The sequence below is a fragment of the Arthrobacter sp. IK3 genome, from assembly GCF_051337705.1.
In the GTDB taxonomy this organism is placed as follows: domain Bacteria; phylum Actinomycetota; class Actinomycetes; order Actinomycetales; family Micrococcaceae; genus Arthrobacter_B; species Arthrobacter_B koreensis.
The window spans coordinates 1-56534 of the sequence record NZ_JBPPSW010000016.1; the positions used below are offsets into that span (position 1 = coordinate 1).

54 protein-coding genes and 1 other RNA gene are annotated in these 56534 nt (G+C 64.4%); 19 read left to right on the forward strand and 36 right to left on the reverse strand.

The window, feature by feature from the left end:
• A partial coding sequence (locus ACSLGO_RS17570) for an HNH endonuclease (RefSeq protein WP_436401588.1) occupies positions 1–286 on the forward strand: 286 nt, incomplete at its 5' end.
• A 660-nt stretch (positions 287–946) separates the two neighbouring features.
• On the opposite strand, the gene ACSLGO_RS17575 is transcribed toward ACSLGO_RS17570, so the two are convergent.
• The 5 genes from ACSLGO_RS17575 to ACSLGO_RS17595 all read right to left on the reverse strand — a co-directional run bounded on the left by ACSLGO_RS17575 (position 947) and on the right by ACSLGO_RS17595 (position 6205).
• Positions 947–1813, reverse strand: coding sequence for a metal ABC transporter permease (locus ACSLGO_RS17575; RefSeq protein WP_226802281.1), 867 nt, complete (start codon positions 1811–1813; stop codon positions 947–949).
• Positions 1800–2657, reverse strand: a complete 858-nt coding sequence (locus tag ACSLGO_RS17580; protein WP_436401589.1) for a metal ABC transporter ATP-binding protein — start codon at positions 2655–2657, stop codon at positions 1800–1802. Before ACSLGO_RS17580 ends, ACSLGO_RS17575 begins: the two co-directional genes overlap by 14 nt.
• A complete protein-coding gene (locus ACSLGO_RS17585) occupies positions 2612–3592 on the reverse strand; it encodes a metal ABC transporter solute-binding protein, Zn/Mn family (protein ID WP_436401590.1) in 981 nt (326 codons plus the stop codon). The genes ACSLGO_RS17580 and ACSLGO_RS17585 overlap by 46 nt, the downstream gene beginning before the upstream one ends.
• Positions 3593–3689: 97 nt before the next feature.
• Complete coding sequence (locus tag ACSLGO_RS17590; protein ID WP_091603368.1) at positions 3690–4760, reverse strand: hemolysin family protein; 1071 nt, start codon at positions 4758–4760, stop codon at positions 3690–3692.
• Positions 4757–6205: a hemolysin family protein gene (locus ACSLGO_RS17595; RefSeq protein WP_325787809.1), complete on the reverse strand. Its 1449-nt coding sequence runs from the start codon at positions 6203–6205 to the stop codon at positions 4757–4759. Before ACSLGO_RS17595 ends, ACSLGO_RS17590 begins: the two co-directional genes overlap by 4 nt.
• Before the next feature lie 493 nt (positions 6206–6698).
• On the opposite strand from ACSLGO_RS17595, the gene ACSLGO_RS17600 reads away from it, so the two are divergent.
• On the forward strand, positions 6699–10517 hold the full coding sequence (locus tag ACSLGO_RS17600) for a multifunctional oxoglutarate decarboxylase/oxoglutarate dehydrogenase thiamine pyrophosphate-binding subunit/dihydrolipoyllysine-residue succinyltransferase subunit (protein WP_436401591.1): 3819 nt from the start codon (positions 6699–6701) through the stop codon (positions 10515–10517).
• A 92-nt stretch (positions 10518–10609) separates the two neighbouring features.
• Positions 10610–11209: a GDSL-type esterase/lipase family protein gene (locus tag ACSLGO_RS17605; protein ID WP_091603818.1), complete on the forward strand. Its 600-nt coding sequence runs from the start codon at positions 10610–10612 to the stop codon at positions 11207–11209.
• Between the two features lie 65 nt (positions 11210–11274).
• Here the strand turns inward: ACSLGO_RS17605 and ACSLGO_RS17610 are convergent, their stop codons facing one another.
• The gene (locus tag ACSLGO_RS17610) at positions 11275–12240 is read right to left on the reverse strand and encodes a zinc-binding dehydrogenase (RefSeq protein ID WP_277664800.1); all 966 of its coding nucleotides are present in this window, start codon (positions 12238–12240) and stop codon (positions 11275–11277) included.
• 143 nt (positions 12241–12383) lie between these two features.
• On the opposite strand from ACSLGO_RS17610, the gene ACSLGO_RS17615 reads away from it, so the two are divergent.
• Positions 12384–12458, forward strand: a complete 75-nt coding sequence (locus ACSLGO_RS17615; RefSeq protein ID WP_369299106.1) for a 50S ribosomal protein bL37 — start codon at positions 12384–12386, stop codon at positions 12456–12458.
• Between the two features lie 88 nt (positions 12459–12546).
• On the opposite strand, the gene rsrA is transcribed toward ACSLGO_RS17615, so the two are convergent.
• Together rsrA and ACSLGO_RS17625 are read right to left on the reverse strand one after the other, a co-directional pair.
• A complete protein-coding gene (gene rsrA, locus ACSLGO_RS17620; RefSeq protein ID WP_091603356.1) occupies positions 12547–12807 on the reverse strand; it encodes a mycothiol system anti-sigma-R factor in 261 nt (86 codons plus the stop codon).
• Entirely contained in the window at positions 12804–13571 is a 768-nt protein-coding gene (locus ACSLGO_RS17625; RefSeq protein WP_436401592.1) for a sigma-70 family RNA polymerase sigma factor, read from the reverse strand. The genes rsrA and ACSLGO_RS17625 overlap by 4 nt, the downstream gene beginning before the upstream one ends.
• Positions 13572–13826: 255 nt before the next feature.
• Between ACSLGO_RS17625 and ACSLGO_RS17630 the strand changes: the two genes are divergently transcribed.
• The 7 genes from ACSLGO_RS17630 (at position 13827) to ACSLGO_RS17660 (ending at position 20998) form a co-directional block, all read left to right on the forward strand.
• Positions 13827–14402, forward strand: a complete 576-nt coding sequence (locus tag ACSLGO_RS17630) for a DoxX family membrane protein (RefSeq protein ID WP_436401593.1) — start codon at positions 13827–13829, stop codon at positions 14400–14402.
• A 5-nt stretch (positions 14403–14407) separates the two neighbouring features.
• A complete protein-coding gene (aroA, locus tag ACSLGO_RS17635; protein WP_436401594.1) occupies positions 14408–15742 on the forward strand; it encodes a 3-phosphoshikimate 1-carboxyvinyltransferase in 1335 nt (444 codons plus the stop codon).
• Between the two features lie 2 nt (positions 15743–15744).
• Positions 15745–16863: a ribosome small subunit-dependent GTPase A gene (gene rsgA / locus ACSLGO_RS17640; RefSeq protein WP_091603347.1), complete on the forward strand. Its 1119-nt coding sequence runs from the start codon at positions 15745–15747 to the stop codon at positions 16861–16863.
• A 110-nt stretch (positions 16864–16973) separates the two neighbouring features.
• A complete protein-coding gene (gene hisN, locus ACSLGO_RS17645) occupies positions 16974–17783 on the forward strand; it encodes a histidinol-phosphatase (RefSeq protein ID WP_091603344.1) in 810 nt (269 codons plus the stop codon).
• A gap of 8 nt (positions 17784–17791) precedes the next feature.
• Positions 17792–18574, forward strand: coding sequence for a class I SAM-dependent methyltransferase (locus ACSLGO_RS17650; RefSeq protein ID WP_436401596.1), 783 nt, complete (start codon positions 17792–17794; stop codon positions 18572–18574).
• A 111-nt stretch (positions 18575–18685) separates the two neighbouring features.
• Positions 18686–19783, forward strand: a complete 1098-nt coding sequence (locus tag ACSLGO_RS17655) for a carboxylate-amine ligase (RefSeq protein ID WP_436401597.1) — start codon at positions 18686–18688, stop codon at positions 19781–19783.
• Between the two features lie 117 nt (positions 19784–19900).
• Complete coding sequence (locus ACSLGO_RS17660) at positions 19901–20998, forward strand: carboxylate-amine ligase (RefSeq protein ID WP_436401598.1); 1098 nt, start codon at positions 19901–19903, stop codon at positions 20996–20998.
• A 5-nt stretch (positions 20999–21003) separates the two neighbouring features.
• Here the strand turns inward: ACSLGO_RS17660 and ACSLGO_RS17665 are convergent, their stop codons facing one another.
• Positions 21004–22707, reverse strand: a complete 1704-nt coding sequence (locus ACSLGO_RS17665) for a glycoside hydrolase family 13 protein (protein ID WP_325787795.1) — start codon at positions 22705–22707, stop codon at positions 21004–21006.
• Positions 22708–22934: 227 nt separating this feature from the next.
• Here ACSLGO_RS17665 and ACSLGO_RS17670 point away from each other — a divergent pair, with 227 nt between their 5' ends.
• Positions 22935–23432, forward strand: coding sequence for a DUF1269 domain-containing protein (locus ACSLGO_RS17670; RefSeq protein WP_091603329.1), 498 nt, complete (start codon positions 22935–22937; stop codon positions 23430–23432).
• A gap of 83 nt (positions 23433–23515) precedes the next feature.
• Positions 23516–23890: a hypothetical protein gene (locus ACSLGO_RS17675; protein ID WP_325787909.1), complete on the forward strand. Its 375-nt coding sequence runs from the start codon at positions 23516–23518 to the stop codon at positions 23888–23890.
• Positions 23891–23920: 30 nt separating this feature from the next.
• On the opposite strand, the gene ACSLGO_RS17680 is transcribed toward ACSLGO_RS17675, so the two are convergent.
• On the reverse strand, positions 23921–24580 hold the full coding sequence (locus tag ACSLGO_RS17680) for a uracil-DNA glycosylase (protein ID WP_325787908.1): 660 nt from the start codon (positions 24578–24580) through the stop codon (positions 23921–23923).
• A 475-nt stretch (positions 24581–25055) separates the two neighbouring features.
• On the opposite strand from ACSLGO_RS17680, the gene ACSLGO_RS17685 reads away from it, so the two are divergent.
• The 3 genes from ACSLGO_RS17685 (at position 25056) to ACSLGO_RS17695 (ending at position 27894) form a co-directional block, all read left to right on the forward strand.
• The gene (locus tag ACSLGO_RS17685; protein WP_436401600.1) at positions 25056–25424 is read left to right on the forward strand and encodes a DUF6507 family protein; all 369 of its coding nucleotides are present in this window, start codon (positions 25056–25058) and stop codon (positions 25422–25424) included.
• On the forward strand, positions 25424–27322 hold the full coding sequence (locus tag ACSLGO_RS17690) for a hypothetical protein (protein ID WP_436401601.1): 1899 nt from the start codon (positions 25424–25426) through the stop codon (positions 27320–27322). The genes ACSLGO_RS17685 and ACSLGO_RS17690 overlap by 1 nt, the downstream gene beginning before the upstream one ends.
• Before the next feature lie 65 nt (positions 27323–27387).
• Positions 27388–27894 carry a hypothetical protein gene (locus ACSLGO_RS17695; RefSeq protein WP_387004678.1) on the forward strand — a complete coding sequence of 169 codons (507 nt, stop codon included), beginning with the start codon at positions 27388–27390 and terminating at the stop codon, positions 27892–27894.
• 119 nt (positions 27895–28013) lie between these two features.
• Here the strand turns inward: ACSLGO_RS17695 and ssrA are convergent.
• The 16 genes from ssrA to prfB form a co-directional block, all read right to left on the reverse strand.
• Positions 28014–28383, reverse strand: a transfer-messenger RNA (tmRNA) gene (gene ssrA, locus ACSLGO_RS17700).
• Between the two features lie 68 nt (positions 28384–28451).
• Positions 28452–28811 carry a hypothetical protein gene (locus tag ACSLGO_RS17705; protein ID WP_436401602.1) on the reverse strand — a complete coding sequence of 120 codons (360 nt, stop codon included), beginning with the start codon at positions 28809–28811 and terminating at the stop codon, positions 28452–28454.
• Complete coding sequence (gene smpB, locus ACSLGO_RS17710; RefSeq protein ID WP_091603310.1) at positions 28811–29284, reverse strand: SsrA-binding protein SmpB; 474 nt, start codon at positions 29282–29284, stop codon at positions 28811–28813. The genes ACSLGO_RS17705 and smpB overlap by 1 nt, the downstream gene beginning before the upstream one ends.
• Before the next feature lie 85 nt (positions 29285–29369).
• Positions 29370–30800, reverse strand: a complete 1431-nt coding sequence (locus ACSLGO_RS17715; protein WP_325787902.1) for a peptidoglycan DD-metalloendopeptidase family protein — start codon at positions 30798–30800, stop codon at positions 29370–29372.
• Positions 30801–30853: 53 nt separating this feature from the next.
• Entirely contained in the window at positions 30854–31765 is a 912-nt protein-coding gene (gene ftsX, locus ACSLGO_RS17720; protein WP_152273552.1) for a permease-like cell division protein FtsX, read from the reverse strand.
• The gene (ftsE, locus tag ACSLGO_RS17725; RefSeq protein ID WP_325787900.1) at positions 31762–32661 is read right to left on the reverse strand and encodes a cell division ATP-binding protein FtsE; all 900 of its coding nucleotides are present in this window, start codon (positions 32659–32661) and stop codon (positions 31762–31764) included. Before ftsE ends, ftsX begins: the two co-directional genes overlap by 4 nt.
• Positions 32662–32826: 165 nt before the next feature.
• Complete coding sequence (locus tag ACSLGO_RS17730) at positions 32827–33744, reverse strand: alpha/beta hydrolase (RefSeq protein ID WP_325787898.1); 918 nt, start codon at positions 33742–33744, stop codon at positions 32827–32829.
• Positions 33741–34511: a 3-hydroxybutyrate dehydrogenase gene (locus ACSLGO_RS17735; RefSeq protein ID WP_263127197.1), complete on the reverse strand. Its 771-nt coding sequence runs from the start codon at positions 34509–34511 to the stop codon at positions 33741–33743. Before ACSLGO_RS17735 ends, ACSLGO_RS17730 begins: the two co-directional genes overlap by 4 nt.
• The gene (locus ACSLGO_RS17740; protein ID WP_152273556.1) at positions 34508–35143 is read right to left on the reverse strand and encodes a TetR/AcrR family transcriptional regulator; all 636 of its coding nucleotides are present in this window, start codon (positions 35141–35143) and stop codon (positions 34508–34510) included. Before ACSLGO_RS17740 ends, ACSLGO_RS17735 begins: the two co-directional genes overlap by 4 nt.
• The gene (locus ACSLGO_RS17745; RefSeq protein WP_386917534.1) at positions 35140–36699 is read right to left on the reverse strand and encodes a class I adenylate-forming enzyme family protein; all 1560 of its coding nucleotides are present in this window, start codon (positions 36697–36699) and stop codon (positions 35140–35142) included. The genes ACSLGO_RS17740 and ACSLGO_RS17745 overlap by 4 nt, the downstream gene beginning before the upstream one ends.
• A complete protein-coding gene (locus tag ACSLGO_RS17750; protein WP_263127200.1) occupies positions 36696–37823 on the reverse strand; it encodes a branched-chain amino acid ABC transporter permease in 1128 nt (375 codons plus the stop codon). The genes ACSLGO_RS17745 and ACSLGO_RS17750 overlap by 4 nt, the downstream gene beginning before the upstream one ends.
• Positions 37820–38698, reverse strand: coding sequence for a branched-chain amino acid ABC transporter permease (locus ACSLGO_RS17755; RefSeq protein ID WP_152273558.1), 879 nt, complete (start codon positions 38696–38698; stop codon positions 37820–37822). The genes ACSLGO_RS17750 and ACSLGO_RS17755 overlap by 4 nt, the downstream gene beginning before the upstream one ends.
• 3 nt (positions 38699–38701) lie before the next feature.
• The gene (locus ACSLGO_RS17760) at positions 38702–39466 is read right to left on the reverse strand and encodes an ABC transporter ATP-binding protein (RefSeq protein ID WP_091603280.1); all 765 of its coding nucleotides are present in this window, start codon (positions 39464–39466) and stop codon (positions 38702–38704) included.
• Entirely contained in the window at positions 39466–40224 is a 759-nt protein-coding gene (locus tag ACSLGO_RS17765; protein WP_377955734.1) for an ABC transporter ATP-binding protein, read from the reverse strand. Before ACSLGO_RS17765 ends, ACSLGO_RS17760 begins: the two co-directional genes overlap by 1 nt.
• Positions 40225–40237: 13 nt before the next feature.
• Positions 40238–41440 (reverse strand): substrate-binding domain-containing protein, encoded by a 1203-nt coding sequence (locus ACSLGO_RS17770; protein ID WP_091603274.1) that lies wholly within the window; start codon positions 41438–41440, stop codon positions 40238–40240.
• A 223-nt stretch (positions 41441–41663) separates the two neighbouring features.
• The gene (gene prfB, locus ACSLGO_RS17775) at positions 41664–42782 is read right to left on the reverse strand and encodes a peptide chain release factor 2 (protein WP_091603268.1); all 1119 of its coding nucleotides are present in this window, start codon (positions 42780–42782) and stop codon (positions 41664–41666) included.
• Between the two features lie 156 nt (positions 42783–42938).
• Between prfB and ACSLGO_RS17780 the strand changes: the two genes are divergently transcribed.
• Complete coding sequence (locus tag ACSLGO_RS17780) at positions 42939–43235, forward strand: hypothetical protein (protein WP_436401604.1); 297 nt, start codon at positions 42939–42941, stop codon at positions 43233–43235.
• 301 nt (positions 43236–43536) lie between these two features.
• Here the strand turns inward: ACSLGO_RS17780 and ACSLGO_RS17785 are convergent, their stop codons facing one another.
• From ACSLGO_RS17785 to ACSLGO_RS17810, 6 genes are all read right to left on the reverse strand, one after another.
• Positions 43537–44013 (reverse strand): pilus assembly protein TadG-related protein, encoded by a 477-nt coding sequence (locus tag ACSLGO_RS17785; RefSeq protein ID WP_325787887.1) that lies wholly within the window; start codon positions 44011–44013, stop codon positions 43537–43539.
• Complete coding sequence (locus ACSLGO_RS17790) at positions 44010–44474, reverse strand: hypothetical protein (RefSeq protein ID WP_325787886.1); 465 nt, start codon at positions 44472–44474, stop codon at positions 44010–44012. Before ACSLGO_RS17790 ends, ACSLGO_RS17785 begins: the two co-directional genes overlap by 4 nt.
• Positions 44455–44895, reverse strand: coding sequence for a TadE family protein (locus tag ACSLGO_RS17795; protein WP_325787884.1), 441 nt, complete (start codon positions 44893–44895; stop codon positions 44455–44457). Before ACSLGO_RS17795 ends, ACSLGO_RS17790 begins: the two co-directional genes overlap by 20 nt.
• A 486-nt stretch (positions 44896–45381) precedes the next feature.
• Complete coding sequence (locus ACSLGO_RS17800; protein ID WP_436401605.1) at positions 45382–46023, reverse strand: type II secretion system F family protein; 642 nt, start codon at positions 46021–46023, stop codon at positions 45382–45384.
• Positions 46024–46313: 290 nt separating this feature from the next.
• Entirely contained in the window at positions 46314–47168 is an 855-nt protein-coding gene (locus ACSLGO_RS17805; RefSeq protein ID WP_377955677.1) for a type II secretion system F family protein, read from the reverse strand.
• On the reverse strand, positions 47165–48391 hold the full coding sequence (locus ACSLGO_RS17810; RefSeq protein WP_436401606.1) for a CpaF family protein: 1227 nt from the start codon (positions 48389–48391) through the stop codon (positions 47165–47167). The genes ACSLGO_RS17805 and ACSLGO_RS17810 overlap by 4 nt, the downstream gene beginning before the upstream one ends.
• A gap of 337 nt (positions 48392–48728) precedes the next feature.
• On the opposite strand from ACSLGO_RS17810, the gene ACSLGO_RS17815 reads away from it, so the two are divergent.
• A complete protein-coding gene (locus tag ACSLGO_RS17815; RefSeq protein WP_436401607.1) occupies positions 48729–51545 on the forward strand; it encodes a GH25 family lysozyme in 2817 nt (938 codons plus the stop codon).
• 70 nt (positions 51546–51615) lie between these two features.
• On the opposite strand, the gene ACSLGO_RS17820 is transcribed toward ACSLGO_RS17815, so the two are convergent.
• A complete protein-coding gene (locus ACSLGO_RS17820; RefSeq protein ID WP_436401608.1) occupies positions 51616–52857 on the reverse strand; it encodes a lipopolysaccharide biosynthesis protein in 1242 nt (413 codons plus the stop codon).
• Positions 52858–53055: 198 nt separating this feature from the next.
• On the opposite strand from ACSLGO_RS17820, the gene ACSLGO_RS17825 reads away from it, so the two are divergent.
• Positions 53056–54165 (forward strand): glycosyltransferase, encoded by a 1110-nt coding sequence (locus ACSLGO_RS17825; RefSeq protein WP_436401609.1) that lies wholly within the window; start codon positions 53056–53058, stop codon positions 54163–54165.
• Here ACSLGO_RS17825 and ACSLGO_RS17830 read toward each other — a convergent pair whose 3' ends face one another.
• The 3 genes from ACSLGO_RS17830 to ACSLGO_RS17840 all read right to left on the reverse strand — a co-directional run bounded on the left by ACSLGO_RS17830 (position 54166) and on the right by ACSLGO_RS17840 (position 56363).
• The gene (locus tag ACSLGO_RS17830) at positions 54166–55245 is read right to left on the reverse strand and encodes a glycosyltransferase family 4 protein (protein WP_436401610.1); all 1080 of its coding nucleotides are present in this window, start codon (positions 55243–55245) and stop codon (positions 54166–54168) included. It abuts the gene before it with no gap.
• Between the two features lie 87 nt (positions 55246–55332).
• Positions 55333–55719, reverse strand: coding sequence for a DUF2304 domain-containing protein (locus tag ACSLGO_RS17835; RefSeq protein ID WP_436401611.1), 387 nt, complete (start codon positions 55717–55719; stop codon positions 55333–55335).
• On the reverse strand, positions 55719–56363 hold the full coding sequence (locus tag ACSLGO_RS17840) for a glycosyltransferase family 2 protein (protein ID WP_436401612.1): 645 nt from the start codon (positions 56361–56363) through the stop codon (positions 55719–55721). The genes ACSLGO_RS17835 and ACSLGO_RS17840 overlap by 1 nt, the downstream gene beginning before the upstream one ends.
• Between the last annotated feature and the right edge of the window lie 171 nt (positions 56364–56534).

Below are 56534 nucleotides of genomic sequence, written 5' to 3' on the forward strand. Positions count from 1 at the left end.
TATCACCCATGCCGAGATCGATCACACCAAGCCCTTCTCCCACGGCGGGCCCACGGATCACGCGAATCTGGAACACCTCTGTCCTAAGCACCACCGGTTCAAAACCCTCGGCCACTGGACAGCACGCCAGCCGGAGGCTGGAACCGTCGAGTGGAACTCACCCACCGGACGCATCTACGCAACCGACCCAGCACTGGACTACCAACCGACCCCACCGACACGCAAAGCGTCAAACAATCCGGCTGAAAGCGTTCAAGACTCGAAACACGATCCCCCACCGTTCTAACGATCGGGGTAAGCCTCTGGCGACGCATAAAGCCGGGACACGGGGCACTGCGGAGAAATGGGCGCGAGCAGCGGCGCGGAGCCTGGTCGGCTACTAGGTGCCATTGTGCAGAGGCGTCAGGGCTGAGCAGCAGCGCCTCGCCTGGGTAGATGCGGGGCACCATCGAGCAATCGCACGTGGCCTGAGCAGTTGTCAGGCGCCACGGTCCAGGGGAGAGAGGGTCAAGCAGCAGCGCCTTGCCTGGATAGATACGGGGGCACCATCGAGCAATGACACGTGGCCTGAGCAGTTGTCAGGCGCCACGGTCCAGAGGATGGAGGGTCAAGCAGTAGCGCGGCGCCTTGGGCAGTCACGAGGCGCCAGTGAGCCGTGACGCGGCACCTGAGCACTGACAGAACGTATCGGAGACGTGAAACTCAAACAGTGACGCGTCAGCTAAACACGAGGACGCCTTGCAGGCGTGAAGCTCGTGCAGCGGCCCGACGCACGGGCGGCCACCAAGCACCCTGCCAGTTGCCGCGGCGTCGGGCCATTGACAACACCCCGGGCAGCAACTCCCGGCTCTAACTCAACGTTATGCGGTTCCGGAACGACTGTGGAATGCCAGTCCAGTCCCCTGCAGAACCAGCGTCCGGCCACCCGTCCGAACCAACAACCGGCTCAGGCCGCTGTAGCCAGCCGCCGGTTCCTATTCCGGACTGCCATGATGATGCGGCAAACCAGGTAAATGGCAAACGAAATCGTTGTCACGTACGGGCTGATCGGAATCCGGCCCCCAAGAGCCAGAAGAATGCCGCCAACGGCAGAAACCAGGGCAAACATGACGCTCAGCCCAACCACAAGCCGGGGAGACGAGGTCACAAGCAGGGCAGCAGCAGCCGGAGTAATAAGGAGAGAAAGAACCAGAAGCGCACCAACAACCTGGATGGACAGCGCAACCGAAAGACCCAAAAGGAACATAAACACGATGGACAGCACGCCAACCGGAACACCCCGGGCCTGGGCAAGCTCGGGATCGGCACTGGCAAACGTCAACGGACGCCAGACAAAAACCAGTCCAACAACAACGACGGCGGCACAAATGGCCAGCAGGTTCAGCTGGACACTGTCCACGGCAACAATCTGGCCGGTAAGCAGTCCGAACTTATTGGCAGAGCGCCCCTCATAGAGAGCGAGAAAAAGGATGCCCAAACCCAAGCCGAAGGGCATGATCACACCGGTAATGGAATTCCGGTCCCGCGCCTTCAAACCCAGCAGGGCGAGGATCAGGGCAGCCGCAATTGAACCGGCTAGGGAACCAAGAACAACATTCGCTCCCAGAAGCAGGGCCAGGGCCGCACCGGCAAAAGACAGCTCGGCAATGCCGTGGACAGCAAAGGCAAGATCGCGCATCATCACAAACACGCCGATAAGCCCGCCAACAAGACCAAGAATGGCCGCAGCCCACAACGAGTTGGTTACCAGCGGGAGCAGCTGCCCGTAGTCGCTGAAGTCGAATACGGAGGAGAAGAACTCAGAAAGGTCCAAGATCGGCCTCGCTTTCGCCGTGGTGGTGCGTAGTGGCGTCGGGAACGCCCAGCACCACAATCCGGCCGTGGCTGCGCAGGACCTCCACATGGGAACCGTACATATCCGAAAGCACATCCGAACGCAGGACTTCCGACGGCGTTCCGGTACGGAACTGGCCACCGGCGAGGTAAAGGACCCGGTCAACATAGTCGATGATCGGATTGATTTCGTGCGTCACGAACACGACGGCAGAGTCATGGACATGCGCACGGGCATCAATGAGGGCGCTGATCGCCTGCTGGTGGTGCAAATCAAGGGAGAGCAGCGGTTCGTCACAGAGCAAAAGATCAGGGTCAGTGGCCAGAGCCTGGGCAGCACGCAGGCGCTGCAGTTCGCCGCCGGAGAGCTTGCCCACCGGAGCATCCGCATAACTCGTGGCACCCACCTGCGCAAGAAGCTCATCCACCCGGGCACGCACAGGACCCCGGCGGAGGCGGATACCCCACTTGTCGCCGTCGACCCCCATGCCAACCAAGTCCCGGGCACGCAGCGGAGTGCCGGGAGCAAAGGACTTCTGCTGCGGGATGTAGCCAATGTCCTTGCTTCCGCGCTCAACGCGGCGCCCGTTGATAATCACGGTTCCGGCACTGAGCGGCTGGAGCCCCAGCAGCACCTTCAGCAGTGTCGTCTTGCCGGTGCCGTTGGGCCCCAGGACGGCAAGGAACTCACCGGAACTGATATCCAGGTCCAGGCCCTGCCACAGCGTACGGCTGCCAAAGGCCATGGAGGCCCCGCGCAGCTGCACGACGGGGCGGCTCACTGCAGGACGTCCTGGATGGCCGTCACGTTGCGGTTCATCCATGCAAGGAAGTCCTCGCCCTCTGGAAGAGTTTCGGAGAAGTCGACCACCGGAATGCCGGCATCTTCAGCAGTCCCGCGCACAGCCTCAGTCTGCGATGTGGAGGTCTGCTCGTTATACGCGAGGAACGCGATATCCCCGGAGGCCAGCAGATTCTGCATTTCCTTCAGCACGGCAGGCGGGACATCCTGGCCCTCCTCGACAGCCTCCGTGAAATCGTCCGGAGTGACATTGTGCAGCCCGGCGTCCTCCAGGAGATACGCGGGGACCGGTTCCGTCATGGCGACGTCGCGGCCCTCCGCTGCGGCACGGACCTCGCCAAGGCGGTCCTCCAGTTCCTGGATACCCGAGGCGAAGCCGGCCGCGTTGTCACGGAAAGCCTGCTCGTTTTCAGGATCCAGTTCAGCCAGCCGCTCGGCAGCTGCTTCGGCCAGCAGGCCCATCGCTTCCGGGTCGTACCAGACGTGCTCGTTGAATCCGCCGTGCGAGTGCCCGCCATGGCTGTGGCTGGCGTGGCTGTCGCCGTGGTCTTCGTCGTCGCCCTCTGAGTGTCCTTCATCAAGACCCGAGATCTCGACGGCGTTCAGGACGTTTTCCCCGGCCACCGACTCCTCCTGGACCAGGGTCTCCATGAAGGAGTCGTATCCCCCGCCATTCAGGACAACGAGTGCTGCCTCGGAAACAGCGAGCTTGTCCCGTGCAGTCGCCTCGTAGGAGTGCGGGTCCTGCGAGGGACGGTTGATGATCGACTCGACGCTGACGAACTCGCCGCCGACCGATTCAAGGATGCTGCCGTACACGTTGGTTGAGGCGACAACCCGGATGGTGTCACCGTCTTCGCCGGCGCCGCCGTCAACTCCAGCATTCGAGGAGCAGGCGGAAAGCGCGAGTGCGGCAGCGGCAAGGGTCCCGGCCACACGGAAAGGCAGGCGGCGCATAGTGTCAGTATCCCCGTTTCGAGTCTCGGTACAACCTCCGGCGGCACCGGGGCTTGATCAGCATAACGTAAACGCGAATCATTCGCATCTAAGGGGTCTAGCCGCTGAAACTCTCCCCCGAGCGGCGCAGCCCCTGGGACTGGGTAGCATCCCGAATCTCGCCCACCAGCTGCTCGATGATGTCCTCCAGGAACAGCACGCCCCGGGTCTGAGCGTCATCGCCAAGGACTCGGGCAACGTGGGAGCCCGTCCGCTGCATGACCGCCAGCGCATCCTCGATTCCGTCGCTGAGCCGCAGATTGGCCAGAGTGCGGACCTTGTTTTCCGTGATCGGCCGCTCGTAGGCCTCCTCCGGAATGGCCATGACGTCCTTCAGGTGCATGTACCCGGTGAAGTTTCCTGCCTCGTCCATCAGCACAAAGCGGGAGAAGCCGGTGCGCCCAACAGCCTTCTCGAACTCGGCCGGAGTGCAGTCCGTTCGCAGGGTAACCAGCTCATCGAGGGGCACCATGACCTCCCCGGCCGTCTGGCCCGAGAATTCGAGGGCTCCGGAGATGACTCCCGAGTCATCGGCAACCAGCCCGTGCCGGGTGGATTCCTGGACGATTGACTGCACTTCCTGGAGCGTGAAGGACGAGGTCACCTCGTCCTTCGGGGTAATCCCAACAACCCGCAGGGCATGGTTCGCGATCCAGTTGAGGCTTGCCGTGATCGGGCGGACCACCCGCGAGACCATGACCAGCGGAGGGGCCAGTGCCAGCGCAGCGCGGTCCGCTACGGACACTGAAATGTTCTTGGGCACCATCTCGCCGATGGTCACGTGCAGGAACGTCACGAACAGGAGTGCGGCCAGGAACCCGGCTAGATCAGCCACCTCGAGCGGTACGCCCACCGCTTCCAGCGGCGCCGCAAGCAGATGGTGGATCGCCGGTTCCGCGACATACAGGATGAGCAGTGAACACACGGTGATTCCCAGCTGGGCACATGCCAGCATCAGGGACACGTGCTCCATGGCCCAGAGAGTTGTCTTGGCCCGCTTTGAACCAGCCTCCGCCAAGGGTTCGATCTGGCTGCGGCGGGCAGACATAACGGCGAATTCAGCACCCACAAAGAACGCGTTGCCCAGCAGCAGGACCACCAGCCAGAAAATACCGGCGAGATCACTCATCGTGTTCCCTCCCTGCGGCCGGCCGCGGATCCGGCGTTTCCCACTGACCGGGCACCATGCGCGGCAACCGGCTCGGTACCGCCCGCGGCACGCGCCGTGCGGGCCGACGGTGCAGCCGGAGCTTCACCCTCGGCGGCTTCGTCAGGACCTGACTCAACCGGGACGAAGCAGACCCTGTCGATCCGCCGTCCGTCCATCCGCTCGACTTCCAGGACCCCGCCGGGAACCGGCACTGTGTCTCCCACCTCGGCGATGCGGCCCAGCTCGGCCATGATGTAGCCGCCCACCGTCTCATAGCCGGATTCGTCCGGCACGTGCAGTGATGGAATCAGGACGGATACTTCATCCGGGCGCATGATGCCCGGGAAGTACCAGTAGCCTGCGGCGCTCTGCAGGACGCCGGGCTTGAGCTTGTCATGTTCGTCGGAAACCTCGCCGACGATTTCCTCCACCAGGTCCTCGAGCGTTGCCACGCCGGCCGTGCCACCCCACTCGTCAAGCACGACGGCGAGCTGCAGGTTTGCGCTGCGCAGTTCGGAGAGCAGCGAGTCCAGGTGCACGGTCTCCGGCACGCGGAGGATGTCGCTCATGATGGCTGCCGCCGGCAGCTCCGCGCGCTTGCGGCGGGGAACGGCAACGGCTTTCTTCACGTGCACCACGCCGCGGATGTCATCCGGGGAATCGCCGAGGACAGGAAAGCGCGAGTAGCCGGTCCGCCGGGCCGCGTCGATGACATCGGAGACGGGCTGGTCGGCGTCGATCGTTTCCAGGCGGATCCGGGGTGTCATGACGTCCGCCGCCGTCCGTTCGGAGAAGGACAGCGTGCGGGCCAGGAAGTTGGCGGTGCCTGCATCCAGGGTGCCCATTTCGGCCGACCGCCGGACCATCGACGAGAGCTCGGCCGGAGTTCGGGCTCCGGAAACCTCTTCTTTGGCTTCAAGGCCAAAGAGATTGAGCACCTTGTTGGCGAACCCGTTGAGCAGGAGGATGGCCGGCTTGAACACGAAGGTGAACGCCAGCTGGGGCCGTGCCAGTGCGCGTCCCACTTTAAAGGGAAGTGCAATGGACATGTTCTTCGGGATCAGTTCACCCAGCAGCATTGAAAGCAGGGTGGCCAGCACCATTGCGGCAACAACCGAGATGGACAGTGACGCGGCCGCAGGGAGCCCAAGGGCGGCAAGCGGCCCCTGGAGCAGCCGGCCCACTGAAGGCTCCATGACATAACCGGTGAGCAGCGTTGTCAGCGTGATACCGAGCTGGCAGCTTGAGAGCTGCGTGGAAAGGGTGGTCAGGCAGCGAAGCAGCGGCTCCGCACGGGTGTCACCCTCCGCCACAGCGCGTCGAACGGTGGGCTGGTCCAGTGCAACCAGCGAGAATTCAACAGCCACAAAAAAACCGGTACCGCAGATCAGCAGCAGCCCGGCTACAAGGAATAGCCACTCCATCTCAGGAACCAGCCTCCATGCGGAGGCACGTGCGTGGGGTTCCCCGGGAGCCTGCCGGCGGATTACCGCCTAGAGGGGGAGGTTCAGCTGAAGCCGGACTGGAAGGCTCCGATGAAGCGGCCGGAGAGTGCGGGGATCGTGTGCGGGCGTTGCCGGCTCTGTGCGTCCTTGCAGGTGAAACCGCAGTGGATGCAGGCCGGCGCCTAGAGTTGCTGTCCATAGACCTTTCAGTTTACAGCTTTGGCTTCGCCGCACCAGATCAAATGCGGCAGCCGGGCACTGTGCACAATCCCACGCAGATGGCTGAGCAAAGTGTGTCGCATCCCACAGGCGGACACCCCTGAGATTGGCCACTTCGGTTGATCTATAACTAGACTTGCAATCAAGTCTCGGTCACTGCGCACCGGGCCGCACCAGCAAGTCTTGAGGCGGAAGCGCTCAGATCATGGTGCCATCAGGGCAAACGGCAACTCATGGAAGAGGCGTATATCTAGTGCCAGACCAACCCAACCACCGCCTGCCGGAGGAATTCGGCGGGAACGAATGGCTTGTCGACGAATTGTACGAGCAGTACCTCAAGGACAAGAATTCTGTCGACAAGAAGTGGTGGAGCATTTTCGACTCCTTTAAAGCGGAGGACGCCAAGTCATCCGCCGGCAACTCAGCCTCAGGCAACGGTTCCACTCCCCCGAGCGAACTCGGCGCCAACCCCGCCACCCGCCAGCTGCCCGTCGTGCAGACCGAGGCCCAGGCCCCGAAGGCCTCAGGCGAATCTCCCGCCGCAACCCAGCAGTCCGGCAAGCCGCCGGTAGCCAAGGAAGCAGCTTCCAGCAAGGACGAGCCGAAGTCGGCCGCAGCAGCTGCCAAGACTGAAAACAAGCCTGCGCCCATCCCGGCCCAGCTGCCAAAGACCAAGCCCAGCACCGAGACCGAAGAAGACACCGTGACGGTGCTCCGCGGCCCGGCCAAGGCCATTGCTACGAACATGGACCTCAGCCTGAGCGTCCCCACCGCAACCACGGTGCGTGCGGTACCCGCCAAGCTGCTGATCGACAACCGGATTGTCATCAACAGCCACCTGGAACGCGCACGCGGCGGCAAGGTCTCCTTCACACACCTGCTCGGCTACGCCATCATCCGTGCAGCTGCCCAGTTCCCGTCCCAGAATGTTTACTACGACGAGGTGGACGGCAAGCCCGTTGCAGTCCAGCCCGCGCACATCAACTTCGGCCTGGCCATCGACATGCCGAAGCCGGACGGATCCCGCCTGCTGGTAGTGCCGAACATCAAGAAGGCTGAAACCCTGAACTTCTCCGAGTTCTGGCACGCCTACGAAGACCTGGTCAAGCGCACCCGCGCCGGCAAGCTCACCGCCGACGACTACAAGGGCACCACCATCTCGCTGACGAACCCGGGCGGCATCGGAACGGTCCACTCCGTACCGCGCCTGTCCAAGGGCCAGGCCTGCATCATCGGTGCCGGCGCCCTTGAGTACCCCGCCGAGTTCCAGGGCGCCAACGAGAAGATCCTTGCGCGCAACGCGATCTCCAAGGTCATCACCCTGACCTCCACCTATGACCACCGTGTCATCCAGGGTGCCGGCAGCGGCGAGTTCCTGCGCATCGTCCACCAGCTCCTGCTGGGCGAGCAGAACTTCTACGATGACATCTTCGAGTCCCTGCGCATCCCCTACGAGCCGGTTCGCTGGAGCCCCGACATCCAGGTCAACCCGGACGAGCAGATCAACAAGGTTGCCCGCATCCAGCAGCTGATCCACGCCTACCGTGTGCGCGGCCACCTGATGGCGGACACAAACCCCCTGGAGTACGTCCAGCGCCGCCACGCGGACCTGGACGTCCTTAACCACGGCCTCACCCTCTGGGACCTGGACCGTGAGTGGCCCACCGGCGGATTCGGCGGCAAGCCGATGCTGAAGCTGCGCAAGATCCTTGGCGTGCTGCGTGATGCCTACTGCCGTACCGCGGGCATCGAATACATGCACATCCAGGATCCGGAAGAGCGTTCCTGGTTCCAGGACCGCCTCGAGGCCCCGTACAGCAAGCCCACCCGCGAAGAGCAGCTGCGCATCCTGAGCAAGCTCAACGCCGCGGAGGCATTCGAGACGTTCCTGCAGACGAAGTTCGTCGGCCAGAAGCGCTTCTCCCTGGAAGGCGGCGAGTCCCTGATTCCGCTGCTGGACGCCATCATCTCCGGTGCCGCTGACGAAGGCATGGAAGAGGTCGGCATTGGCATGGCCCACCGCGGCCGCCTGAACGTGCTCACCAACATCGCCGGCAAGACCTATGCCCAGGTCTTCCGCGAGTTCGAAGGCACCCAGGACCCCCGCTCCGTGCAGGGCTCCGGCGACGTGAAGTACCACCTCGGAACGGAGGGGACCTTCACCTCGGACAACGGCAACCAGACGAAGGTCTACCTGGCCGCGAACCCCTCGCACCTCGAGGCCGGCGACTCAGTCCTTGAAGGCATCGTGCGCGCCAAGCAGGACCGGCTGGACCGCGGGGACGAATTCCCCGTCCTGCCGATCCTCATCCACGGTGATGCTGCCTTCGCGGGCCAGGGCGTGGTGGCGGAAACGCTTAACCTCTCCCAGCTGCGCGGTTACCGCACCGGCGGCACCATCCACGTGATCGTAAACAACCAGGTCGGTTTCACCACTGCACCGACGTCGTCGCGCTCCTCGGTGTACGCCACCGACGTCGCCAAGATGGTCCAGGCGCCGATCTTCCACGTGAACGGTGACGATCCGGAGCAGGTAGTCCGGATGGCCCAGCTGGCCTTTGATTACCGCCAGCGGTTCAACAAGGACGTCGTCATCGACATGGTGTGCTACCGCCGCCGCGGCCACAACGAGGGCGACGATCCCTCGATGACGCAGCCGATGATGTACTCCCTGATCGAGGCCAAGCGCTCGGTGCGCAAGCTCTACACCGAATCGCTCATCGGCCGCGGTGACATCAGCCAGGAAGAAGCTGAGCAGGCACTTCGCGACTACCAGAGCCGCCTTGAGCGGGTCTTCGCGGAAACGCATGCCGCCCAGACTTCCCCTATCCCGGTCATCACCAAGGACTCCGAAGCTGTGTCCGACCTGGAACGTCCGGCAGCGCAGCAGGAAGGCTCCACCATCGTGGCGCCGGCCAGCACTGCGATCTCCCCGGACACGCTGGCCCGGATCGGCAAGGCCCACGTCACCATTCCGGAGGGCTTCACGGTCCACCCGAAGCTGAAGTCCCTGCTGGAGAAGCGCGAGCAGATGTCCCGCGAGGGCAACATCGACTGGGGCTTCGCCGAGATTGCCGCCTTCGGTTCGCTCCTGATGGAAGGCGTGCCCGTCCGGCTTGCCGGCCAGGACTCCCGCCGCGGCACATTCACCCAGCGCCACGCTGTCTTCCATGACCGCGCCACCGGCGCTGAGTGGACTCCGCTGGCAGACCTGGACCCGAACCAGGCCAAGCTGTGGATCTACGACTCGCTGCTGTCCGAATTCGCTGCCCTCGGCTTCGAATACGGCTACTCAGTGGAACGCCCCGACGCACTCGTGCTGTGGGAGGCGCAGTTCGGTGACTTCGTCAACGGTGCGCAGACCATCATTGACGAGTTCATTTCCTCCGCAGAGCAGAAGTGGGGCCAGCGCTCCTCCCTGGTCATGATGCTGCCGCACGGCTACGAAGGCCAGGGCCCGGACCACTCCTCCGCACGGATCGAGCGGTTCCTGCAGCTGTGCGCCGAGGACAACATGATCGTGGCCAACCCCACGACCGGTGCCTCGCACTTCCACCTGCTGCGCCGCCAGGCCTACAGCCGTCCGCGGAAGCCGCTGGTCATCTTCACGCCGAAGCAGCTGCTTCGCCTGAAGGCGGCGGCAACGTCGGTGGAGGAATTCACCCAGGGCTCGTTCCAGCCGGTCATCGGCGAACACGCCGAACTGGAAGCGGGCGCCGTGGACAAGGTCCTGCTGGTCTCCGGCCGCCTGTACTACGACCTGCTGGCCAACCGCCAGAAGGCCGGCGACGAGAAGACCGCGATCATCCGCGTCGAGCAGCTCTACCCGCTGCCCTACAAGGAGATCCAGGACGCTGTGGCCAAGTACCCGAACGCAGAAATCATCTGGGCACAGGACGAGCCGGCCAACCAGGGTCCGTGGCCGTTCATCGGTCTGAACCTGCCGCCGGAACTGGACCGCCCGCTGCGGCTGGTCTCGCGTCCCGCGTCGGCCTCCACGGCCACCGGTTCGGCCAAGCGGCACGCCGTTGAGCAGGACATCCTGGTCAAGAAGGCCTTCGAGCGCCGCTAATAGGCTAGGTTTGGGTGGGGCACCGGCTGGTGCCCCACCCGGCTTTTAACCCGCCCTTCATCTGGACACTGACGCAACTGAAAAGGGAACTCGTGGAACAACGCAGAATCAGGCTCGCTGCGGTCGGAGACGAACTGCTCGCCGGCCACGGCGATCCCCGCGCCCTGGGCTGGCTCGGCCGCGTGCTGGCCCGCACGACGCCGGATAACGCAACGCTGGAGGCCTACAGCCTCGCGGCTCCCGGCGAAGGCACCGAAGCACTTGCCAACCGCTGGCTGATGGAGGCCGGCCGAAGGTTTGATGAGACATGCGAGAACCGGCTGGTGATCGGTCTTTCGGACCGTGACCTGGACCTGGAGCTCTCAACGGCCCGCAGCCGGCTGAACCTTGCCAACATCCTGGACGGAGCCGCCCAGATGAGCATCAAGGTCCTGGTGGTCGGTCCCCCGCCGGGGCTCGACGCCGAACGGAACCGCCGGCTCGCGGACCTCTCCGCAGCCTTCGGCGACGTCACCACCCGCCGCAAGCATGTCTACGTGGATACACTTACTCCGCTGCTCAACCATGAACAGTGGCGGACAGACCTCGCATCCAACGGCGGAACTCCCGGGCAGGCCGGTTACGGCCTGATCGCCTGGCTGGTCCTGCACCGCGGATGGTTCCGCTGGCTCGACCTGCCGGACATGAACTGAAAACCTGATCAGCACGCGAAAGGCGTCCGCACCCGCGGACGCCTTTCGCGTTTTCCGGAGCCAGGCTAGTGCCGGAACACGATCTTTCCGGTGGCAGCGCCGTCGTGCATTCGCCGGAAGCCCTTGGCGGCGTCCTCAAGGGACAGGACCGAATCGATTTCCGGGCGAACCCCCGTGGCCAGCAGGAACTGGACCAGGCGCTGCAGTTCGGCCCGCGTTCCCATGGTGGACCCCAGGACCTTCAGCTGCAGGAAGAAGATGCGGTTCAGGTCAGCAGGGGGGTTCGGTCCGGAGGTAGCACCGCAGGTGACCAGGGCACCGCCCGGCTTCAGGGCCTTCAGGGAATGGCCCCAGGTGGCTTCGCCAACGGAGTCGAAGACGGTGTCCACGCGCTCGGGAAGCCGCGCACCGGACTCGAACACCGCCTCCGCGCCAAGCCTGCGTGCATCCTCCAGCTTGGCCGGGCTGCGGCCTGCTACCCAGACCCTGAACCCGGCAGCAGACGCCAGCGCGGTCAGCGCAGTCGCTACCCCTCCCCCGGCGCCTTGAATCAGCACGGTGGATCCCGGTGCAGCGGGCGAGACGGTAAAGAGCATGCGATAGGCCGTCAGCCATGCCGTGGGCAGGCAGGCGGCTTCCTCGAAGCTGAGCTGCGCAGGCTTGGGAACCAGGTTCCGTTCGGGCACCCACACCTCATCCGCCATCGTGCCCGGATACCGCTCGGAGAGCAGCGTCCGGCGCGGATCGAGGGTCTCGTCGCCGTCCCAGCCCGGCGTGGACATTACCGAGTGCACAATAACGTCGTTGCCGTCGTCGTCCACGCCTGCGGCATCGCAGCCCAGGACCATCGGCAGCCGGTCCGCGGGCAAACCAATTCCCTGCAGGGACCACAGATCGTGCCGGTTCAGTGCCGATGCCCGTACCCGCACCCGCCGGAAACCCGGCTCGGGCTCGGGCCTCGGGAGTTCCCCCACCACCAGCCCGCCGAGCGGATCTTCCTGGGACTGGGACTGGGCGTACACGGCTCGCATGCTGAACTCCTTTGGTCGCTTGGTTGGTCCATCCTAGGCGACGCCGCCTGCGGCCGTGCAGGAACAAGTCCCGCATTTACGCCGAGGGCACAGTGTGTGGGAGACTGAAGGGCAGAACTTGAAAGCGAAAGAAGGAGGCAGCCATGAGCAAGCGAGCACGCAAGCGTCGTGACCGTAAGCGCGGCGGCGCAAACCACGGCAAGCGTCCCAACACTTAAGTTCGGACGTCCGGCCGGATTTTCCGCGCTAACGAAAGAAAACCCCCGCAGCCTTCCGGCGACGGGGGTTTTCCTTTAGCTGCCCAGGTCAGTGGTCTACTGACTGGATCTGGCTGATCCGGGCAAGAATATTTGCCTTCAATGTCTGCGGCGCCTCTTCGGTGCACGAACGCTTCACGACGGAACGGATGACGCACTCAAGGTCATGTTCCCCTGCGCATTCCGGGCACCCCTCGAGGTGCTCCTTGATTTCCACCAGGTCGTCATGCGAAAGCGCGCCGTCCAGGTATTCATACAGGCGTTCGATGCGCGCGTCATCGCAATCACCCAGGCTCTGGCAATCGCTCATAGTGTCTTCCCCTGATTCTCCGCCGCTGCGGCGGCAGCCTTCTGTGCCTTGCCCTTGATGCCGCGCTCGTATGCGTACTCGGCCAGCAGCTCGCGGAGCATCTTGCGCCCGCGGTGCAGCCTGGACATCACGGTGCCGATCGGCGTGTTCATGATTTCTGAAATTTCCTTGTACGCGAAGCCCTCGACATCCGAGAAGTAGACCGCCAGGCGGAACTCCTCCGGGATGGCCTGCAGCGCACTCTTGACGTCAGAGTCCGGCAGGTGGTCCAGCGCCTCGGCTTCAGCCGAACGGAGGCCGGATGAACTGTGCTCGGCAGCCCGTGCAAGCTGCCAGTCCTCCACCCCGTCCGAGTTCGCCTGCAGCGGCTCACGCTGGCGCTTGCGGTACAGGTTGATATACGTGTTGGTCAGGATCCGGTAGAGCCAGGCCTTGAGGTTGGTTCCCGGCTTGTACTGGTGAAACGCCGAGAAAGCCTTTGTGTAGGCTTCCTGCACCAGATCCTCGGCATCTGCCGGGTTGCGGGCCATGCGCATGGCAGCAGAGTAAAGCTGGTCCACATACTGCATGGCATCGCGCTCGAAGCGCAGTTTACGAGCCTCTTCGGGCTCGGACGCGACGTCGAGGCCCGGATCTTCCACCTGTGGGCTGCCTTCCGGCACATCAGTTCTCATTACGTCCAAGTGTAGAGGGCGTGCACGCACCAGCAACCCGGGAAGGGTCCCCTGCACTGTGTTCCGCTCCTGGACCAGCGAACCTGCCATCCGTAGCCTCCGACTCCGCATCCGACGTACCGGCGCCGTGCGCACCGGGTGCCGGCGCGAGACCGACACCATGAATAACCGCCGCCCGCCTGCGGATATTCCAAACAGCGGGCTGCCGGGCGTTAAGCAGCCGAGGTGTGCAAGGGACCCAAAGGTGCCAGACTAGGGAGTATCCGTTGCGTACGGGGGTCCCGCCAGGCACACCCGTATCATCATTGAATGCACGCCGGTTCGGCGTAACCCAGGAGGCCACGCATGAGCATTGTCCGAAAACTAGCCCGTCCGCTCCTCGCCGCCGGCTTTGCGGCAGCGGGCGTGGAACGGCTCCGCAACGCCGACCAGACCGCCGAGCAGCTCACTCCGACCCTGGACCGCCTGGGTTCAGTGGTGCCGTCTGCCGCAGGTCTGAACCCGGCCGCCGTCGCCCGTGTCCTCGGCGCCGCCCAGCTCGGCGCCGCTGCCATGCTGGGCCTGGGCAAGTTTTCCCGGCTGGCCGGGCTGGTCCTCGCCGCGACCGCCGGCGTGAACACCCTCGTTGAATACCGCAACGGGGACGCCACCACGGCCGAGGGACGGAAAGAACGCCGGACGCAGCTCCTGAAGAACCTCTCGCTGATCGGCGGAGTGCTCCTCGCGGCCGTGGATACCAACGGCCGCCCGGGCCTGGCCTGGCGTGCAGAGCACCTGGTGCAGGACACGCAGCGCAGCGTGCGTGCCATGGGCAAGGATGCCGGACGCCGGTCCCGGAAAGTCACCAAGCAGACCCGCAAGCAGCTGGCCAAGGCAGAACGCGCCGTCCGCAGCACCGCGTCAGATATCGCAGGTTCCTAAGCACCATGACTGAAACATCCGTGCCCGTCGCAGAAGGCTGGCCGGCCCCCACCCCTGGCCGCCCCGTCACCGGGGTGGTCAGGGTTCCAGGCTCCAAATCCCTCACCAACCGCTATCTGGTCCTGGCCGCCCTGGCGGACGGACCCTCCCGCCTGCGCGCTCCGCTGCATTCCCGGGACTCCGCCCTGATGGTTGCGGCGCTGCGGTCCCTCGGCGCGGAAATCACAGAGGTTTCCGGCAGCGGACCATTCGGCCCGGACCTGCTGGTGGAGCCGATTCCAGCAGGGGCTGCCGGCAACACCGACGTGGACTGCGGCCTGGCCGGAACCGTCATGCGTTTTGTGCCGCCGCTGGCTGCCCTGCGGACCGGTACCACGGCGTTCGACGGGGACCCGCACGCTCGCCAGCGTCCCATGGGTGCGACCGTCGAGGCCCTTCGGGGCCTTGGCATTGAGGTGGAGGACGGTGGACGCGGCGCCCTTCCCTTCAGCGTCACCGGCCGCGGCGGCGTTCCCGGCGGACGCGTGGAGATCGACGCCGGTGCCTCCTCCCAGTTCGTCTCCGCCCTGCTGCTGGCCGGCGCACGTTTCACGGATGGCCTGCACCTGGTGCACACCGGGGAAACGGTTCCGAGCCTGGACCACATCGCCATGACCGTCCAGGTGCTCCGGGAATGCGGAGTGGCCGTGGATGACTCAGTACCCAACGAGTGGCGCGTCGCGCCCGGACCGGTCAGGGCCTTCGATGTGGACATCGAACCCGATCTGTCCAACGCCGGCCCGTTCCTGGCCGCAGCCGTGGCCACCGGCGGGAGCGTAAGCATCCCCGGCTGGCCCGAACAGACCACCCAGGTTGGCGACAAGTGGCGGGAAATCCTGCCTCAGATGGGTGCCACCGCAGAGCTCGCCGACGGGGTGCTGACTGTCACCGGCAGCGGAGCGGTGCGGGGCGGCACCTTTGCCGATACCAGCGAGCTGGCACCCACTGTGGCCGCACTCTGCGCACTGGCCGACACGCCGTCGGTCCTGACCGGCATAGCGCACCTGCGCGGCCACGAAACTGACCGGCTGGCAGCCCTCAGGACTGAAATCAACGGTCTGGGCGGGAACGTCACGGAAACGGCCGACGGCCTGGCCATCAGCCCTGCACCGCTTCACGGCGGCGTTTTCGGCACCTACGCCGACCACCGCATGGCCACCGCCGGAGCGATCCTGGGTCTGTCGGTTCCCGGAGTTGTCGTGGAGGACATCGCGGCGACATCCAAGACCATGCCCGAATTCGCGCAGCTCTGGACCGGCCTGGTGGCCGGTACGGAGCCGACGGCGGCGCAGGAGGACTAGCCGTGGCACGAGGCACCTCAGGCTGGGACGAATCGGACGTCCGCATCCGGCCCAACAAGAAGGGCTCGCGGCCCCGGACCAAGGACAGGCCCGCCCACGAAGACGCCGTCACGGGACGCATCATCACCGTTGACCGCGGCCGCTACACCGCGATCGTGGACGAAGACACCCCGCAGGAACGCATAGTCACGGCAGCCCGGGCACGGGAACTGCGCCGCACGCCGGTGGTTGCCGGGGACCTGGTGGGTCTGGTGGGCGATGTCAGCGGATCCCCAGACAGCCTGGCCCGGCTGGTGAAGGTCAACGAGCGCGCCACGCTGCTGCGCCGATCAGCGGACGACACCGATCCGGTGGAGCGGGTAGTGGTAGCCAACGCGGACCAGCTGGTGATTGTGGTTGCCGCCGCCAATCCCGAGCCGCGGACAGGGTTCATCGACCGCGCCCTGGTGGCGGCTTACGACGCCGGCATCTCACCCCTCCTCTGCATCACCAAGGCAGACCTGAAGGATCCCGCGGAGCTGCTCGCCAACTATGAGCACCTGGACCTGGAAGTAGTCATCAGCCGCACGGCCCGGGCCGACGACGCGGGAATCGATTCCGAGTCCGACGACGGCCTCTCCGCCCGCCTGGCCGGAGGCGCCGTCGCCGCCCTGCACGAGCATCTCCTGGGCAAGGTGAGCGTCCTGGTGGGCCACTCCGGCGTCGGGAAGTCCACCCTGGTGAACGCGCTGACCGGTTCGCGCCGCGCCACCGGCGGCGTGAACGCCGTCACCGGCCGGGGCCGGCACACGTCCTCCTCTGCGCTGGCGCTGAAAGTGCAGGATGCACCGGCAGGCAGCTGGATCATCGATACTCCGGGCATCCGCTCCTTTGGCCTGGCCCACGTGGACCCGGACCGGATCCTGAGCGCCTTTCCTGACCTCGAGCCGGGCACGGAAGACTGTGAGCGCGGCTGCCGCCATGACGACGAGGCCGTCAACTGCGGACTCGACCCGTGGGTTGAGTCCGGAAACGCCGGACCGGCCGGACCTGCACGGCTCGCCTCGCTGCGAAGGCTGCTGGGCTCCGGCGGCCTGCGCACCGAGAACCGCGCCCAGGCCAAGGAACTGGGCACCCAGTAAGGGCCTAAGACCCCGGCCGGCACATCCTGGAGGCCTTCTTCAGAGAGGTACACGCCGCGCGCACCTGCGTAAACGTGGGCAGGGCGGCGGCAATAGCGATAAGTTGAAGTATGCCGTTCGTTCAGAACTACAACGATGATCTGCGTCTCGCCCATGTAATGGCCGACTCCGTGGACGACCAGACCATGTCAAGGTTCAAGGCGCAGGACCTCCGGGTCGAGACCAAACCGGACCTGACGCCCGTCACCGACGCAGACAAGGCAGCCGAAGACGCCATCCGCGGGCAGCTTTCCCGTGCCCGGCCGCGCGACGCTGTCCTCGGCGAGGAATTCGGTTCCACCGGTTCCGGTCCCCGGCGCTGGATTGTGGATCCGATCGACGGCACCAAGAATTTCGTGCGGGGCGTGCCCGTCTGGGCTACCCTCATCGCGCTGGTGGACGACGGCGTTCCGGTAGTCGGCGTCGTCAGCGCGCCGGCGCTGGGCAAGCGCTGGTGGGCAGCGACGGGAACCGGTGCCTATATGGGCCGTTCACTCGCCTCGGCCACCCGGCTGCGGGTCTCCGACGTCTCGAATCTGGCCGACGCCTCGCTGTCCTACTCCAGCCTCACCGGGTGGAAGCAGCGCGGTAACCTGGATGAGTTCCTCGGCCTGACCGAATCCGTGTGGCGTACCCGCGCCTACGGCGATTTCTGGTCCTACTGCATGGTGGCCGAGGGCGCAGTGGACATCGCATGCGAGCCGGAGCTCAACCTGTATGACATGGCAGCCCTGGTGCCAATCGTGACCGAGGCCGGCGGCCGGTTCACGTCCCTTGACGGCGAGGACGGCCCCTTCGGCGGCAACGCGCTGGCTACTAACGGAATGCTGCACAACGAAGTACTGCAGCGGCTCAACCCCGAACTCGACGACCTCTTCTAGGACTCCACGTGGCTTCCAGCGGACCCAAGCTCGACGGTCTGCGGCGCCGTCAGCTGGGCGGCAGCTACCGCACCGGCGCCGAACACTACGACCGGATCCGTCCCGGCTACCCGAATGACGCCGTGGACTGGCTCTTTGACATCCCGTCCCTTGCCGGACGGCCGGCAGCATCCGTGTCAGTGGCGGACATCGGCGCCGGTACGGGCAAATACACCGCCGCCCTGGCGTCTGCGGGTTTCGCAGTGCGCGCCGTGGATCCGTCCGCGGACATGCTCGCCCAGCTCTCCCGGTCGCTGCCGAACGTCCCTGCCGGCCAGGGCACGGCCGAACACACAGGACTCCCGGATTCCTCGCTTGATGCCGTGACGGTGGCGCAGGCGTGGCACTGGTGCGACCCGGTGGCCTCCGCGCGGGAGTTCAGCCGGATTTTGGCACCTCACGGATTTGCGGGACTGGTCTGGAACCAGCTGGACGTCAGCGTTCCCTGGGTGCACCGCTTTTCCCGGATCATCCACGCAGGGGACGTGCTGCGCCCGGGGTTCCGTCCGGAACTGGGACCGGAGCTCAAGCTGCAGGAATTCCACACCACTTCCTGGTCCGTGGCGATGACTCCCGAGGACCTTGCGGAGCTGGCGCAATCCCGGACCTACTATCTCTCCGCTCCTGAAACGACCCGATCCAAGGTCCTGGCGAACCTTTCCTGGTACCTGTACGAGCACCTCGGCCATGTGCCGGGAGAAGAGCTGCAGCTGCCCTACCTCACGTTCACCTGGCGGGCAGTTCGGGCCTAGGCGGGACAAGCGTGCTACTTGGCACGGCCCTCTCCCGGTGGGGCCCGGCCCTGCCCTAAACTGAGCCAACGGGCACCCAGCTCGCGGATTCTTCGGCGACCAGGGGAATGCATGGCGACGTTTGGCATTGAAGAGGAGTTCCTGCTCGTGGATCCGGCCACGGGGATTCCCGTGCCCCGCGCTGCCGGGCTGTCACGGGCACTCGAGTCGTCTCCCGCCATCCCGCCGGCGGCACCGCCAGCGCCGGTCGGCCAGGCAGAGTTCCTCGCCTGCCAGCTGGAAACGTCCACGGTCATTTGTGACACGCTGGACGAAGCAGGTGCCTCCCTGCTGGAGGCCCGCACCGCCATAGCCGGCGCGGCCGATGAGGCGGGCATCGGCGTCGTTGTTTCCGGTGCCGCTCCGCGGATTGCCAACAGCCCGGCGGAGATCTCGGGTACCGAACGCTACCAGTCCATGGGAGAGCTGACCGGCGCCGTTGCCGGCGAACACTACGTCAACGGTACGCACATCCATGTTGCGGTACCGGACAGGGACGCCGGGATCACCGCCCTGAACAAGCTTCGCCCATGGCTTGCGACCCTGGCTGCCCTGGGCGCCAACTCCCCTTTCTGGCGCGGCAGGGACAGCAGTTTTTCCAGCTGGCGGCTGATCCACTACCGCCGCTGGTCCGTGCAGGGCTGCCCGCCCGAGTTCGCCGATGCAGCCGATTATGATCGGAGGCTCTCCCGGCTCATCGGATCCGACGCCGTCCTGGATGCGGGACACATTGGCTGGGCAGCAAGACTGTCCGAGCGTTATCCGACCGTGGAAGTGCGCGTAGGTGACGCGCAGCTGGAGGCGGCGGACTCCGTCCTCCTGGCTGCGCTGGTGCGCGGACTCGTCCTGACCGAAGAAGCGGCACCCGGAATCCATCCGGATCCCGAACTCCTCGACGCCGGACTGTGGCAGGCAGCCCGGTATGGTCTGGGCGGGCGGCTGATGGATGTTCAGGGGGACCCGTCTGCGGCCGCGGACCAGGTTTTTGCGCTGGTAGAACACATCCGTTCCGTGCTGGAAGACAACGGAGACGCGGACTACGTCACGGCGGGCGTGCAGCGGATGCTCACCCTAGGTACAGGTGCGGTCCGCCAGCGTGCCGCCTATGCTGCCGGAGGCTGGGACGGGCTCGCCGCCCTGTACGGAGCCTCCCTCACATCCGGTGCCTGACGCCGCAACAAAACCTCAGTACGCTTCCCGTTTGGCTTCCAGGCACCCTTCGGCCCTAGTCTTTTTCAGGAAGTGCTGCGGGTAGTTGCCTGCAGCCATGAATATCTGGAGGGATGCATGGCAACACTGGGCATCGAGGAAGAGTACCTGCTGCTGGACCCGGTTTCCGGGCTCCCGGTGCACAAGGCGGAGGAAGTTGCTGGCTATCTGCACCGCTCTCCGCGCGTGACCGAAGGTGAGATCCAGCGCGAGCTGCTCAGCTGCCAGATCGAAACCGCCACACCGGTCTCCGCCACGCTGACCGAAGCGGAAGAGTACCTGCTGAACTTCCGCGGGCAGCTTGAAGCCGCTGCGCGCAAAGCTTCGGTCGTGGCGTCCGGAACGGCATCTGCACCGTTCACTGAGGACCACTACCCGGAGCTGACGGACAAGGAACGCTACCGGCAGCTGCGTGAAAGCGCACCGGGAATCGTCGGCGACCAGTTCGTGAACGGACTGCACGTCCATGTATCGATTCCGGACCGGGAAGCCGGGGTCCAGGCACTGAACCGCATCCGCGAGTGGCTGCCCGCCATTGTGGCGCTGAGCTGCAACTCTCCCTACTGGCTGGGACGGGACAGCGGTTTCGGCAGCTGGCGCGTGGTCCACTACCGCCGCTGGCCGGTCCAGGGCTGCCCTCCCACCTTCAAGGATGCGGCAGACTACGAACGCCGCGTGGCACAGCTGGTGTCCACCGGGGCGATTATCGACCGGGGTGTCCTGACCTGGATGGCACGGCTGTCAGATTCCTATCCCACCCTGGAGGTGCGGGCCGGCGACGCACAGCTGCGCGCGCGGGACTCCGTGCTGATCGCGGCCCTGGTCCGCGGGCTGGTGAGCACGGCGGTCGAGGAAGCGGGCCGGGGAATCGACAGGCCGGTCCCGGAAGCCGAGCTGCTTGACGCCGCCATGTGGCAGGCCGCCCGCGAGGGCCTGACCGGCCAGCTAGTGGATCCGGTCAGCGCCAAGCTGGTCCCTGCAGCGGACCGCGTCCAAGCCTTGCTGGACTTCGTCTCCGAAGCGCTCGACGCCGAGAATGACGCGGAGTGGGTTCGCGCCGGACTGCAGGACATCCGGGACACCGGTACCGGGTCCGAGCGCCAGCGCCGGGCCATGGACCAGGGTGGAACGGCCGGGCTGCTGAAGCTCTACGGCACCGCCCTCACCGGAGAATAGTGCGCCTAGGGAAGCCCGCTGATATCAAGAACGCGGGCTTCCCAGGGACCAAGCACTTCCTTCCGCCGTTCTGCGCCGTAGTTCCCCAGGATCAGTTCGCCCTCCTGCAGGTCTGCGGGAATGGCCTGCTCGAGCCCGGAGAGGTTTCCCATCACGCCCAGGCTCATCTCCCCCAGGCTCCGGCTGAAGGAAAAAAGTGCCGGATGGTGTGCGTGCAGGAGCTGAAAGTCACCCGTCGCAATTACCGGCAGCTCATGGCGGAGCCGGATCAGCTGCTGGTAGTAGCGGTAGATGGATTGTGGTGCGGCGAGGTCCTGTTCAACGTTGATTTCCCGGTATCTGGGCCCCAGCCCGATCCACGGCACACCGTCCGTAAACCCTGCCGCAGGTTCCGGGGTCCACTGCATGGGTGTCCTGGCGTTGTCCCGGCTGGCGTGTCCCAGGATCTCCAGGACGGTCTCCGGGTCCATCCCGCGGGCCGTCGAGTCCGCGTAGTAGTTCAATGATTCGACGTCCCGGTACTGGTCAACCCGCGTGAACCCGGCGTTCGTCATACCGATTTCCTCCCCCTGGTAGATAAAGGGAGTCCCGCGCTGCATGTGCAGCAGGGTCGCCCACAGCGTGGCGGACTCATACCGGAAGACGCCGTCGTTGCCGTACCTGGAAAGATGGCGCGGCTGGTCATGGTTGCTGAGGTAAAGGCTGTTCCAGCCCCGCTCGGCCAGTCCGCGCTGCCACCGGTTCCAGGACGTCTTCAGGTCCCGGAGGTTTACCGGACGGCGGTCCCACTTGCCGCCGGGTCCGTGGTCCAGGTTGACGTGCTCAAACTGGAAAAGCATGTCCAGTTCGTTCCGGTAGGGATCAGTGAAGAGCCGTGCTTCGTCGACGGTCGCCCCCGTAGTTTCTCCGACAACCAGGTAGTCCTCACTGCGGTGCGCGAAGACTGCGCGCATCATCTCCTGCACAAACTCGTGCACGCGGGGTCCGGACGTAAAGAACGGGGAACCGTCTCCCCAGACACCGCCGAACTGGATCATGCTGTCAGGGAAGCGCTGGTCCTTCGAGATGAAGTTCACGGCGTCCATCCGGAAACCGTCTATGCCGCGGTCCATCCACCAGTTCATCATCGCGTAGATCCGGTTGCGGACCCTGGTGCTCGCCCAGTTCAGGTCCGGCTGGTGACGCGAAAAGATGTGCAGGTAGTACTGCTGGGTCGGTTCGTGCCAGGTCCAGGCGGAACCGCCGAACAGGGATCCCCAGTTGTTGGGTTCGGCACCGGGATCACCGCCGCGGAACCCCAGGCGCGGATCCCGCCAGTAGTACGAGTCGCGGGAGATATTGTCTCGGGAGGACATGGAGCGTTTAAACGCCTCGTGGTCGGTGGAGGTGTGGTTGATCACCAGGTCCATGATCATCTTCATTCCACGGGCATGGACCTCGGAAAGCAGCCGGTCAAATTCCTCTTCGGTCCCGAACACCGCATCCACTTTCCAGTAGTTGCTGATGTCATACCCGTTGTCCCGCTGCGGCGACTGGTGGATGGGCGAAAGCCACAACACATCGACCCCGAGTTCCTGCAGGTAATCCAGCCGCCGGATGATCCCGGTCAGGTCCCCAATGCCGTCTCCCGTGGTGTCCTGGAAACTGCGCGGGTAGATCTGGTAGACCACTGCGTTGGTCCACCATGCCGGGCGGGAAAGGTCCCTCATTCAGGCTCCTGGGTCAGCGGTCCGGGCGCGGCCGCAGACATGAGTCTACGGCCGCGCAACACTGCGGGACAGGGACCGGACGAAGAGTTGGCTTCCGCGGGGCGTCGACGGCCCTCTTCCCTTGCCCGGGGCAGCAGGCGCTGGCTAGCGTGGCACCTACTCTAACCGTCCGTGTGCCTGGCACACGCCGGATAGTGCCTGGATCCCAACTGTTTGGAGCATCTGCCATGGCAACACTCACCGTTTGGAAATTCCCCGACGCGGACGCGGCTGAAAGGGCGACACAGACCCTGGCCAGCCTCGAGTCCCAAAACCTCATCAACGTGCAGGATGAGGCAATCGTCACCTGGCCCCGGGACAAGAAAAAGCCCCGGACCATCCAGGAACACAACATGGCCGGAGCCGGTGCCCTGGGCGGCGGCTTCTGGGGCCTGCTGTTCGGCCTGATCTTCTTCATCCCGCTGATCGGCGCAGCCGTCGGAGCGGCCATCGGCGCACTCTCCGGCTCGATGGTGGACGTCGGCATCGATGACAACTTCATCAAGCAGATCCGCCAGGAAGTCACTCCGGGCACGTCTGCCCTGTTTGTCCTGTCCTCTGACGCCGTGGAGGACAGGGTCCTCGACGCCTTCAAGGATGGCTTCCCGGGAGCCTCGCTGATTGCCACGAACCTGTCCAGGGAGCAGGAAGAGAATCTGCGGAAGGCCTTCGCCGAAGCGGACTAGGCTGCAGCAGCCAGGGGCTGAGAATAAACGGCAGGGCACGACGGCGGGAAATCGCCGTCGTGCCCTGCCGTATCGTTTAACTGATGATTACTCGACGCCAAGCAGCCCAGTACCTTGATATTCCGCTCGAAATGGCTGCCAAGCACGGAATCCCGGCGCGGCTGGAGCAGGCCGAGCTGAATGAACTCGATGCCAATCCTCCGGCCTGGCTGGCGCAGTCCCGCGCCAACCGTACCGGTAAGCGGCCGGTCTGGGTCCACCTGGAGTGCGCGGTCTGCGGCTTCCGCGAGACGGCCCGCCCCAAGAAGTGGTGGCCCGGCTTCACCTTTGTCGCCTGCTATGACCACAGTGACCGGGAGCTGCCCGAGGTTCCCGCGGGCAGCGTCCGCAGCGAATATGAGGGTGTTGGTTCCCGTTTCACCGGAATCGTCGATGTTCCGGTGAACGAAGCGAACTAGGTTTTCGGCCCTCAGCGTTAGAGGCTCTGCTCAGCGGCCGGTTGCCGCCAGACCGGTGCGCGCCATCGCGTCCTTGTAGACAATCCGCATTTCGGCCAGTGACTCCTGCTGGCGTTCCTCGGTAGCGCCGAAGGAACGGCCCTCTGCCGAGCGGGCCTTGTAGACCTTGAGGCTGCGGCGGTAGATCATCCGGTTCTCGGTCTTAAGGAACGCGGCCGCCAGGCGCTGCGCTTCGGTGCCGTGCGCCACGATCACCGATGCGCGCGGGACCAGTGCCAGGAAACGCAGCAGCGGCTTCAGGCCCTCCGCTACTTCTTCCTTGGTGAGCTTCGTGTGCGGCTCGCCCGGGGTGTACCAGGGATGGACGTTCCACGGCATCACGTATTTCGGCTGCAGCCCTACCTGCCAGTGAACGCCGAGGAGGCGGGTGATGGCTTCATCGCTCCCTGCGGTAATGAAGCCTGACGGATGGGCGGGACCGTTGTTCGAAAACAGGCTCACAATCCGGGCTTCGTCCACGTCATGCTGCGGGTCCACGTACGGAACCTCGCTGCCGGGCTTGAGCTCGGCCAGGGTGTCGCACAGCTGGTTGACCTCAGCCACGTTGGGCTCATAGCGGCGGTCGAACAGGGACAGGGAACTGGAATCTACGGGGGTTTCTGCGGACGTTTCGGCGGGGGCGGACTGCATGGGGGTGGCGCTTCTCCTACGGTATTGCGTGTCTTCCCGCCGCGGGGCGTGGGGGCACGTCGCAGCGCTCCGGACTCGCACAGGGCGCGCGAAATACGGAGCAGCAGGTCAGTGATGGGTGCGGTGGAAAGGGGCGTCTCCGCGCCGGAAGCCGGACACTGCGTGGGCAGCGCGGCGGGCGAAGGGCTTCTTCCAAGCTTACCAAGGGCTGGCGGGGGCCGGTGCCAGGGAGCCGCTCCGGAGGGTTGGCCGGTGACCGTCCGTTGTTTGGGGCCGGAGCCCGGGAGCCGCACCGAAGGGATGGCCGGTGACCGTCCGTGCGCTTCCTAGAGGTTCGGGGCGATGTCCGGCAGGCGTCCGTTGTTAGGGGCCGGAGCCCGCCGGCACGGCATGGGTAGTTCTGCCCATCGACTTCCGGCGCCAGATGCAGCAGAGTCTGCACTAACGATGATGTCCATCATCTCCAGGGGGAACATTGCAGTACCAGATCCAGCCGGGTGTTATCCACGCAGCCATCGTGGATGTCGCTGCCGACGGCCAGGCCCTGCTTGACGCCGGAAAAGACGCAGGATCCAGTGCCGACCAGCTGGCCGGCAGTTTTGGCTCTGCTGAAGTTGTCGCCGGGGCGTTTTCCCAGTTCTGGGATCCGCGACGGGACGTTGCGGACATCATCGCCAGCCTGGTTTTCCGGAAAACCTCAGCCTTGGCTGACGCCACGGCGGCTTATGTGGAAGCTGACGGCCACATGGGTGCCGCCGCCGAGTCTGCGCTCGCTAAGCTGCCCACCGCTTACTCCCCGACTCCCCCGCCGCAAACGGGCAGGCTGAAGTTCCTGGAGCAATGATGACCGGCTCTGCGCTTCCCGACATTTCCGGGAACTGGACCAACCTTGATGCTGCCGCTGAGGACCTTCGGGTGCGGGCAGGAGTAGCCGAGAGCTACCTCACCGATGCCGCGGCAGCCTGGCAACGCGTGGTTCCGGCGTACCGGGAGCCTGGAACCCAGGACCTGGTGCACACGGCCATGGACTCTCTGCCCGGCCCCATGGCCGGCTGGCGCTCCGCCCTTGCTGCAGCTGCCGGCATCATCCAGGACTTCGCTGCAGCCGCCGCTATCCTGAGTGACGAGTGCCGGACGCTTGAGGCAGAACGGCCATCCTCAGCCCCAGCCGAAGATGACCCTGCAGCCCGGAGGGCCCTGGACGAATTCAATACCCGTGCCGGTGAGCTCACCGGGAAATGGAACACCCTCCAGGAGGAGACTGCCGCCCGGCTGGCCGCGGTATCCGGCGGCACCGGAGACGGACTGCCCATGACGGCGAGGACCGGAGGGCCTGTGCTCCCGGACGTTCAGTGGAGTGCCCTCACGGTGACCTTGGATGACCGGCTGGGTGCGGTGTCCCCCGCCTTGCTCCTGGAGTCCCTGCGCGGCCTGGACACGGCAGAGCTGCGGGCCTGGACCGAGGCAAACCCGGACGCTGCTGCACTGCTGGCCGCCAATCGGCTGATGGGACCGTTCCCGGAGGGAAGCCCGGAGGCTGCCCTGTCTGCCGTCCTCCAGGACAGCTTGTCAGAGGAAGGAATTGCAGCCATCCGCGCTGCTTGGCTGCAACTGCCCGCGGCAGACCAGGAAAAGCTCCTGTTGTTGTATCCCGCGGTGTTTGGCGCACTCAACGGGGTGCCGTTTGCCTCCCGGGTCCACGCCAACACGATCACGGCCGCCGGCTACCAGCACACTCTTAAGCAGGATCTGGCCGCTCTTGGGGAACCGAGGCTCTCCGATTACGGGCACGACCGCGCCTCAGCAATTCGATGGAACAACGACCACACGGCGTGGCAGGCCGAAACGGGCCGGCTGAAGGACAAACTGAAGGGGTTGGATTACGTCCTTGACCACGGTATCCAGATAGTCCTGATCAGTGTTGAGGGAGACGGGCGGATCGTCACCATGAAGGGGACACCCTCTGACTCTGTCACGACGTCGGCAGTCCTGGTGCCCGGCACCGGGGCGGACCTGAGCTCCGTGGGAGGCTACACGGACCGGTTGGATTCCGTCGACGGTGACCCAATTCCGGAGAAGCTGTCCTTCTACTGGCAGGGAGCCGATCTGCCGGATGAGCTCCACCACAATGTGACCAGCTCGTATAACGAGGACGGCGGACCGCTCCTGGCCGCTTTCGACCACGCCTTGGACCTTGAGCTGGCGGAAGATGCCCGCAGCACCTACGTCGGTTACAGTGCCGGAGGATCGATGCTCGGCACCGGTGAGCGGGAGGGACTGGATGCCACGAATATCGTTTACGTAGCACCTGCCGGGACAGGCCACGAGGTCTCGGGTCCACAGGACACAGCCAGTCCAAGTGCAAACCGCTACTGGATCCAAACCCGAGATGACCCGATCACGGTGGCGCAGGTGGCCGGCGGCGGGTTCCACAGCGGGTCTTTCTGGAGCGGCGGGAATCCCAAAACGCAGATGGGCGCCATACGCCTCGAATCCGGATTCCTGGATCCTTTCGACCCGGACACAGTGATGAAGGGTCACTCGGACTACTTCGTCGAGGGGTCAACCTCCGCAGCGAACATCCAAGGGGTGATCGAGGGAGGCCGGGTGAGCCTGTACGTTGAAGAGGTGTTCCATCACGGGTTCGGTTACTCCTACTGGGAAAGTCCGTTGGAGGATCACCCGGAAGACTACGTGAGAAGGAAGATGCCGACCGTGAGCACCGAGAGTCTCGAAAATTGAAGCTGCGCCAAGGCGGCGTGTTTGCCGCCGCAACCGTCCTAATCGCATTCCTGGGAGGCTGTGCCGTGAATACCGAAGAAGCACCGGATCCCGTGGGTGAGACCTCGCCGGAGCTTATGCAGCGGTTTGAGCAGCTCCTGCCCGCTTTGGCAGAGCAGGCAGGTTCCGGACTCAGGATCGAGGACCTGCGGGAGGAATCCTGCCTGCGCCCGGAGATCGAGGAGCAGCAGCTGGAAACCCGCTGGCTCGGTATCGCCTCGGGTGAAGTGCCCGACGGCGGCACAGCCAACGCCGCCTTGGACCGCATCGGCCAATGGCTGGACGCGGAAGGCTGGGAACTCCAGGACGAGGTCACGTATCCCCCGGACGAGCTCGGAGACATCCGGGTCCTGATGTACTCCCTGGATGATGTGAACCTCACGGCGACCTACCGGAACAGCGGGCGTCCGTGGGTGGAAGTCCTCGCAGTGTCTCCCTGCCGGGAGAACCCGCCGGAACACCAGATGCAGCGCTCCACGCTGGACCCGGAGTACGGACTTTCCAGCCAGTACTACCAGGACGGAGAGTCCTAGCCGGCCCCTCCACGACCCGCCAGTGGTAAGCAAAGCACCCGCCAGGCCCCGCCAGTGGTAAGCAGAGCACCCAGAACACAAAAAGCACCCCGGCCCGAAGGCCGAGGTGCTTTTGTGGTTCGTGGAGATGGGGGGAATTGAACCCCCGTCCGATGTCGTGTTGTCAGGGCTTCTCCGGGCGCAGTTCACGTTGGATTTTCTTGGCCCCAGCCATCATGTGAACAAGTGGCTGATCCGGGCCCAGCCGTCTAAAAGTCCCAAGCACTCCAACGGCAAGAGTACTCAGCAGTGGCCCTCTAAATGACGCCAGGATCCGGGACGAGAGCATTCCCGGTCTGACGGACTATGCCCGCTGCTTAGGCAGCGAGAGCGAAGTCAGTGCGCTTAGAATCGGCACTTATTGGTTTGCAGAGAGCGTTTACGAGATAACCCTGCATCCTCGGCCCGCTTCACCTGTCGCGACTAACATCGTCGAAACCTGTCATCCCCGTATTCAGTTACCAAACTGATGTGTCCGTACCGCAACCGGCCGGACCGTTAACTATAACGCATTTGGGCTAGAACGTCAGGCCGAAAACGGTAACCGGCGCGCCCCAGAGCAGAAGCACCAGCACTGAGAGCAGCACGAACAACACCGAAAGGATCGTCAGGGCCGTCATGCCGGCATACTTCCTGCGGAAAGCCCAGCCGAACAGCACGGCGTTCGCAGCGACCAGCACCGGCGAAATCCACACCAGCAGCTGCGCCAGGTACACGTAGAAAACCACGAAAAACGGCACCGCAACCAGGATGACCACCGGAACGACCGCAGCCACGACCAGCAGGTCGATTGCTGCGACAGCCCATGCCCACAGCGGTTTACGGCCCTGTTCCGGGGCATCCTCCTCAGGCTGCGCTTCCCAGAACGTTCCGCTCACTACGCTCCCCGGTTCTTGGCCCGCATCTCCCGCAGTGCCTCGCGGTTATCCTGCTTTTCCCGCAGGGTCTGCCGCTTGTCATAGTCGCGCTTACCGCGCGCGACGGCGATTTCAACCTTGGCGCGGCCGTCCAGGAAATACAGCTGGAGCGGCACGATGGTGAAACCTGATTCGCGGATTTTCTGCGAGATTTTGTCCAGCTGCTCGCGGTGCAGCAGCAGCTTGCGCCTGCGGCGGGCAGAGTGGTTGGTCCAGCTGCCGTTCAGGTACTCCGGAATGTAGACGGCCTCGAGCCAGAGTTCATCGTTGTAGAACGTCGCGAACCCGTCCACCAGGGACGCGCGGCCCTCACGCAGGGACTTCACCTCAGTGCCCATCAGCACCATCCCCGCCTCATAGGTGTCGAGGATCTCGTAGTTGTGCCGGGCCTTGCGGTTGGTGGCCACGACTTTTCGGCCACTTTCTTTGGGCACGGTTCAACTCTCCTTCGTAGCGTTGCGTCTCGCGGTAGTTTCACCCCCGGATACCTGCCCGGAGGCGAAACACCCATTCTAGGCCCTAGAGCAGTCCCATGGGATTCACGAGCTGTCCGTTGAGCATGGTCTCGAAGTGCAGGTGGCAGCCCGTGGAGTTACCAGTGGTACCCACGTAGCCAATCAGTTGTCCGGCGTTGACCCACTGCCCTGCAGAAACCATCCGGCTGCTCAGGTGGTAGTAGTTCGTTGCCAGGGCACTCGTTCCAATCACACCGTGGTTCAGCACGATCCGGTTACCGGTACCGATCATTTCCCCGCCGCCGGTGTCCGAGCGCCAGACTTCACCGGCAGCAGCCGCGTAGACCGGCGTTCCGCACTGGGCTCCGAAGTCGATCCCGGAGTGGAGGTAACCGCCGGTGCCGGAGAAATCGATGGTTCCTGCCGGCGTCGCACGCCAGCCAAAACCGGAAGTCAGCGGTGCGCTGACGGGATAGCGCAGGCCGAAGGCCGACGGGTTGGTCGGCTGGACGGTCTGGGGAGGCGGAGCAGGCTGGTTGTTGCGTGCGGCTTCTTCCGCCGCGCGCCGGTTTGCTTCAGCGATCCTGGCTTCCTCGGCACGGCGTGCCTCTTCGAGCAGGATGCGCTGGCGTTCGGCAATCTCAGCCTGGACGGCCGCCTGCTCCGACTGGATCGACGCGAGCTTCGCCTGGATGACAGGCTTCTTGGCTTCGAGCTGGCCGTTCAGTTCCTCGGCGCTGGCGATGAGGCTGTCCACCTTTTCCTTCTCGGCGGCGGCTTCGTCGCGGGCTGCCTGCTCCGCACGCAGCGCCTCTTCAGCCTGTGCCTTAAGCGAGGAAATCTCCTCTTCAACCGCGGTGAGCCGCGCTTCAGAGTTCACGTTGGTCGCGGCCTGCTGGGAAAGGCGTTCGACGGCGGCGTTCTGTCCGCGCAGCGCCTGCCCGGCCATGCCCATGGAATCGGTAAGGCTGTCAGCACCGTTGGCCCCGAACATGAGGCTCAGGCTGGAGGGCACTCCCCCGCTCTTATAGGCCTGGCTGGCGATCTGCCCAATCACTTTCTGGGTTTCGTCCAGGGCCTTGCGGTCCTCTTCGATCTGGGCAGCGATCTTGTTGCGGCTCTCCTGGGCCAGGGCAACCCGATCGGTGAGCGCCCCCACCTTGGCTGACGCAGTGGTGACCCGCCCCTCGGCGTCTGCCAGCACGGACTGCGCGGCGGGCAGCTCTTCGTTCTGGTAGATGTTCAGCTGGGCCACAGTCTTTGCAATGTCAGCGTCCAGGTATTCATATTCTTCCTGAACGCGCTGCTGCTCCGCCTGCAATGCATTCTTGCGGTCGTCCAGCTCATCGGCCTGGGCAGGAGTGAGGACGGCGGCTAGGGAAAGGACCACTGCCAGGAGCATGGCTGCCCCTGCCGCGGCCGTTTTCCGCGCAGCATCCAGCCGCGCAGCAGGTATTGCTGCGCCCCCCGGCGGGATACCTTGGTTGTCATTCATCGGCGAGACCATACATGTAGCGTTCTGCTTTCCTTGTGACCGGTGCCCACACTTTAGACCTTGATATAGCGTCTCAGCGTCAGCAGTGAGGAGACTCCAGCCAGTAATGTACCCAGAATCAGGAGTACCGGGCTCAAAAGTAGCACTTCACGTGCAGATATAAAGGCAGTAGCCGGGTACTGACGGGCCAGCATGCCAATGAAGAAGTGCGCCACGGCCCAAAGGGTTCCGGAGGCCAGGACCGCACCGATCAGCGCCGCGATCACGCCCTCCAGGACAAACGGCAGCTGGATCACTGCCTTGGAAGCGCCCACCAGGCGCATAATTCCGGTTTCGCGGCGCCGGCTGAATGCGGACAGCCGGATGGTGGTGGCAATCAGCAGGATGGCGCACACCAGCATCAGCACAGCGACGATCAGCGCCACCAGGGACGCGATATTCATGAAGGAGAAAACCTTCTCCAGGAGTTCGCGCTGGTCACTCACGGATTCAACGCCCGGCATCGAAGAGAACGCCTCATTGATGACCTCGTACTTTTCCGGGTCCACCAGGGATACCCGGAAAGTTTCCGGCAGCTGGTCCGCGGTAACGCTGTCAACGATGGGGGAATTCGCGAACTGTTCACGGAAATGGCCCAGGGCGGTTTCCTGGTCCTCGAAATGTACGGTATCGATGTACTGCTCGAACTCCGCTGAATTCAGCTTCGCCTCAATCGCGCTGCGCTGCTCGTCGGTGACGGCGCCCGAGGCACAGGAGGGGGAAACATCGTTGTCCACGCAGAGGAAGACCGCCACCTGCACGCGGTCATACCAGTAACCCTTCATCTGGTTGATCTGCATCTGCAGCAGGCCGGCTGCACCCACGAAGGTAAGGGATACAAACGTCACCAGGATGACGGAGACCACCATGGACAGGTTGCGCCGGATCCCTGAGCCGATTTCGCCCAGGACAAAAGCCATCCTCATTCGGAGACCTCCGACCCGGCCGTGCTGTTCTGTTTCGCACTGCCCTCGTTGGCACTGCCCTGTTTGGCACTGCCCTGTTCAGCGCTGCCGGGAGTGCCCGCCGCCTCGGGGCGGCTGGAAGCGGACACTGTGCCGGCTGCCGGAGCGGCTGCGGCTGGATCCTTCTCGCTGACGGCATCCGTGCCGGCCGCCGGCACTACCGGCTGCATCGCCGTCGCCAGGTAGATACCTTCGCGTTCGTCGCGGACAACCTGGCCGTTGCGGAGTTCGATGACCCGTTTGCGCATCGCGTTGACGATGTCATGGTCATGCGTTGCCATGACAACGGTTGTGCCGTTCTGGTTGATCCGGTCCAGTACCTTCATGATTCCCAGTGAGGTGGTGGGATCGAGGTTGCCGGTGGGCTCGTCCGCAAGCAGGATGCCCGGCCGGTTCACAATGGCACGGGCGATGGCAACGCGCTGCTGCTCGCCGCCGGAGAGTTCGTGCGGGAGCCGGTTGTCCTTGCCTTCCAGGCCAACTGTTTTCAGGACCTCCGGAACCGAATCGCGGATGACGGCACGCGAACGGCCAATGACCTGCATCGCGAAGGCAACGTTGGCGAAGACGGTCTTGTTGGGCAGCAGGCGGAAGTCCTGGAAGACGACGCCGATGCCGCGGCGCAGGCGCGGCACGCGCCAGCTGGGAATCTTGGCCACGTTGGAGCCGGCCACGTACACGGTTCCCCGCGTCGCGTGTTCCTCCTTCAGCACCAGTCGGATGAGCGTCGATTTGCCCGACCCGGAGGCACCCACCAGGAAGACGAACTCGCCGCGGTCTACGTCGAGGCTGACGGAGTTCAGGGCGGGCCTGGACTTCCGGTCGTAGACCTTTGTGACGTTGTCGAAAGTGATCATTACTGTTTCATGCCCTTACGTAGCAGCCGGAACGGCAAGGGCCTTTGGCCTTGGGAGCAGGGAACCGGCCTTTCGACTATAGCCAGCGGATCCAGCCACCGGTCTGATCGGCGCGTGGTGTGTCGCCGGAAGCAGCTGCCCCCTCCCGGGGACTTCGCAGACGACTCAGCTGGCTGGTGCCTCCCCTGCCGGCAGCCGCCGGGACACAGCCTCCCCGGCGAGCACACCCGCAACAGCGGCGGCACCGGGATCATCCATGACGATGGTGTAGTGGTTCGTACCGGGTACGTCGCTGATCCGCAGGTCCGGCAGTTTGGCCTGCCAGGAAGCAATGTAGTCCGGCGAGTACAGCCCCGGTTCCTCGTCCAGGAGCCCGCGCGGAGCCCGCAGCAGCTGCACCGGGTGGGCGAGCTGGTCCAGTGCCTGCAGGAGCGCGGTGCCGCGGTGCAGCTCGGCCGTGTCCTCAAGGAGCGCCTGGGTGGAGGTGGCAGCACGGAACCCGCTGCCGTGCGGCTGCAGGTCGTAGGCCAGGTAATCACGCAGCAGGTCATTCCAGTGACCGGCGAAGGCGGGGTGCGGGGCCCAGAACTGCTCGTAGTCCGCCGGGGACTCGAACACCTGCTCCAGCCGTTCGGCAGCGGGGCCCAGCACGGCCTGGATGACCTGCTCGTCGCTTAGTCCGGACGGCACGTCCAGCGGCAGGCCGCCGTCGACCAGCACCAGCGACTCCACCAGGTGCGGGTGGCGGTTTGCCAGCACCAGTGCCGCGAACGCCCCCATTGAATGGCCAACGACGACGGCGCTGGGCACTGTTAGTGCCTCCAGCACCGCGGCGAGGTCATCGGCATGCACCGGCATCCCGTACGGTCCGGGCAGCGTATTGCTGCGTCCCCTGCCGCGCAGGTCCGGTGCGATCACGCGCACGTCCGGCAGCGCGGCGGCCACCATGCCCCAGGTACGGTGCGACGCCGTCACACCGTGAATGGCCAGGATTGCCGGGGCCTGGGGGTCGTTCGGACCCCAGATGCCGGTGTGCAGGGTGCCGCCCCGGACGGGAACTTCGGCGCTGGTGTAGCTGCTCATCGCGCGCTCCACCCGCCGTCCATGGTGTAGGACGCCCCGGTGACCATCCCGGCGCCGGGCCCGGCGAGCCACGCGGCCAGGGACGCGACTTCCTCCGGCTCCACCAGCCGCTTCACCGCGGACTCGGTAAGCATGACCGAGGCAATTACTTCCTCTTCGGGAATCGAGTTGATCCGCGCCTGGTCAGCGATCTGCGCCTCAACCAGTGCAGTGCGTACGTAGGCGGGGTTGATGCAGTTGGACGTGACGCCGTGCGGCCCGCCCTCCAGCGCAGTGACCTTGCTGAGTCCTTCCAGGGCATGCTTGGCGCTGACGTAGGCGCTCTTGAAGGCGGAGGCCCGGAGTCCGTGGACGGAAGAGATGTTGATGATCCGGCCGAACCCGCGCTCGTACATTCCCGGCAGCGCGGCGCGGATGAGCAGGAAGGGCGATTCAACCATCAGCCGGTGGATGAGGCGGAACGTCTCCGGGTCGAAGTCCTGGATGGGATTGATCCGCTGGATGCCCGCGTTGTTGACCAGGATGTCTGTGTCCAGGGACAGGTTTTCCAGTTCCCTGGTGTCGCTGAGATCCACTTCCCACGCTGTTCCTCCGGTGGCCGCAGCGACCCGCTCGGCGGCTTCCCGGTTGACGTCCGCCACCGTGACCTTGGCGCCCAGGGCCGCGAAGGTGCGGGCGCAGGCTTCCCCGATTCCGGAGCCGCCTCCGGTGACCAGTGCCGTTCTGCCTTCCAGGCCCGCGGGAAGAACTGCTTCAGTGCTGCTCATGCTCCACCTCCGTCTGCCGGCGCCTCGGGCGCCATGCCTCGTTCGATAAACCGCATCATTTCCTCGAATTCCGCTTCCGGAATCTCGGGAGCGGGCCCCCCGCCCTCCCGGTCGGCATGCCACAGGACCCAGCGCATGCCGAGCATCTCGCCGATGCCCATCAGTGCCCAGGCCACGGTGTCCACGTCCATCGGGCGGATCTCACCGGCGTCGCGCGCTGCTTTGAGGCCCTCCACGTAGCCGTGAACTATCCGTGTGTAGTGCATGCGCAGGGCGCCGGGTGAAACAAACTCTGCCTGCCGGATGATCCGGTAGAGCGCCGGATGTTCGGCGGTGAACCGGAAGAACGCCCGGAATCCTTCGCGTTCGGCCTCGATCCGGTTAGCGGCGGCTTTCGCTGCCTCGGTCATGGCCTGGCGGACGCGCCGGTTCAGGTCTTCCACCACCTCGTCGAAGATGGCCTGCTTGCCGTCGAAGTAGAGGTAGAAGGTGCCCAGCCCGACCCCTGCCTGCTCGGTGATCTTCACGATCGAGGCATCGTGGTACCCCACCGATGCGAAGACCTGTTCAGCGGCTTCGACCAGCCGTGCCCGGGTCCTGGTGCCGCGTGCTGTCCTGGGTGTGGTGCTCATGCGGTGTCCTGCCGGTTGGGGGTTGCGGGGTGAAGGTTTCCGGCGCTGCGCAGCCGGGAGCGGGCTACCTTGTGCAGCGAGGTGCGTGGCAGGGTGTCCACGAATTCGACGCGCGTCGGCACCTTGTACCGGGCGAGCCGCACTCCGCAGTGCTCCAGGATGTCCTGGGCATCCGGAGCGGTGCCGGAACGCCGCACCACGTAGGCGACGCCGGTTTCGCCCCAGCGCGGGTCCGGCTCGCCTGCGACGGCTGCCTCAGCCACGGCCGGATGCTCCAGCAGGACTGCTTCCACCTCTGCCGGGGAGACGTTTTCCCCGCCGGAGATGTAGATGTCCTTGAGCCGATCGATCACCCGCAGGTAACCGCCGGCGTCGCGCTCCACCAGGTCACCGGTGTGCAGCCAGCCTCCGGCCAGGGCGGCCGCCGTGGCCTGGGGATTGCGGAAGTAGCCGGAAAAGACTCCGGGCCCGGAGACCAGCAGCTCCCCCTTACACGGTCCGTCCAGGTGTTCCCCGGTTACCGGGTCCGCGACGGCGACGTCCACGTGCGGATACGGCTTGCCTGCCATGCCTACGCGGGCGCCGGCTTCCTCCTCCGGAAGACACAGCACATTCGGACCGGCTTCGCTGAGGCCGTACCCCTGGGCCAGGGCGACACCGCGCGAATGCCAGGTCCGCAGCAGCGGCGCCGGCATGGGCGCTCCACCAACGACGGCGCGGCCCAGGCTGGAGAGGTCCGTCCGGTCGAAGCGCGGATGGGAGGCGAGCATCAGGTAATGCGCCGGAACTCCCATCATGGTGGTGACCTTCCGGTCCTCGATCAGCGCCAGTACCCGGCCGGCGTCGAAAGTGCGTTCAAGCACCACGGTGGCACCGGTCCACCAGGCCAGCAGCGGCTGGATGTTCCAGCCTCCGGCGTGGAACTGCGGCAGCACCGCCAGCACGACGTCCCTGCTGCCGATCTCCGCGGTACGGGAAAGCGACAGGTTGGTCCAAAAACAGTTCGCGTGGCTGAGCACCACGGCCTTGGGCTCCGCCTCGGTGCCGGAGGTGAAGACCATTAGCAGCGGATCACCGTCCAGGACGGTGTCCCCGCTGGGGCCGTTCTCCTCCAGCAGCCGCAGCGGGGCGGGCGGCCCGGACTCAACCCCGGTGCGTCCCAGGGCGGCCGACGGCGGCGGAACAGCCAGGCGCGCTGCCGCCTCCATGGCGACGGCGGAAAACTCCTCCTCCACCAGCAGCAGAGCCGGGTCTGCGAGCGCGAGCTGGGCAGCGAGCTCACGTGCCGAGAGCCGCCAGGACAGCGGAACCAGGACCAGCCCGGCCTTGGCACAGGCAAAGAAGGCCACCACGTGGTCCGCGCTGTTGCCGGTGACCGTGGCAATGCGGTCACCGCGACGGTAGCCCGAGTCCTTGAGCGCGCCGGCCAGGGCTGTGGACCTGGCCTCCAGATCCCGGTAGCTCAGCGGTACACCGCGGTCATCGATCGCGGTGCGGTCCGGAGTGGACAGCGCGCGGTCAGCCGTCCAGCGGCCCAGGGTGTGCAGGGAACTCATCCGGCTTCCTCCAGGATCTGCTGTGGCCGGCGGGCGGCTTCGCGGCTGCGCAGCCGTGCTGCTGCCCCGGCAAGTCCGCCGGGCAGAAACAGCACCACCAAGATGAACAGCGTACCGAGAATGAACATGGGCTCGGAGAGCGGAATCTGCAGGATCCGCGGCAGCCCGTCGATCGCGTCGGAGTTGGCGAGTGCGGTCAGGCGCTGGTCCAGCAGCGTGTAGACCACACCGCCCAGGACCGCTCCCCAGCGTGAGCCGACACCGCCCAGGACCACCATGACCAGCAGGGTGATAGTGAAGTCGGAGGACACCGCCCGCGGCACCGCACCGGATTGCAGCAGCAGGTAGGTCATGCCGACCACGCCGGCCAGCGTCCCCGCGACGACGAAGATCAGGAGCTTGGCCAGATAGGGCTGCAGCCCCAGCACCCGGACGCGCATTTCGTTCTCCCGCACGGCCGCTGCGACGTGGCCGGCACGGCTGCGCTGGATCCAGGCCGTCACCAGGAAGACTGCGACGAGGGCGGCGAGCGCCAGCCAGTACAGATTGCGGGTGTTCGCCACACCGACCAGGAAGGACGGCACGTGCTCCGTGGCGAGACTCAGTCCTTCCTCTCCCCCGGTGGCACCTTCCGGGTTCCGCCGCACCATCACGGACCCGGCCTGGGCGAACGCGAGCGTCACCATAGCGAACGGTATGCCCGTGACCCGGAGCGCGACGGCGCCGGTCAGGTTGGCCAGCACGATCACCACCACGAGGGTCAGTGCCATGGCCGGCAGCAGCGGCAGGCCGGTCCGGTCCAGGATGATCGCCAGGCCGTACACGCCGGCTCCGAAGTACAGTGCGTGCCCGAAGGACAGCATGCCCGCGACGCCGAGCAGCAGGTGGTAGGTCAGTGCTGCGGCCGCCATCAGCATGCAGAGGGCCATCAGCTGCAGTGAGCCCGGTGTGTAGGTGGGGCCGGGAAGCAGGCCCGGAAGCGACAGATTGAACAGCGGCAGCACGGCGAGGACCAGCACTCCTGCCGCGCCCGCTATCCAGGCGGCAGGACGGCGTCGTGCTTTGCCTTGCTGCTGAGCCGGAGGCGGAGCCTTGGTGTCCTCCCGAAGCTGGGCTGCGCTCATGCCGTTACCGCCTTTCCCATGAGTCCCGCGGGCCTGGCCAGCAGAACTGCGGCGAGGAGCAGGACCACCACGAAGTCGCCTACGCCCCAGTAGAAGTTTGCGAACTGCTGAAGGATCCCCACGGCTACGGAGGCCAGAGCGGCACCGGTCAGCGATCCGAGGCCACCGATGACCGTCACGATGAACGCGAAGATCAGCAGTGAACCGCCCAGCAGCGGTGACACGTAACCGAAGTAGTGGCTGGCGAGCACGCCACCCATGCCCGCAGCTGCGCCGCCGATGGTGAAGACCAGGGTGAAGGCTTTGCGGACATCGATGCCGAGGGCCGTGACCATGGACCGGTTTTCCACGCCGGCCCGGATGATCATGCCGTACCGGCTCTTCTTCAGGAACAGCAGCAGCCCGCCCAGGACAAGGGCTGCGGCAAGGATGGCGACGAACCGGTCATTGGGGATCCGGGCGCCGAGAATGTCCGTGGTTTCCTTCAGCCAGGCAGGTCCGGTGATGAAAGACGGGTCTGTTCCCCAGATACCTTCGAACAGGGCCACTGAAGCAAGGGACAACCCCACGGTCACCAGCACCTGCTCAATGTGGCGCTGGTAGAGCGGTCGGATGAGGATCCGTTCGGTCAATGCGGCAAACACCGCGCCGGTGGCGGCTCCGACTGCCAGCGATATCAGGAACACGCCCCAGCCGCCGGCGCCGAGCGCCTGGGCCGCCTGCCAGCCGATGAACGCGCCGAGGGTCAGGAAGGATCCATGGGCGAAATTCAGCACACCCATGAGTCCATAGATCAGGGACAGGCCCGAGGCGACCAGGAAATAGAGTGCCCCCAGGCCGAGGCCGGTGACGGTGAGCAGGATGATGGTGCTCATGCCTCAGGCTCCCTTCGGTGCGGCGGTGGCTGCCGGGTTGGGGTTTGCTGCGGCGGTGCCCGTGTGGACGCCGAGCAGCCGGTGGTTGAGATCCGTGTCATCGAGGAACTCGCCGGCGTTCATGCCTGTCAACGCCACCTTCCCGCCGGAGAGGACCGTGACGGTGGCAGCGAGCTGACGCACGACCGTCAGGTTTTGTTCCACCAGCAGGATCGGCACCGTCCGGGCCGCTTCGGCCAGAGCCTCCGCGACTTCCTGCACGATCTTCGGCGCCAGGCCCTTGGTCGGTTCGTCCACGAGCAGCACCTTGTTGGTGTTCAGCAGGGCACGGGCCAGCGAGACCATTTGCTGCTGTCCGCCGCTGAGCGTTCCCGCCATCTGGGCGGAACGTTTCACCAGGTCCGGGAAAAGGTCTTCCACGAGCTGCCGCCGGGGATGCTCGTCCCGCTCAGCCAGGCGGAGATTCTCGGCGACGGTGAGCCGGGAGAAAACCTCGCGGTCTTCGGGCACGTAGCCCACCCCGCGGGCGATGATCCGGTGGGTCTCGGCGCCGTCGATGCGCTCGCCGTCGAGCTCCACCTGCCCGCTGCGGGGAATGAGCCCAATGACGGCCTTGATGGTGCTGGTCTTGCCCACGCCGTTCCGGCCGAGCAGCCCGGTAACGCCGAATGCCGGTACCTCGAAGCTGACGTCCTCGACGACCTGCTGGCCGCCAATGGAGGCGGAGAGATTCTGCACCCGCAGGATGGGCGCGTTTTCGGTGTTCATCAGACGGGTTCTCCCAGGTAGGCGCTCTGGACCAGAGGGTTGGCCATGACTGCTTCGGGGGTGTCGACGGCGAGCAGGGAACCGTGGTGCATCACCGCAACCCGGTCCACCAGTCCCAGGACCACTTCCATGTGGTGCTCGACCATCAGCACGGTGCGTCCGGAGTCCCGGTGCATGCGGCGGATGACTTCGGAGAGCCCGGCGACGTCCCCGGAGCCGACTCCGGCCATGGGTTCGTCGAGCAGGATCACTGCCGGATCCGCTGCCAGGAGCATCGCGATCTCAACCTTGCGCTTGTCTCCGTGGGACAGGCCGCCGGCAGCTGACGCGGCTTTGGCCTCCAGCCCCACTTCCGCTATGCATCCGGCAGCGATGCCGGTGGCTTCGTCACCGCTGCGCGGGAAACGCAGGAGCGAGAGGCTGCCGCCCAGTTTGGCCTGGGCTGCCAGCCGCACGTTTTCGAGGACGCTCAGCTGCGGGAAGAGGCTGGACGTCTGGAACGTCCGTCCCAGTCCCGCCGCCGCCCGCCGGTGCACCGCCAGCCGTCCGACGTCGTTCCCCGATACCACCACGGTGCCCTCGGTGGGGCGGAGGAGCCCGGAAATGACGTTGAACAGGGTGGTCTTACCCGCGCCGTTCGGTCCAATCACGCCGAGCATTTCGCCGCGGCGGACGGAGAGGTTCACGTCGTCGAGGATCCGGGCCCCGCCAATGCTGAGTCCGACGCCGGCGAGTTCCAGTGCGATGGGTGCGTCCATGGGGTCCACGGCCCTACTTCGCGGCTTCGGGCGGGGCCACGGAGTCCGCGGCAACCGTTTCGACGAGTGTGGGAACCCAGGTCCCGCCCTGGTCATTGAGCGTGACCTGATACATGTCCTGCAGCAGGGCGTGGTCCGAGGCGCGGACCGTGGTGGTGCCCTTGGGCCCCTCGAAGCTCCAGCCCTCCAGGGCGGAGACCATCGCGTCGACGTCGCTGCCGCCTTCGCGGACGGCCTGGACAATCATCTGCCCGGCGACGAAGCCGTCCGGCGTGAACAGGTCCGGCTTCTTGCCGGCGGCTTCCACGGACTCGATCATCGCCTTCTCCACGTCATTGTTCGCGGCGCCCGGGAAATAGTGGTTGAGGAAGGAGATCTTGGTACCGGCGGCTCCGTAGGCGCCGAAGGTGGCGGCGTCGCCGAGACCGGTGACGATCGGGGCGGCGTCGAAGGCGCCCTGCTGGTCCAGCGCCTGCCACATTGAACCCGACGTCGCGCCGGCCCAGGCCACGAAGGCCATATCCGGGGCTGCGTCGATGAGCTGGCGGGCGAAGGGAGTGAACTCAGTGGCATCCTCCGGCACCAGGACGCTGGAGACTTCCGCGCCTTCCGCACCGAGGACTGCCTCGACGGCGGCGAGGTTGCCCTGGCCAAAAGCATTGTCCTGGGCGAAAACCACAACCTTCTTTCCCGCCAGGTCATCCACGAAGGAACCCGCAGTGGCTACGTCCTGCAGGGACTGCCGGCCGGAGCGGAAGGTGTACTTGTTGATGCCCTGGATAGCGTCCGTTGCCGCTGGACCGGAGATGTAGAGGACCTGGTTCTGCTGGGCCTGTTCGGCGAGCTTGAGGGCGATGCCGGAGACCACGGTTCCGGCGAGGATCTTGTAGTCCTGCCCGATGAGGTCCTTGGCCACGGTGACTGCCTTGTCCGGGTCTCCGCCGTCGTCATGGTAGGTGATGTTCAGCTCGGTGTCCCCCACCTTGCCGGTGCCGTCGGTGGCGTAGTCGATGCCTGCCTGCAGGCCTTCGTAGTAAGCCTCGCCGTAGGCCGCCAGCGGCCCTGTCTTGGAGTACACGATTCCGACGTCCACGCTCGACGGCGCGTCGCCGCCATCTGCGGGCGCCGTGCCCGCATCGGTGGAGGGGGCGCAGGCGGAAAGCGCCAGCCCGGTGGTCAGGGCCGTGGCGAGGAGGAACTTCGTTGTTGCCTTCACGGTGGTGTGCCTTTCAGTGCGGTGGCTGCAGTGGATGCATTTGATGCCGGCCGGGCCGGGGTTTTGGAGCACTAACCTGAAAGGCGATTCAGGCTACGGAAAATGTATGGCACAGATCACATGTGAGTCAATGGGTCTTTTTGCGGAACACGGAAAAGCCCGGATCCCTCGAGGGACCCGGGCTTTCGCTGGAGGACTGCTGGGCGGCCGCTCCACTGCCCAGCTAGTTGCGGGCTGAAACGCTGCCGTTGGCACGCCAGCGGATGCCGGCGTCGATGAAGTCGTCAATCTCGCCGTCGAACACAGCAGAGGTGTTGCCCACTTCGTGTTCGGTGCGCAGGTCTTTGACCATCTGGTACGGGTTGAGCACGTAAGAACGCATCTGGTCCCCCCAGGATGCCTTGACGTCGCCGGCGAAGGCCTTCTTTTCGGCGTCTTCCTGCTCCTTCTTCAACAGCAGGAGGCGGGACTGAAGCACACGCATGGCAGCCGCGCGGTTCTGCAGCTGGGACTTCTCGTTCTGCATTGAAACCACGGTGCCAGTCGGGATATGCGTCAGGCGTACGGCGGAGTCCGTGGTGTTCACGGACTGTCCGCCGGGGCCGGAGGAGCGGAAGACGTCCACGCGGATTTCATTGTCCGGAATGTCGATGTGGTCCGTCGCCTCGATGAGCGGAATAACCTCGACGGCGGCGAAGGAGGTTTGGCGGCGGCCCTGGTTATCGAACGGGCTGATGCGGACCAGCCGGTGGGTGCCGGCTTCCACCACCAGCGTGCCGAAGGCGTAGGGCGCTTTGACCTCGAACGTCGCGGACTTCAGGCCAGCTTCTTCGGCGTAGGAGGTGTCCAGGACCTGGGTCGGATAGCCGTGGCGTTCCGCCCATCGCAGGTACATGCGCAGGAGCATGTCCGCGAAGTCTGCGGCGTCCACCCCGCCGGCGCCGGCTCGGATGGTCACCACCGCTTCGCGTTCGTCGTACTCGCCGGAGAGCAGGGTCACCACTTCGAGCTCGGAGAGCGCCTTGCGCAGGGACTCCAGCTCGGACACCGCCTCCGCCTTGCTGTCGGCGTCGGATTCATCCTGGGCGAGCTCTACGAGCACTTCGAGGTCGTCAATGCGTGCCTCAAGCTTCTGCAGGCGTTCCAGGGCGCTCTGCTTGTGCGAGAGCTTGGACGTGATCTTCTGGGCCGCGTCCGGGTCATCCCACAGGTTGGGTTCCCCCGCCATCTCGCTGAGTTCAGCGATGTCCTCCTTCATCGCGGCGACGTTAGAGACGTCCTCGATGGAGGCAAACGTGGAGCGGAGGGCGCGGATTTCTGCGGGAAAATCAATTTCAGCCATGGTGATTACAGACTACGCCATGCCCCGGTTTTCCGGTCTGGAGGTGCCCGGCGGATGACAAGCTGGATCCGGGACGCACCGAAGCTTTGTACGCATGGATGTCAGGGCCCGGGAGTAGATTGGTGCTGTCCGATCCGGAAAGGAGCTTCGAACTCGATGAACGCTTCCCCCTCCCCCATCCGCCACCCAGAGCGCGGACACAACTACGGCCGCGACGAACTTGAAGAGCTTGCCGAACAGGGCGATCCCTGGGCTATCGGCAAGCTGGACGATTGGGACCAGTATGAAGCGGCCGATTACGTTGGATCGCTGCGTGACCGCTGCCCGGACCCAGCCTGCGACCTGTACGGCGAGCGCGTCACCCTTTGCTATTCCGATGACGGCACGCTGCTCGAAGTGGATCACGGCGGCTGGGGGCATTACCCGCCGCAGGAGCAGGCGAAGGCTTCCTAGCTTTACTGCGTGGCGTTAGCGCGCGGCGCGGCGTTAGCGCGCGGCGCGGGCTGGACGACCGGTGCGCGCCTGGCAGCGGCCGGTGTGAGAACGGGCGCGCCAGCGCCGCGCCGGGCCGGGAATTGGCGTCTCACCGAGGGCCTGCCTGAGCGCAGGGCATCGGCGTCTGGCCCCGACCGGGACTTAGCGGGTGACGCTGGCAGGGGCTTAGCGGGTGACGCCGACGCAGCATCTGTGCCTGGCTGCAACCGGGGCTTAGCGTGGCCACGGCGGAGCGTCAGCGCGCCGGGCCAACCGGGACTTAGCGTGTCAGGCGAGCCCGCGCGTCGCTTTCAGCGGTGATCCGGATACCGTTCGGAACGAGGAAGTTCACGATCGGCGGATGAACGACGCCGGACAGGACCACGCGTGCGGTGCGCCCGTCCGGGGTGCCGGTTTCCGGCTCGATCCGGAGGGATGGAGTCGCCTCTCCTGCACGGCTTTGCTCCAGGTAGCTCTGGACCTGTGCGGTTACCCGGCCCGAATCCAGGAGAGCCACCGGGGCAGACCCGCCCGAGCCCTGTACCTGCGACAGTGAGAAGGTATCGGCAGCCGCCAACGCCGCCCCGTCAGCAGCGGACAGGAGCTTCTTGTGGCCCAGGTAAACCGAAGAAGCCGCTGCAATCACGGTGATAACCAGTAGCGCCAGAACTACGTATCCAAGGATCAGCACTCCGACCTGGCCTGAGTCACGGGCGTCCGATGCTGCTTCCGGACATGCGCGGCATATATCGGTCATCCGTACCTCTCAACCGTCTGCATGGATGTCGAATCGACCCGTACTGGCGCCAAATCCGCCCCTAGAGCGCCAGCGAACGGGAGTGGTACGTTCATAGCGGCCGTGACCGTCACTGTCGATCCTGGGACTCCGCATTCCGGGCTGCACGTTATCTGGAGCTCAAGGGCACCGGGGTCGAATCCAAAATCTGTGAGTGCCAGTTCCGCCGCAGCCCGTGCCTGCCCGTCCGGTCCGTCTGCAGGAGAAGCCGCCGCGTAGACCTTCGCTGCATGCTCCGCAGCACCGACCATTGCGTAGGCTGCCCCCTGGACCTGACCGGCAGTGAGGATCAGGTAGACCAACGGAACCAGCAGCAGGACTCCCAGGAAGACGAATTCGACCGCGGCGCTTCCTTCCTCGTTCTCATCCCGGTGGTCCGTGCCCGGCGCGGGCGGCAATCCATCAGTCCGGCCAGTAGGCATGTCCTGCCACCTCGATTCCTCCCTGCGGGCCAATCAGGCCAATGACCGGCAGCGGAGCGCGCACCGTGACCTTGAGCATTGTGTGCCCCGAATCCTCAGTCCGCGCATAGGAAATGTCCTGCGCAAATTCGGGGCTTAGGGAACCGGAGATCAATTGCCGGGCCCGTTCCACGCCGTCCTGTGCGTTCCGGTCTGCCAGAGTCCCGTAGCGTGCACCGGAACCTGCAGCATCCGTGAGGGTGTTGCGCACATGCAGCACCAGAGCCAGCTGTATCACTGCCACCACGATGACAGTCAGCAGGGCACCCACCAGGACGAAATCAACAACGGCGGAACCGGAATCACGTTCTTGGATCGGTTCATCCCCCTTTCCGGCGTCAGCCCACGTTATCGTGGCGTTCCTGGTGCCGGTGGCGGTCATAGTCCTGAGGGCGCCCTTGGTGGCGGCGTGGTGACTTCTGGCACCGCCGCCAGTGCTCAGGGCATTCCCGCTGTCGGCGTGGTAACTTCTGACGCCGCCCCCAGTGCTCAGGGCGTTCCCGCTGGCTACGTTCCCGCCGGCGGCGTGCCAACTTCGAACACCTCCCCGGCTGGCAGCGTCCCTGCTCTTGTCCCCGCCCCTACTTCTGGACTTGGGCGATTGCTGATTCAAAGAGGGAAACCAGGGCGGGCCGCGCCACGGTGAGTATCGCGGCAACCAATACGGCGGACATGAGTGTGATCATGACCCAACCGGGGACGTCGCCCCGCTCCCTCTCGGAGATTGGGGGATGCAATGCTGCCTGAAGCCGGGTCATGATGCTGGCAGCTAGGAGGGCCGGCAACATCCGCAGAGCGATTCGGGTTCTCATGGAAGTCCTTTCGTTGGTTTTCCGGTGGGTAGTGGTTTGCGATTTCACTGGTGACGTCAAAGTCCAATGCTGAGAAGGGAGAGGCCGGGGAAGACCGCGAAGAGGACGGTCAGCGGAAGGACACCGAAGACCAGGGGAACCATCATCGCGATTTCCTTCTTGCCGGCTTCCTCCATCAGTTCGCGCTTGGCCATGTCACGGACGTCCTGTGCCTGCGAGCGCAGGACATCTGCCAGAGGGGTTCCACGTTCGATAGCCACGGACATTCCGTCCACGAACCTTGAGAGCGGAGCCAACTGGGTGCGTTTCGAGATGTTGCCCAGGGCCGCCAATAACGGCGTCCCCGAGCGCGTCTCCGCGAGGGCACGCCCGAATTCCTTGGACAGTTCTCCGCCCGAGGTGCGGGCAACACGTTCCAAGGCACCGCCGGCGCTCTCCCCGGCACCGACGGCCAGCGCCATCATCTCGGCGAGGCTGGGAAACTCCGCGAGCATGAGCGCCTCGCGCTTCTTGACCTGCCTGGTCAGCAAGTAGTCGCGGAGCAAGTACCCCAGCACCCCCGTGGCCAGGACCAGCGTTGCGACGGCCGGAACCGAGATGTGCCCGTTGGCTGCAAGCCAGATGCCGCAGGCTCCGCCACACAGCAGCCCCGCGCCCGCAAATAGGAGCTGGGCTGAGCGGAATTCCAGGACGCTCATATGGTTTCCGGCGCGGTCCAAGCGTTTCTGCAGCGAGGACGCCGCTGGGTTTATGCGTTCGAGCCTTCCCGCCAGTTCGGCTAGCAGAGGCCGGAAAACACGTTCAAGGGGACCAAATGGTGTGACGTCCGCGGGTGCGAGGAGCCTGGAGCCCGGGGACGCGGAACGCAGCTGGGGTGCAATCCGATCCGCAAACGAGGTGGGACGCAGGAACGGAAGGCGGACGACGGCCAACCACAATCCGGTCCCAAGGCATGCGCCCATCAGCATGGCCAAGGGCCAGACGCCGCTCACCGCAGGACCCTTCTCTCGGCAGGCAGCGCTCCTATGCGGAGCATCAGGCGGTAGCAACCCACGGAAATGACCATGCCAGCGGCCAGGACAGCAGCTCCCGCAGGCGTGTTGTAGGCTTCTACGGCTTCAGGGGCAGTGGCCATAAGTACTAGGACTATCCACGGCGCTGCTACGGCGAGCCTGGCCGCGTTGATGGTCCAGGACTGCCTGGCCAGCAATTCGCTGCGTGTCCGTGCGTTCTCCCGGAGGAACTCGGCCAGCGTCCCCAGCAGCCGTCCGAGATCCGATCCGCCAACTTGCCGGGTTATGCGCAGGGATTCCACGATCCGGTCCCCCACCGGATCCGCGAGGCGGTCTTTGAGCGCGTCCAGTGCCTCATCGAACGAGCCCCCGGAACGGTAGTCGGCACCGAACTCCCTGAAGGGCGCCCGAAGCTCCTCGGGTCCGTTGTCCCCCAGTTGGATAAGAGCTTCAGGCAGGGACATTCCGGCGCGTATGGCAGAGCGCAGGTGGTCGACCGCGTCAGGCCACAGTTCCAAGAGCGAGGCACTCCGCCTGGCGGCCTGCCAGCGTACCGCCGTCACGGGAAGGGCCGAGGCGAAGACCCCAAAACAGCCCGCTATCGGGAGAGAACCGGTGAGGACCCACGCCGTGAGGAGGGCCAGCATGCCAAGCAGTGCGCTGCTGAGAATGAGTCCTCCCGGCGTCACGCGGCTGACGCCTGATGTCCGCAGCAACTCCTCGAGCCGCCCAGGTCGACGAGGCTTCGGTGCCCTCTCCGGAACGACCCAGCAGGACCACCACACCAGGAACAGGCCCAGGCCCAGTGTCAGTCCGGCGATCGCGCTCATGCTGCCGGTTCCAGGAGGTCGGCCAGGTTCATTCCGGCACGGGCGAACTTGTCCGGTGAGGGCAGCGATGACGGTGAGGCCTCCAGCCTTCCGTTCTCACGGTGGAACACCAGCGTCGACTCTATGACACCGTTCTCTACCCTTCGCCCCAGGGCCAGGATTTCCGCCACCTCCCGTTTGCCGGCGGGAGTCCGGACGCAGTGGACCACCAGGTCGATGCACGAGGCAACAGTCGGCACCACGAAGGAGCTTGAAATATTGGCGCCGGCCAGTAGCGGCAGTGTGGAGATCTTGGTGACGGCGTCGTGGGCACTGTTTGCGTGGACGGTGCACATTCCAGGAAGGCCTGAATTCAAAGCAATTAACATGTCCAGACTCTCCGCTTCCCGGACTTCCCCAACAATCAGCCGGTCTGGCCGCATACGCAAGGCTTCCTTGACCAGGCGCCGCAGCGGTATCTCCCCAGTGCCTTCAAGGTTGGGCTGCCTGCACTGCAGGCCGACAACATCGCGCAGCGGCAGCTGGAGCTCGAAAATTTCCTCGACCGTCACTACCCTTTCCCGTGCGCCTATGGACGCTGCGAGGCAATTCAGCAATGTCGTCTTGCCTGCCTGCGTGGCTCCCGAGACCAGGATGTTGAGGCCTCCGGCCACCGCCGCTGAGAGGAACTTCGCGGCCTGGGGCGTCAGGGTTCCAAGTTCCACGAGGTGCTCCAGCCGGCTGGCCCTGACTATGAACTTCCTGATGTTCACCGCCCAGTGTCGCCTCGTCACATCCGGTATGACCACATGCAGCCGTGATCCGTCCGGAAGTGCTGCGTCAACGAAAGGCGAGGACAGGTCCAGGCGCCGGCCCGAAGACTTCAACATCCGCTCCACCAGGTCCCGGATCTGCTCGGTAGTCAGGTTGAGTGCGGTCAGTTCCGAACGCCCGCCGCGAGCTACGTACACTTCCCCGGGCGAGTTGATCCAGACTTCTTCCACGCTCGGGTCGTCCAGCAGGGGTTGGAGGGCTCCGTAGCCAGCGACTGAGTCAAAAACCTGTTTGGCGGCCCGCTCGAGATGGCCCAGTGCGGGAAGCGAGCCGAGCAGCGAGCGGTCGTCGTAGTCCTGGACCGCGGCGTCGACCAGCCGCCGGACTTCACCGGCTTGGCGTGCCGGGTCCAGCCCTCGGACGCGGATGAGCTCGCGTACCTCGTCTTCGACAATTCGCACCGCGTCCATTCGTGCTCCCCCGGATCCTGCCGCGGCGTTCCGTCCGCGGCAACGAGAATGAGACTGCTTCTGCAGGCCAGTGAGGCCATGCGGGCGAGGATAGGCTAATTAGCTTGAGCTGGCGAGAGTGGCAGTTGGGAGATGTGGAAAACAGTCTGTGATGTGGCGTGCAAAACCCGCCGTCGCTTTCTGTCACGTCCAAGGGCACAGCAAACCTAGAGCCAGCTCGGCGAGGTTTGTCCATATCTGCTGCCCACACAGAGCACTTCTTGGGCATAAGCAACAACATTCACACTGGCACCGGTAATGTTCACCATGATCCGCTCTCGCCCATTCTGGAGAACCAGTGCAACAATCCCACCTCGCACCCATCCTCGCTGGCATCCTCAGCCTTACGCTGGTGGTCTCGGCGGCACCTGCCTACGCGACAGTTGACGAACAAGCGCCAGCTCCTTCTCAAAGCCCATCAATTCCGGATACCCCAACCCTCTGGGACGATCCACAAGACTTGCAAGCAGACCCTTCTCCGACAGATGCGGCAGAGCTAGGGCGCGACGGATTAGGCGACAGGTCTGAGACACCCACCGCACCGCTGCCTGAGCCGGAACCGGAACCGTTGCACCAAGAGGCGGACCCGACGCCGTCGGAAGCCGCCGAGGGGGGACTCACCGAAGCAATCGGTATCCTCGGCGCCAAAATGGGCCAGGGCTTGGAACGACTTCAGGAAACGAACAACGCCCAGATCCCAAGCCCCTCTGAGACTCAGGAACGAATTGAAGCAGAGCAGGTGCTGCTCGAGGAAGGTTTTGCCGATCCGGAGCTGGCAACTGATCCGGAGAAAGCAGCTGCTGCGGCCCGTACTGCGTCGCGGGATTCCCTGTTGAGTCCCAACACCGCACTATCGCCACTGCTCCAATCCAGGTCAAGTTCAACGTCACTGGCGGCGACCTGGCAGCCGTCCGGGATCCAGGGCATGGACGTGAGCAGCCACCAGCCCTCAGTTAACTGGAGCCGTGCTTGGAACCAGGGATCGCGCTTCGCATACGTCAAGGCGACGGAGCATACGACCTACAAGAATCCACTCTTCGCCAGCCAGTACAGCGGTGCTGGTTCCGTAGGCATGTACCGGGGCGCCTATCACTTTGCCATCCCCACCCGGGATTCTTCGGGAGCGGCCCAAGCCAACTTCTTCGTCAACAACGGCGGCGGGTGGTCTGCGGACGGCAGGACCCTGCCACCCCTGCTGGACATCGAATACAACCCGTACCCGGATCTGGGCGACACCTGCTACAACTTCACCCCCGCCCAGATGGTGTCCTGGATCCGTGACTTCTCCAACACGGTGAAAGCACGCACCGGCCGGCTGCCCATGATCTACACCACGGCGGATTGGTGGAACCGCTGCACCGGCAACAGCACAGCCTTTGCCAACCACCCTCTGCACATCGCTCGCTACAGCACCGCCGGTCCCGGCTCGATGCCGGCAGGCTGGAGCACCTACAACGTCTGGCAGTACAGCAGCAGCGGCCCCTTCGAGGGCGACTCGAACGTCTGGAATGGGTCCGCAGCCGAACTGTCCTGGTTCGCGAAGAACATCACCCCGGATCACACCCAACGTGTCTTTTCTCCGGGGGATATCACCGGCGACAAAATAGGCGATCTGGTCACCCGCCGTACTGACGGGACCCTATGGGTATCGCCGGGGAATGGGAAGGGCGGCTTCGGATCGTCCGTACGTATCGGGCAGGGGTGGGAGATCTACAACCTGTTCGTTGGGACCGGCGATTATGACGGTGACGGCCGAAATGACTTCCTTGCACGCCATGTCGATGGCAGCTTGTGGCTCTACTCCGGCACGGGAAGAGTGGACGCGCAGAACGAAGGCTACAAACCGGCGCGCAGAATAGGCTCGGGTGGTTGGGACGCCTTCGACACAATCGTCGGCGTCGCCGATGTGGACGGTGACAACCGCAGTGACCTGATAGCAAGGCGGACAGACGGCTCAGCGTTCCTTTACTCCGGCACGGGGACCGGCGGGCACGGGCCATCCAAACATCTGGGCGCTGGTTGGGAACAGTACACCCGAATGGTGGGGACGCGCGATTTTGACGGCGACAGGCTTAATGACCTCCTGATCCAAACCGTAGATGGCCGTCTCAGGCTTCTGAGGGGCACAGGGACTGGCGCATTCGAAGCAGGTCCCTGGATCGGCCAGGGCTGGAACGTTTTCGTTGAGGTATACGGCGGCGCTGACTTTAATGGCGACGGCAGAAGCGACCTCATCGGACGGGATGCAAAGTCCGGGCTGACATTTTACGCAGGGACCGGCAAGGTGTCGGAAGGTTACTCCCGCGCTTTCGTCAGCCCGTCAACCTTTCCAGCTGGTGCTCCCGCGCTCAGTCCCGGAGACTTTAACTCTGACGGCCGCCCCGATGTGCTGACGACCGGTTCAGACGGGAGACTCTGGTTCCACCGCGGAATGGGGAACGGCCGCTATGCCGCTCCATCTCAAATAGGGACAGGCTGGAACATCTACCGGGAGGTGATCAGTCCCGGAGACTTCAATTCCGACGGCCGCCCCGACCTTCTCGCGCGCGGCCGCGACGGCGGCCTGTGGTTCTACGCGGGCACCGGCCAGGTTGGGGGGACAAACGAGGGCTACCTGAAACCCGTCAAAGTCGGCAGTGGGTGGAATATCTACAGTCAGATTTTGGGAGCGGGAGACCTGACCGGGGATGGGAAGCCCGACCTGATTGCGCGGCATGAAAACGGCACCCTCTGGCGGTACGACGGCACGGGCCAAGTATCAGCAACTAACGAAGGTTACGGCAAGGCTGTCCGCATAGGCACCGGCGGGTGGTCCAATCTGCAGCTCTCAGCGCCGGGCGACTTCGACGGGTCCGGCACAACCGACGTGCTGGCGCGTGACCCATGGGGCAGCCTTTACCTATACAGGGGCAACGGAAATGGCACCCTTGCTGGCTCGGAGTTGATCGGACTCGGCTGGAACCTCTTTTCCCAGCTGCTTGGCACTGGCGACACCACTGGGGATGGGATAGGCGATCTCATAGGAGTGACTTCCTCCGGGACAATCTGGCAGTACACAGGCACCGGGAGCAAGTCCGAGGGGTACGCGCCCGGCGTCGCCGCAGGGAGACTGTGAATCGATGGGCCGGCGGCTGCGCGGAGATCGTTTCTCCGGCACTCGTCCGTCCGGGGCTCATGTCACGCGCTCATGTCACGGTGTCGTCCTGAGGGGGCTTCGAGACGGCGATTGCAGAGGGCCGGGCGAGAAAAGCCAGAAGCGTTACTGACGCAGCCGACAGCACGGAACCGGCAGCAAAACCGGCTATCGCACCTCCGAGCCCGTGCTCGGGTGCAAGGAAGGCCATCGCCGCCACGCCGCATACGGTCGCGCAGAAGGACGCCACCGAGTATGCCCTGTGCCTTCCGGATGCCATCAAGTAGGCCCCCGGCACAGCCGTCAGCGAGGAGACAGCAACGATTGCGAGCAGCAATTGGAGGGTAGGCACTCCCCCCTCGTACCGCCCGGGGAACACGATGCTCATCAGCCACGGGGCGAGCACGATGAGGACACCGAATACTACTAGGAAGCCAATCACACTGAGGCCAAAGAACATGGCAGCCTGCCGGTGGGTCTGGCGAGGGTCGACCCCGAAACGACCCGAGAAATACTGGACGAGAACCTGGTTCAACGACTGTGCCAACATGTTCGCGGGTGTGGCCAGAGTCAGCGCCGCCGCGAAAAGGTCCGCCTTCTCTTTTACGTCGAATGCCTGAACGAACAGCATGACGGCTGGCAGCAGCCCTCCTGCAGCAACGAGGCCGAAAATTGCGTAGCCAGTGAAGCTCAGAACCTGCTTCCGCTGATGAACAGGCAGCGGTCCCCCCGATTGGCGGGGCCAGGCCATGAACGCGTAGAGACCGTATCCAACGCTGAGTGGCAGGAGCAGGGTCCAGTGGGCCCCTCCGCTAGTAACGGCCAGTAGCACACCGAACGCGACAGCCGCCGAAACGATGTCCAGAACCGTCGCCTTCGTCGCTCTCGCGAAGCCCAGTAGGGTTCCCCGGCTGAATGTATACGCCCCGTACGACACGACGAGCAAGGTTGCCGCCGCGGCCGAAGCCATGTCGCCGGTGAAATAGTAACTGATCGGGAACGAGATAGCAGCCGCCAAAGCCGAAGCGGCCCAGAAAGACCTGCGCAGCAGGCGCAACACCCCGCCTTGCGCAGGGCCACCGTGCTCCGCAGCGGGAATGAAACGCATCGACGCTACACCGGCACCTGCAGACCAAAAAAGTGAGAAGTAAACTGCAAGGGACAGAACGGCGGAGACTTCCGCAAGAACACTGGAGGTGTTGCCAATCCAAGTGGTGTACGCAAACCGGACTACGCCCTGAACCAATACGCCAAGAGTGGCCACGAGCGCGTGGTACAGGAGAACCATTTTCACCACTTAAGCCTACCCGGCCAGTGGAAGTTCTCCGGACGCCGTGCATCCCTGCATCGGGCTTGTGCATGCCCGAGCCAGATCCGCGGGCGGCACCACGGACCGACGATGAGTCGAGTCGCGCGGCACGAACCAGTAGACTGGCTAACATTTACCCCAGTCCTAAGATCCTTGGAGCATGTCTTGCGAATCCTCTATGTCATGACAGATGCCGACATCGGGGGCGCGGAAGTCGTGGTCGAGACCATGGGACGAGCGACACGTCCCGGCGATGTGACCCAACTCGTCGTCCTCATGGAGCCTGGAACTATGAGTGAGCGTTTGGACAAGGCGTTCAGCAATGTCCACTATCTGGGGTTCAAACCCACTTCACGGGATCTGTTCGGCATGGTGCGCGCCCTGGAAAGGGAGTGCACGGAATTCGGCCCGGAGGTCATCCATTCGCACCTGTTTCACGCGGATTTAGTAGCAGCGCTGGCGCGCTATCCGAAGGCCGCCAAGGTGAGCACTATCCACACTCAAGGTTTCAGCAGGGCGGACCACATTCTGACTCGCACCATTGCGCGGGCAGTTGGCCTGCTTTCGTTCAGGTTTGACGCCGTCGTACCAACCGGAGAAGCGTGCCTCGCGTTCGGAAAGAAGTACTGGTACCGGGGGCTCACGGACCCGATAGACAATTCGGCAACCATCCCCGAGATGAACTCCTACAACCCATCTTCGAAGATGTTCCTTTCGCTGGCGCGCTGGCATCCGGTCAAAGGACATCCCGTCCTCTTGCAGGCTTTTCGTTCCCTGCTGGAGATCCATCCAAACTGGACGCTGGCATGCGTGGGTCCGGGCGCTTCCGAAGACAACTCGGATGCCAGGCAAGCAGTAGTAAACGCCGGCCTGCAGGATGCCCTTGAGAATGGGAAACTGCAGCTCCGGGGACCCACTCAGGATGTCTCCAGTGTCATGGCGGAGGCGGGAGCACTGGTCATCTCCAGCCTCTACGGAGAGACTTTTCCGGTCGTGGGGGTGGAAGCAAATGCGGCCGGCGTTCCAGTGATAACCACGGACGTTGGGCAGTCGCGGGCGTTCGTAGCAGATCCTAGCCACCTCGTGCCCCCGGGCGACGCGCATCGCCTGTTCGAAGCAATGCGCCGATTCGCCGATCTTGGGCATGAACGCCGAAGCAGTTTGTCACAACTGGTTCGCTCGCGGGCAGAGGCGGAGTTCAGTCCGAAGAAGGCCGCCGAAAAGTATCAGGCGGTATACAAACTCGCTATCGGTCGGCGACGAGGCGTGGAGAAGAAGGCCATAAGCGGTTAGCTAACCCACAGACTTGACTGGGTTCTTTTGAGCTGCAATCCTCGCCTGTTCCACGAACTCCGCGGAGCGCTTCGACCAGTCCATATCTCCCAGGAGCTCTGAGGATACCGGCACCGTAGGCGTTCCAAGAGCGATCCTGGACGCCTCAACCCAGGATTTCGCGTCGTTGGTATCAATAGTCTGAACGGCGGCCCCTTGTTGCTTCAGGTACTCCGCAGCGGCAACCGGAGCGCTTATCACTGCTCCCCCTGCGGCGACCGCTTCAAGAAGGGTGGTTTGAAACCCCTCCGCCAATTCAGTCGGGTTCAGCAAAACGCTGGAGGTTAAGACAGAACGAATCGCATCCGGAGGCAGATAGCCATGAATGGTGTACCGCTCCCTATGGGGAGAGCTGGCTACTCGTTTTTCGAGTAATGCTCGCTCGGAGCCGTCCCCGATGAAGTGGACGGACAATTCCTTAAATTCAGGCAGCAGCTGTTCGCCGACTTCCACCACCCTTTCCCAGCCCTTGCCTGGTACGAGTCGTCCCAGAAAAACCAGTCGGTGAGGTGTAACTCTCGGGGCTGCGGAATGTGCGAAAAAGCGGGAGTGGATCGCGTTGTGAAAAACGGTACTGTCCCTGCCCGCCAATCTCTGTACAAAGGCTGCTGAGGCAGAACTTATCGCCAGGACCCGATTGGCAGACTTCAGTACATACCGGCCCATGGTCCAATCAACCAACCGACTAGCAGCCGCAACGATCGATGAGACCCCGCGCACATGGTCAGATCCGTGCTCTGTATGTACGACGGGCACGCCTAGGGCACGTCCCGCCCTTATACCCAAGAACGACATGGGGAAAAAGCGTGTGTGCGTGGAAATTACCTCTACGCGTTTTTCGCGAAGGATCTTCGTAATTCTTCGTCGCGCCCCGGGCTTGGGGAAGGCCAAGACCCCGCCGATGGGCCTGGAAGATGCCATTCGCAGGACCTCAACACCGTCCTCTGTGGCATCCGAATTGTCGTTGTCCAGGGTGACAACCGTCACCGAATGGCCCTTCATGGACAGCTCTTTTGCAAGCGCATGGACATGCAACTCCACTCCACCCACCTTGGGCGGATAATTGTTCACTACAAAAGCTATCGATTTCGGTGTCGAGTTGTGGAAACTCCGGCCGCCCGCCATCGGCTAACGCCGACCCTCACGGCTATGACCGTCAACGGAACGCTCAGCATGCTCGACAGGCCCTTCAGCCTCGTCCAGCGCCAGACGCCGGGAAAGCTTGGTGATCGAAGTTTCCAGGCTGTGGAATCGCTGATACGTGGTAGCCATGTAGACGAAGAAACAAATGATAGTGGCATAGAGGACAAGATCTGTCCCTCGTCCGATACCAAGGAACGAGGCGGTTGTCGAAAGGACCTCGGGAAAGAATATAGAGAACACCGCTGCGACTGCGAATATCGCCAGCAGAATCCTTCGGATAGCAAGGTGTCTGGCATTACTGCCACCCCTCATCAGCGCAAACGATACTAGAATGACCGCCAGAACCAAGACTATCTGCACAACGATTATCATCAGTTTTTACCTAGGAATAGTTCGGCAACAATGTTGACGGAGTTCAAAAGTGACTGGCCCTTCGCACGAGAATAATCTGTGTAAATAATTTCGACGGGATGCTCAACCCACGTGGGTCCCAGCTTGGCCAGCTTGTTGACAATCTCAGATGCGTGAGCCATGCGGTTTTGCGTTAAGTTCAGGTTCTTGGCTACATACGGATTGAAAGCACGCAGACCATTGTGCGCGTCCGTGAGGGGTAGCCCGGTAGACAATCGTGATTGCAAGGCCGCAGTCCGCAGGACCACACGTTTCGCAGCGCTCAACTGTGTCCTTCCGTCGAGGAACCTCGATCCGAGGACGATGTCAGCCTCCCCCGAGAGTACTCGCTGGGACATGGCGTGCGCGTCTTCAACCCTGTGCTGTCCGTCCGCATCGAATGTCACGATGCACCCCAACTCCGGATCCTGCAGCGCGTACTCAACTCCGGTCTGGAGTGCCGCGCCTTGTCCCAGATTAATGGGGTGCTGAACAACGACCGCACCGGCAGCTCGTGCAGCCTCCTGCGACCCATCTGTGCTCCCGTCGTCAATGCAGACAACATTGGGGAAAACCGGAAGCAGGCCAGAGACTACCTCTCCGACAACCGTGGCCTCGTTATACATCGGAATGACTACCCAAGTTCGAATCACCGGTCCATTATCCCACAGCCGCCGCTGCACCGAAGGCTGGGGCCCTTCGATGACTCCTGCGGAGTGCTGTGTCGCACAGGCCCGTGCAGCGACGAGGATCGTTCACGTGGCCCAGTTCGAGCAAGAACCGGAGGTTGACGGGTT

What these genes read in the sequence shown, in the direction of transcription:
- ACSLGO_RS17665 (WP_325787795.1), bottom strand. Translation starts at nt 22,707, where the DNA reads ATGAGGGACCTTTCCCGCCCGGCATGGTGGACCAACGCAGTGGTCTAC.
- ACSLGO_RS17780 (WP_436401604.1), top strand. Translation starts at nt 42,939, where the DNA reads ATGAACGCTTCCCCCTCCCCCATCCGCCACCCAGAGCGCGGACACAAC.
- ACSLGO_RS17805 (WP_377955677.1), bottom strand. Translation starts at nt 47,168, where the DNA reads ATGAGCGCGATCGCCGGACTGACACTGGGCCTGGGCCTGTTCCTGGTG.
- ftsX (WP_152273552.1), bottom strand. Translation starts at nt 31,765, where the DNA reads ATGAGGATGGCTTTTGTCCTGGGCGAAATCGGCTCAGGGATCCGGCGC.
- ACSLGO_RS17690 (WP_436401601.1), top strand. Translation starts at nt 25,424, where the DNA reads ATGACCGGCTCTGCGCTTCCCGACATTTCCGGGAACTGGACCAACCTT.
- ACSLGO_RS17745 (WP_386917534.1), bottom strand. Translation starts at nt 36,699, where the DNA reads ATGAGTTCCCTGCACACCCTGGGCCGCTGGACGGCTGACCGCGCGCTG.
- ACSLGO_RS17670 (WP_091603329.1), top strand. Translation starts at nt 22,935, where the DNA reads ATGGCAACACTCACCGTTTGGAAATTCCCCGACGCGGACGCGGCTGAA.
- prfB (WP_091603268.1), bottom strand. Translation starts at nt 42,782, where the DNA reads ATGGCTGAAATTGATTTTCCCGCAGAAATCCGCGCCCTCCGCTCCACG.
- ACSLGO_RS17835 (WP_436401611.1), bottom strand. Translation starts at nt 55,719, where the DNA reads ATGATAATCGTTGTGCAGATAGTCTTGGTTCTGGCGGTCATTCTAGTA.
- ACSLGO_RS17585 (WP_436401590.1), bottom strand. Translation starts at nt 3,592, where the DNA reads ATGCGCCGCCTGCCTTTCCGTGTGGCCGGGACCCTTGCCGCTGCCGCA.
- ACSLGO_RS17790 (WP_325787886.1), bottom strand. Translation starts at nt 44,474, where the DNA reads ATGCCTACTGGCCGGACTGATGGATTGCCGCCCGCGCCGGGCACGGAC.
- ACSLGO_RS17760 (WP_091603280.1), bottom strand. Translation starts at nt 39,466, where the DNA reads ATGAACACCGAAAACGCGCCCATCCTGCGGGTGCAGAATCTCTCCGCC.
- ACSLGO_RS17675 (WP_325787909.1), top strand. Translation starts at nt 23,516, where the DNA reads ATGATTACTCGACGCCAAGCAGCCCAGTACCTTGATATTCCGCTCGAA.
- ACSLGO_RS17625 (WP_436401592.1), bottom strand. Translation starts at nt 13,571, where the DNA reads ATGGCAGGTTCGCTGGTCCAGGAGCGGAACACAGTGCAGGGGACCCTT.
- rsrA (WP_091603356.1), bottom strand. Translation starts at nt 12,807, where the DNA reads ATGAGCGATTGCCAGAGCCTGGGTGATTGCGATGACGCGCGCATCGAA.
- ACSLGO_RS17630 (WP_436401593.1), top strand. Translation starts at nt 13,827, where the DNA reads ATGAGCATTGTCCGAAAACTAGCCCGTCCGCTCCTCGCCGCCGGCTTT.
- ACSLGO_RS17590 (WP_091603368.1), bottom strand. Translation starts at nt 4,760, where the DNA reads ATGAGTGATCTCGCCGGTATTTTCTGGCTGGTGGTCCTGCTGCTGGGC.
- ACSLGO_RS17610 (WP_277664800.1), bottom strand. Translation starts at nt 12,240, where the DNA reads ATGCGAGCCGTGTACGCCCAGTCCCAGTCCCAGGAAGATCCGCTCGGC.
- ACSLGO_RS17680 (WP_325787908.1), bottom strand. Translation starts at nt 24,580, where the DNA reads ATGCAGTCCGCCCCCGCCGAAACGTCCGCAGAAACCCCCGTAGATTCC.
- ACSLGO_RS17800 (WP_436401605.1), bottom strand. Translation starts at nt 46,023, where the DNA reads ATGAGCGTCCTGGAATTCCGCTCAGCCCAGCTCCTATTTGCGGGCGCG.
- ACSLGO_RS17765 (WP_377955734.1), bottom strand. Translation starts at nt 40,224, where the DNA reads ATGGACGCACCCATCGCACTGGAACTCGCCGGCGTCGGACTCAGCATT.
- aroA (WP_436401594.1), top strand. Translation starts at nt 14,408, where the DNA reads ATGACTGAAACATCCGTGCCCGTCGCAGAAGGCTGGCCGGCCCCCACC.
- hisN (WP_091603344.1), top strand. Translation starts at nt 16,974, where the DNA reads ATGCCGTTCGTTCAGAACTACAACGATGATCTGCGTCTCGCCCATGTA.
- ACSLGO_RS17730 (WP_325787898.1), bottom strand. Translation starts at nt 33,744, where the DNA reads ATGAGCAGCTACACCAGCGCCGAAGTTCCCGTCCGGGGCGGCACCCTG.
- ACSLGO_RS17715 (WP_325787902.1), bottom strand. Translation starts at nt 30,800, where the DNA reads ATGAATGACAACCAAGGTATCCCGCCGGGGGGCGCAGCAATACCTGCT.
- ACSLGO_RS17580 (WP_436401589.1), bottom strand. Translation starts at nt 2,657, where the DNA reads ATGGATGAACCGCAACGTGACGGCCATCCAGGACGTCCTGCAGTGAGC.
- ftsE (WP_325787900.1), bottom strand. Translation starts at nt 32,661, where the DNA reads ATGATCACTTTCGACAACGTCACAAAGGTCTACGACCGGAAGTCCAGG.
- ACSLGO_RS17740 (WP_152273556.1), bottom strand. Translation starts at nt 35,143, where the DNA reads ATGAGCACCACACCCAGGACAGCACGCGGCACCAGGACCCGGGCACGG.
- ACSLGO_RS17755 (WP_152273558.1), bottom strand. Translation starts at nt 38,698, where the DNA reads ATGAGCACCATCATCCTGCTCACCGTCACCGGCCTCGGCCTGGGGGCA.
- ACSLGO_RS17785 (WP_325787887.1), bottom strand. Translation starts at nt 44,013, where the DNA reads ATGACCGATATATGCCGCGCATGTCCGGAAGCAGCATCGGACGCCCGT.
- ACSLGO_RS17750 (WP_263127200.1), bottom strand. Translation starts at nt 37,823, where the DNA reads ATGAGCGCAGCCCAGCTTCGGGAGGACACCAAGGCTCCGCCTCCGGCT.
- ACSLGO_RS17810 (WP_436401606.1), bottom strand. Translation starts at nt 48,391, where the DNA reads ATGGACGCGGTGCGAATTGTCGAAGACGAGGTACGCGAGCTCATCCGC.
- ACSLGO_RS17825 (WP_436401609.1), top strand. Translation starts at nt 53,056, where the DNA reads ATGACAGATGCCGACATCGGGGGCGCGGAAGTCGTGGTCGAGACCATG.
- ACSLGO_RS17735 (WP_263127197.1), bottom strand. Translation starts at nt 34,511, where the DNA reads ATGAGCAGCACTGAAGCAGTTCTTCCCGCGGGCCTGGAAGGCAGAACG.
- ACSLGO_RS17655 (WP_436401597.1), top strand. Translation starts at nt 18,686, where the DNA reads ATGGCGACGTTTGGCATTGAAGAGGAGTTCCTGCTCGTGGATCCGGCC.
- ACSLGO_RS17660 (WP_436401598.1), top strand. Translation starts at nt 19,901, where the DNA reads ATGGCAACACTGGGCATCGAGGAAGAGTACCTGCTGCTGGACCCGGTT.
- ACSLGO_RS17840 (WP_436401612.1), bottom strand. Translation starts at nt 56,363, where the DNA reads ATGTATAACGAGGCCACGGTTGTCGGAGAGGTAGTCTCTGGCCTGCTT.
- ACSLGO_RS17595 (WP_325787809.1), bottom strand. Translation starts at nt 6,205, where the DNA reads ATGGAGTGGCTATTCCTTGTAGCCGGGCTGCTGCTGATCTGCGGTACC.
- ACSLGO_RS17795 (WP_325787884.1), bottom strand. Translation starts at nt 44,895, where the DNA reads ATGACCGCCACCGGCACCAGGAACGCCACGATAACGTGGGCTGACGCC.